Genomic DNA, 48,731 nt, shown 5'->3' with positions numbered 1-48,731 from the left:
TCGATGTACTTGCGGTACTCATTCAGGGTAGTTGCACCTATACAATGCAACTCGCCGCGGGCAAGCATGGGTTTTAGCAGGTTGCCGGCGTCCATTGCACCCTCCGTGGCACCTGCACCCACGATTGTGTGTATCTCATCGATGAACAGGATTATCTGACCTTCAGAATCGGACACTTCCTTTAGCACCGCCTTGAGCCTTTCCTCGAACTCACCCCGAAACTTGGCACCCGCGACAAGTGAGCCCATGTCAAGAGCTATGATTTTTTTATCCTTCATAGCCTCGGGCACATCCCTCTTTGCCACACGCTGGGCAAGTCCCTCCACGATAGCGGTCTTACCCACACCCGCCTCGCCGATAAGCACAGGATTGTTCTTCCTGCGCCGGGAAAGTATTTCTATGGAGTGCCTTATTTCCTGGTCCCTGCCTATCACGGGATCGAGCTTTCCCTGGGATGCAAGCTCTGTAAAATCAATACCATACTTCTTCAAAGGCTCCATGGTACCCTCCGGGTTCTCAGATGTCACCCTTCTATTGCCTCTTATATCCTTGATGGCATTGAGAAGCCTGTCCCTTGTAATGCCCTCAGAGGAAAGCACTTTACTGCTCGAACAGCTGCTCTCACAGGCTATTGCAAGCAGGAGATGCTCGACGCTGACATACTCGTCCTTCATCTTGCCCGCTTCCCGCGAGGCAGAATCAAGCACACGCCGCAGTGTCTGTGTCATATAGACCTGCTCGCCACCAGGACCCGATACCCGAGGCAGTCCTTCAAGATGTAACTCCACATTTTGCGTCACCTGGTCGAGGTCCGCATCCAGATTCTTGAGCAGCGTAGGCACAAGTCCCCCCGTCTGCTCGAGCATCGCAAGCAACAGGTGTTCGCAATCTATCTGCTGGTTTCTGTATCTCGCAGCAATCGTTGTTGAATCCTGAACAGCCTCCTGGGCCTTCTGAGTAAAACGATTCAGATCCATGATATCATCTCCCATATTAGTATTGCAGTTTTCTCCCTTAATAGTTTAATCTGCATGGACCAGGCATCCCTTGGTGCCGGTCAAGCAAATGTTCTCCCTACCTGCCCTTAATCCCGCCGCACAAAAAAATAAGAGGAGGGCCGAATAATGTCGAATCTATCGTTTGTGGGTGCTGTGTCCCGGCCTTCTTGGAGGAGCACGCGGCTTTCTCGGAGCCGGCTTTGCCTCTTCACCCACTGCATCCTGCGCCCGCTGTGAATGATAGCGGTGCCTCATTACATCTATTTCCAGCCTTGTGAGCTTTTCAATGCTGCGAAGGAAACTGCGTTCATCCGCCGCACAGAAGGAATATGCTGTGCCTTCTGCTCCTGCCCGCGCCGTGCGCCCTATTCTATGCACATAGTTCTCAGGCTCATTGGGCAGGTCATAATTTATAACATGAGATATATCCTCGATATCGATTCCTCGAGCTGCTATATCGGTCGCTACCAGCACCTGTAGCTCCCCTGCCCTGAAACTTTCCATTACCTTGGTGCGATGGGCCTGCGATTTGTTACCGTGGATGGCATCAGCACCCACACGGTTCTTGTTAAGAGTTTGTGCCACCTTGTTAGCCCTGTGCTTTGTGCGGGTGAACACCAGAACGCAGTTGAGGTGATCCTGCTGGAGAAGGCTCAAGAGAAGAGCATCCTTATTTTCCTGGTCCACGAAAAAGACCTTCTGCTCTATACGCTCCACTGTCGTTGCCTGAGGTGTCACCTCAACGCGCACAGGGTCTGTCAGAAGCCTCCGGGTAAGCTCGCTTATCTGAGGAGACATGGTCGCCGAGAAGAAGAGCGACTGGCGTTTGTGAGGCAACATCGATACGATCCTGTTGACATCCCTGATGAATCCCATATCAAGCATCCTGTCAGCCTCGTCCAGAACAAAGAACTCTACACCGCTGAGCTTGACAATACCCTGATCCATCAGGTCAAGCAGCCTTCCCGGAGTGGCCACTAATATATCCACGCCCTTTGTGATACTCTTGAACTGCGGTACCTGGCTTACGCCGCCAAATACGACTGTGTGCTTGAAATGCAGGAAATGGCCGTATGCGGCAAAACTATCACCGATCTGTGCAGCAAGTTCTCTTGTAGGTGCAAGCACAAGCACTCTGGGAAATCCCGGAGTCGTATGCTTGTGCTTCTCATGCATCTTTTGAAGTATAGGCAGCACAAAGGCGGCAGTCTTGCCTGTACCTGTCTGGGCGATTCCTATCAGGTCTTTGCCTTTAAGCAGTTGCGGTATAGCCTGTACCTGTATAGGAGTGGGCGCTATATAGCCTTCTTTAGTAAGGGCCCTTTGAAGCGGGTCTATAAGATTTAGGTCTTTGAATAACATATTGTTCCTCTTGATAGTAGTAAAGTTTGCCAAACAAAAGTTTGCCAATGAATATCTGGTAGTATGATAGACCTAGAGAGAGCGCATCGTATATGAAAGTGTGACTCCCCGCAACACTGATTACCTCATCGAGCCCCGAATCCAGTTTCTTCCCCGGTACAGGGACTATTAAGCAGGGGCCTGTTCTGCATTGCATTGAATGCACGCATAACACTTCCCCGCTCCGTAATAAAGAAGGAGCGATCAGATTATGATCGCCGCTGTATGCTTGTCCTTCTCGTCATCATAGTCCGCCACAAGGGCTTCTGTTGTCAGGACCATGCCTGCAATGGAAGCTGCATTCTGCAGTCCGCTCCTTACAACCTTGGTCGGATCAATGACTCCTGCCTCAAAGAGGTCCTCAAATGTGTCGGTCTTTGCGTTGTAGCCGTACTGGTCGTTGGACTCGGCCCTTATCCTGGCAACGACTTCAGCACCTTCACGGCCTGCGTTGACAGCGATCTGCCTCACAGGCTCTTCAAGTGAGCGTCTGACAATGTTCAGGCCTATCTTCTGGTCACCCTCAAGACTCATGCCGTCAAGTGCAACAACTGCATGGAACAGAGTTACACCACCGCCTGCAATGACACCCTCCTCTACTGCGGCCTTTGTGGCATTGAGTGCATCGTCTATCCTCATCTTTTTCTCTTTGACCTCGGTTTCAGTTGCTGCACCTACTTTAATGACAGCTACACCGCCTCCAAGTTTGGCAAGACGCTTCTTGAGTTCCTTCTTCTTGAACTCGGCATCTGTGACCTTGACCTGGGACTCGATGAGTGCCATCCTCTTCTCGATACCCTTCCTGTCACCTTTGCCTTCAACTATCGTGGTCTTGTTCTTGTCGATGTTGACCTTGCGGGCGTGTCCGAGCATATTCTCTGAGAATTCCTCAAGTTTCATACCCTTGTCCTCGCTGATGAGCACACCGCCAGTAAGCACAGCGATATCCTCCAGCATCTCCTTCTGCTCGTCCCCAAAGCCCGGTGCCTTGACAGCGCACACCCTCAGGGAGCCGCGGACTATGTTAAGGATGAGTGCAGCCTGTGCATCACCTTCGACATCCTGGGCGATCATGACGAGCGGCCTGCCTTCTTTTGCAACCTTCTCGAGTACCGGGATGATCTGGTTCATGGTGCTGATCTTCCTGTCAGTTATCAGGATGTAAGGGTCCTCGAACTCACAGGTCATCTTCTCATGGTCAGTTGCCATGTAAGGAGAAACAAAGCCACGGTCAAACTGCATACCTTCCACTACCTCCAGAGAGGTTTCCATGGTCTTGGAGTTCTCAACAGTTATCACACCATTGTAACCGACCTTATCCATTGCGTCGGCTATCAGAGAACCTATCTGTTCATCATTGTTGGCTGATATGGTAGCTACCTGCAGTATCTTGCTCTTGTCCTTGACCTCCCTGCTCTTCTCCTTAAGATGGGCGACAACCTTCTCGGTGGCTTTCTCAATGCCCCTCTTGACATCAATAGGATTGGCACCTGAGGTGATGTTCCTTAAGCCCTCGGTTATCATTGCCTGTGCAAGCAGTGTAGCAGTAGTGGTCCCGTCCCCTGTGGTGTCCTGGGTCTTGGAAGCTACTTCCTTAATGAGCTTGGCACCCATGTTCTCGAACTTGTCGATAAGCTCGATTTCCTTGGCAATAGTTACACCATCGTTGGTGACAACAGGGCTTCCGGCCTTGTCTAGCACAACGTTCCTGCCTTTTGGGCCAAGCGTGATCTTAACGGTATTAGCAACCTTGTTCACACCGTTTAACAGCGCTTTGCGCGCATCCTCATCAAACATTATCTGTTTAGCCATGCGATTACCTCTGTGCTAACTATATTATTTATAAATACAGCAGTTTCACTCCTCAACTACTGCCAATAAGTCCTTGAAATCGATGAACATGTGTGATTCACCGTTGAAATCAATCTCATCGCTCTTGTACCCACCGTAGATAACATGGTCCCCCACTTTGAGCGGGAGCGCCTTGCCATCCTCAAAAGTACCTACTCCGACCACTATGCCCTCTTTTTTCTCTTCTTGGGCAGAATCGGGAATGTAGATGCCGCTTTCTGTAACTTCCGCTTTCTTGATAGCTTTGATTAATACTCGTTCTCCGATTGGTCTGATTATCATAGTTAATTATCCTCCAGAGTTATTCCGGCAACATCCGGATTACAACACACAATATAACAAAACTCATACTTAAATCTTTTTACTAGAATGCATTTTATTTCTTTTTTGTAGATATGATTTCGATGAAATACAGAAAAGTATATAATCCCTTAGAAAGATAATCAAATTTATGCCACAACAGATCATACTCATTAATCTTGAAAAACCACGAGAGAAAAAACTCGAGCATGATATAAACTGGTTATGCAACAGTTTCGGGTTATCTTCCGGCAGGGATACTGAAAACATCGCCACGCAGATCGTGATAGACTTGTTAAAGCAACTCGCTACAAACGAAGAGCGAGTATCATCCGAAAAGATAGCCGAGGACCTGGAGGTCACACCCTCAAGAATTAACCACCATGTAAGGAACCTTATAAGCGCCGGGCTTTTGTACAGGGAGAGAAGGGCACTCTGTCTAAGAGGTGGCAGCCTGAAAGCCGCAGTCCGGGAAATGAGAAAGGATTCCGACAGAATATTTGATGAACTTGAGGAAATAGCAGAAGAGATCGACAGGCAGATGGGGCTTAAAAACAGATAAATGAGTGATCAGACAGGAGCAGAAACATACCTGCCTTTCACTAGTGTCCATTCCCCTGATTCACTCCTCGCTGTTTTTGTCATGAACCCAGAAATCACCTTCCAGCGTAAGCTCCTTTTTCCATATGGGGACTTCTTCTTTCAGGCGCTCCAGAGCATCCACCAGAGTCACGAAAAGCTCTTTCCGGTGACCTGCCGCAACAACAATGTAAACAATATCCTCACCGGCTTTTATAAGACCGGTCCTGTGGTGCATGAGGATATCGATCACACCCTCGTTTTGTTTCATCTCGGTGCATATCCTCTCCATGGCACTCTCTGCGACATCGGAGTATTTTTCAAACTCCAGGGCCTGTGTATGAGTCTTACCTGTTACTTCGCGGACAATACCCGTAAAGGTTGCGATACCACCTGAGAATCTGATATCAGGATTACTCTTTATTTTCCTAACAAGAGAACCCAGAGTTACCCAGTCTTCCTGCTCCTGGACAAGCTTCACAAGGCTTTCAATGTCCCAGTCGGACTTCTCAGGGAGACTTGCAACTACGTTCTCAATATCCTTACTCTGAGCCGCATCCCCGAGGACGATCTTGGGGAAGGAGCTGGTCTTTGCACCTTCGACAACAGCGAAGTCCATACCACTGTCAGCCAGCGAGTCAAGGGCCTTTTCCAATGTAGGATCGCGCTTTATTGTCACAAGCTCGGAGTCCGTGATCGCAGCAACAGCACCTGCGCCTGCATCGAAGTGTTTTCCCGTATCGGTGTTTGCAGGGTTGAAGCGATGATGGAACATCAGTTTGACTGTGCCCACCTGGCCCTTTTTTGATAGCGCCTCTACAAGGCGGGTGACAAGCGTCGTCTTGCCTGTGTTCTTGTAGCCTGACACACAAATGACTTTCATGGGAAAGATAATGAGCATTTATAATATAAGTACACGACGAAATGCATTTTTAAACTATTTTAGGCCTATATTAATTTATAATAAATCAATTTAGAAAAATTTATAAACAGGAAAATTCTCCTGCTTCCCATGAACCAGTACAAGATATGTATCCGCGACATGCCCGAGGACGAAAGACCCCGGGAACGGTTGCTTAAATACGGCCCGGAAGCACTTTCAAACGCAGAGCTGCTGGCAATCATCCTGAGAACAGGCACGCAGAAAGAGAACATTGTCAACCTCTGCAGCCGCATATTTTCAGAGTACAGTATCAAACAGCTGAGCCAGGCAAACATAAGCAAGCTCACGGAGATCCACGGCATCGGCACCGCCAAGGCAGCACAGATAGCTGCCGTGTTCGAGCTTGCCCGCAAACTGGAAGGATTCACCGATGAGCCCAAGCGCAAGATAAGGTCCCCTGCAGATGTGTACTCGCTGCTCTATCCGAAAATGAGGGAGCAGAAAAGAGAACGACTTGTAGCCCTGCTCCTTGACACGAAGAACCAGGTGCTTCGGGAGGAGGTCATTTCCATCGGCAGCCTGAACGCTAACATCGTTCATCCCCGGGAAGTATTCAAGGCCGCCCTCATGGAGTCATGCGCCTCGGTCATACTCTCACATAACCACCCCTCCGGCGACCCCACACCCAGCAGGGAGGACATCGCCGTGACCGAAAAACTCATAGAGGGCGGCAAACTGCTTGGCATCGATGTGCTGGATCATGTTGTTATCGGTGAAGGGAGGTACGTGAGCCTGAAGGACGAGGGGTATGTGAAGTAAGTTTGTAAGATGACATGGATTGGTCAGAGGTATAGCTCCCTGATCTAATACCTTCTTTAATTGGAGATTATTGGTTTAAAATCTCCATTTGTAATGGACATACTTATTGCACCATATGCAGCCATTACTTGAAAAGTATCGATCATAATCGATGATTTCAATCATTTTTGCCGATCATAACCGGCGATTCCCAAAAAAAAGAGCGCAGCAATAAAAAAGAAAAGAGTGAGTCAGATCACTCCTTTCTCCTGAATATCAATGCCAGCCAGATGATTGCCAGCATGGGAAGTGCGATTGTCGGGAACTCGGGTATTGCTCCGTTATTATCCAAATCTGCTACTGTTATTTCATTAACTTCATACCATAATGGTTCTCCACGAAGAGGATCATTTAGATTTAATTGAATCTCATATTTTCCTAGTGGTAGTTTTTCTATATCATTAAATAGATAGTCTATTGGAGTATCTGATGATGTTATAAGATCAACTTCAAATAGAATATGACTGTTACTTGGTTCACCACCAGCTATTCTTACTCCTACCATTTGCTCGAATTCAGATCCAAGTTTTATTGATGTTGAGTCATCGTCTATCAGATATTTATCGTCAATTGGATAGATTGATTTTTCTGTTGGATATGCGTATGGTGCTGCTGCTGCCGGGCTTGCGGCAAGAATAAGGAAAACTGATGCCAATACGACTATCCACAATATAGAAAAGCGTGCCGTCCCGGAGGACTTATTATATTTGTGTGTGTGTGCATTTTCATATCTTTGTACCACCAAAAATTAAATTTGATCGTACCGTTATAATGTATAGTCCGAAGTAATTTTTAAAGATTTCTATTTGTTTTATGCGACCTAAAATATATAATAGAGAGATAGAACAGGACGGACGGTTTTAGATATGCATTACGAACAGAACAGTTAAACTGCTGACACCCAATTCCCTTATTCCAGCAGCCACTTCCACACAGGTTCCACGATGATCTTCCGGAACTATCAAAAGAGCAAGGAACATATCACAAAAGATTTATGCAAAAGACTATGCTTGTGAAGTCCACGCACTATTCTTCAAGCTGAAATATTATTTTTACTGCAATGCCAGTAAATTCCCTTCTCACAGTCTCAGACCTGCCGCCTCAGTTCCCCGTATGAATCGCGTGATATCTTCACTTGCTTCATGATCTCTTTTAGCAGACCTATGCCCAGCTCTTCGTTACCATGTACCGGCACTACGGTCCTTCTGCCATCTGGATGAACATACCTGACATGACTGCCAACCTGGTGGACTTTAACAAAGCCCGATAATTCAAGGATCGTGCACATCTGTCTCCCGGTGACCGGGAGAAGCCTGCTCATACCTTTACCTCGACCTGTTGCAGCCCAACGAACTTCATCGGCACGAAGGCATCCATCTCATCATCCGACTCGATGCAGACCTTGATAGCCTCTACTATCCTCTCCATAGCCTGTTCCACAGTTTTGCCCTGTGTATAGCAACCGGGGATGTCCGGGACCTTTGCCACGTATACGCCGTCTTCATCCTGTTCGATCAGGACAGTAAAATTCAGCACTCGATGCTTCATTTAAATCACATTGATTTTGTCGGTTCCCTATATAAATACTCTTATCCAGCCCCGGATATATGAGGATTTAAAAACATAATCAATACAATCACCCGCCAAATGCGGCGCATTCCTTCGCCTCCGTACCGAATACTAACAAATCAACGCCATTTTCCAGACATAAAAAGCGCACCCAGGATCACATGCCGCGCATCAAAAAGAAAAAAGAGAAAAAAAAAAATGGAAGACTTCACTTTCTCCTGAATATCAGTGCCAGCCCGATGATTGTGAGCATGGGAAGGACTATTGTCGGAAATTCCGGTATTTTGCCGTTGTCCGGGAATTCCGGCATTACACTCGAGCCACAAACAAAACATTTAAACTATTGACCGGCAATTAACACGCAAATGAAAGAGATAGAGCTTAAAGATCCATACACTATTCCGTATAAAGGGATATATGCTGTATGCGACAAAAACAATGAATATGCGGAGATTATCGAGCATACCAACTGCTACGGTGGTGCCGCATGGTCGAAGTTCCATTACTCACACTCACCCCTGATCCTGGACACGAGGTCCATCGGGAACATGATACGGTACCTTGTGAAGACAGGCACATCACATCTTGAACTCAAGGCTTCCAGGTTCGCGGCAGGCATCGAGTCAGTGCTTGTTGAAGGCGACGAAGTATCCATAACTTATGCAGGACTTGGCGGAGGAGGGGTCGGTGCAACCAAATGCAGAGCCCTTGCCGAGGGAGTTCTGCGCTACGAGTGCACCGAATCCGGCGGAGGACGTGCCGCAAAGGGTATCATTATAGTACCCAGAAGGGAGAGGGTCATCATCGGCATAGATGACACCGACACCAAGGAAAAGGGAGCCACCTGGACCCTGACCCATAATATTGCAAAAGAACTTGACTGCGTGGAATCCATATACCTGTCACACTCCCTTGTGCAACTCTTCCCGGTGGCCGCCAGGACCCAGAACTGCGTTTCCACGGTGCTGGAATTCGCCTGTGTCAGCGCTGCTGCGAAGGAAGAATTGCTGCAGAGCATCAGGACAGCACTCATAAAATACAGCGTCTCAAAGGATACGGGCATGGTAGTGCTTTCTGATTTCGATGCCACCGGAGTTCAGGAGTACAGCACGAAATGCCGCTGCGGCGAGCTCAGCAGGAAATACGCCCTCCGGTATGCAAAGGAGCATGATGTTGAGGTTTGGATAGATGGCAACGGCATCATCGGTGCACTGGCTGCACTGGCATGGTTTGCCCGGCCCGATGAGTCTGTCCGCCCAGACACCAAAATTGATATGAACAAGTAACAGGGACAACATGCAGAACACAATACATACTACCGGACTCTATGCGCTGTATTTTGCATCAATCGACAGTGATGTAAAGCGAATAACTGCTGTAGCAGGTTTCCCAATTACTGCTGTTGCTGAGAAGTTCATACAGGAAAATGATAACACTTACGATTTTCAATGGTTCACCAGCGAGAAATCGGCAATGGAAACCGCACTTGGAGCATCAGTCTCCGGTTGCAGGTCACTCGTGCTCGTCAAGCATGTTGGGATGAACCTCCTGGCGGACCCCCTTATAACAGCAGTCACGCACACAATTGGTGCCGGTGTGGTCATCCTTGCCGGTGATGACCCCGCAGCTTTGGGGTCCCAGAACGAGCAGGACTCCAGATGGTACGGGAAGATAGCCGAAGTTGCAGTGTTTGACCCGTCTGGCCCTGAAAGTGCCTATGATTGTCTTACCCGGGCCTTTGAGATATCAGAGCAGGCAAGCACACCCGTAATAGTCAGGGTCACGGACAGGCTTGAGAAAAGCGAAGGCAGTATCCGGAGAATGGCCCGCTCTTCCGGCAGCCAGGTAAAGCTCTTTGACCCGTCCATGTGGAAGCTCACAATGCACGGCAAACACCAGCGATTCCATCTGGAGTCTTACCCACTCCTCAGCGATGAGGCAGAAAAGGGCCACCTGAACAGAGTATCTGTCAGAGGGCCCATAGGGATCATATCTTCCGGCACCCCATCTGCAATCGTTGATGACTTCCTGTCAGAAGACGAGAGGTGGGCAGATGTTTCACATCTCGCGCTTGGCGTAGTATCACCTTTTCCCTATAAGCTGGTAACAGATTTTGTGAAGAAGCACGAAAATATCCTTGTTGCAGAGGAAAGCGAGCCTTTCATAGAATCCCACATCAGGATACTTGGCAATGTGTCAGGAAAGGAGACAGGGCATCTTCCATACGGGTTTGTGGACAGGGAACACATCGGGTTTGCACTGGAGAATCTGGACAGAGTGCACGTAAAGGAATATACATCCATCCAGACAATAGCGGAAAGAGGGCCAAAGCCGATATGCAGCGATTGTCCTTACATGCCCCTTTACAATATACTGCGCAGGCTTGACGTAATGGTTGCAGGGGACATGGGATGTTCCATACGCACGGCCCCACAGCCCCTGGGAGCCGTTGACACCGGTTTCTCACTTGGAGGAGCAATCTCCACAGCCTGCGGTTTCACTAAGAAGGGAATTGCAGTCATCGGAGATTTCGGGCTTGCGCATTCCGGAATTGTGGGACTGATAAACGCAGTGGCTCACGGGTCAGATGTTCTTGTCCTGGTGCTTCAGAATGATGTCGCAGCCATGACAGGAGGACAGCCGACACCTGACATTAAAGAAGCTGTCCGTGCACTTGTCCCTGAACTTGAGACATTTGACATAGATACAAGCGTCAAGGAACTGGGAGAAAATGCAGCCTCAAAGGAACTGGAAAGGATGATCAATAACAAGATGCAGGTCAAGGGCGTTTGCGCGATATATGTTAAATGTAAGTGTGTGAGATTCTAAACTTCAGTGTTCAGTATCAAGGTGTGATGTTTCAAATATCCCACATAAATCAACCGATGCAGTTCAGAAATTCACCGGGATCCCTAATATGTTATCAGAGCCACCGGCAATGTCGCGTGCGATCTCAGCGCATCCTATGGCAGCGCTCCATCTGTCAAGCACATGGCATTTTATCCCCAGATGAGCATTTATCTTTTCAACCACACGGGGAACCTCACCAACTGAGCCTTCCAGGACCACCTCTCCTACAGCACCATAGTCCTTCAAAAGGATCTGCATACAGGAGACTTCCATGGCTGCGAACAGAGCTATCGTATCCAGCGCCAGAAGAGCTTCAGAGTCGCCTTTAAGTGCTGCTTTTAACAGTTCGTGCCGATCTGAGAAAGGAGTGTGCCTGAGTACGCCTGCTCTGGTGAAAGCATCATTGGCAGTGATCCTGCCGGCATCCACATCTCTCAGCGCCTGCACATCAAGAGGGCCATGGATAAGACCCGGAGCGAAGATACATGCATCTATAGCCCCGATGACCTTGCCACCTGCAACTCCAAGGGTGACAGTATTGGAACTTATGTCCGATAGGACGAAATTGTCAAAGCCCATGCAGAAAGCATGATAGGCGATGCCTATTTTCTCGGGGCTTGTTGAATGGGAGAAGACGTTAAGGCGGGGATCAGTAAGGCTTTTATCATGTATCCCAGGTATGACGACAGCAGTGATACCAGAATTCCGTATGGCATCGAACACGCGGCTGCCTCCCCCGGTCTTCTTGCCTGCACCTTCAAGACTTCTGACACCACGGTTCTGCACATGACGGATATTCTCAATGGATGTGATGCTGTCGCCCATAGAATAAGTAACAGCAATCATTTTGATCTCATTGCTCTTCACACCAAAGTTTTCCTCTATCAAGGATATCACTTGTGTTTCACTCATCACAGCGATGTCCTGCCTTGGAACTTCCAGCCTGATCACTTGGGCATTTCCCGTGCCGTTCGATGCAAAACGCATTGCAGTTGTGCCATGATCTACTCCGATAAACATGATAAGAACCTCTAGATTATTCGTCCCTGAGCATTGCGTTCAGTTCATTCATTATGCGCTCACCCTCCAGCAAGTTGCCCACGGTGGTGACGATACGCAACTCCTGAAAGGAGGTACCATAGGATATGAGCATCCTCAGATTCCCCCGTTCATCAGGACGCTGAATCTTACCGGTAATGACACCGCCTGAAGGCGCTTTGCCCTTTACAGTTATCACTGAAGGGATTATTTTCTTGATCTCAGGGTGTCGGCTTATCAAAGCCACAAGTTTCTTTCCCTGACGCTCCCCTATGATAGTAGTGTGGGAGCCTCCAAGTTTGCTTTTAGGCTTATCTACTGGACCCGCAGGCATACCGGCATTCATTTGAAGGAAATAACAGTAAGAAATATAAAATGATGGTGGTCACTGAGCACAAAAAAGGGAGGGATATGCGCAGATCAGATCTGCTGGATATCCGCCATATCTATGAGCTTGATGCCTTCTCCCTGAAGGACAAGGATAGCTCCCTCGATATCATTGACTCTCAGGATGAGCAATGCCTTCTCTGTCTTTGTAACAAAAGCATACGCGTAGTCGATGTTAATGTTCTTCTCGCCCAGCACGTCAGCTATCTTTCCAAGCCCTCCGGGAACATCTTCCATCTCAATGCCCAGGACATTGGTCTCAGATACCGTGAAGCCGGCACTATGAAGCACTTCATGGGCATCGTCCGGCCTGTCAACAACCATTCTGATGATGCCGAAATCTCCTGCTTCTGCTATTGTGAACGCCCTTATATTGATCCCGGATTTGCGAAAGTTACTTGCGATATTTGCAAGACGGCCCGGTTTGTTCTCAGCGAACAGGGAAATTTGCTTTATGATCTTATCTTCCATTGAACCACCTATTACAAATCAAGATTATGTCGTTACTCAGCTTATAATTTCCTGTTGTCGATAACTCTCTTTGCCTTACCCATGGAGCGCGGAAGGCTGCCTTTCTCCACAAGCTCGACCTTTACAGCAATATTGAGCACATGCTTCAGAGAGGAGGACACTTTCGATTCGAGGGCCATGATATCATTGACCTTGTCACTGAAAGCCTCATCGGTCATCTCTATCTGGACCTTCATTACATCAAGTTCATTGACCCGGTCCACCACGATCATGAAATGCTCCCCAACTTGAGGGATCTTCATGAGCACAGCCTCTATCTGTCCCGGGAACACGTTAATTCCCATGATGATAAGCATGTCATCGACGCGGCCCAGTACGCGCATTATACGCGGATGTGTCCTTCCACACTTGCATTCTTCCCTGTTGATGACGGTGATGTCACCTATCCGGTACCTGATAAGAGGCATGGCTTCCTTTGCAAGCGTCGTGATGACAAGCTCCCCGCGTTCTCCATCAGGTAACTGCTCACCTGTGGCAGGGTCTATGACCTCTATAAGGAACTGATCTGCCCAAATATGTATACCGTCCTGGTACATGCACTCGGTAAAGAGGGGGCCGCTGAGCTCCGAGGTACCGTATATGTCATAGGCCTTTATCCCTGTGGACTCCTCGATCCTCTTTCTCATTTCCTCGGTCCAGGGCTCTGCACCGAAGATGCCAACACGCATATTAGTATCATTCTTTATGCTGACACCCGCGGTGTTGGATACCTCGTTCATGAACAGGAAATACGATGGAGTACAGGCTATAACTGTCGATCCCAGGTCCTGCATCAGCTCGATCTGCCTTTCAGTGTTGCCCGAGCTGACAGGGAGCACGGTTGCTCCTACTTCCTCTGCGCCGTAATGGGCTCCAAGGCCGCCTGTGAAAAGGCCGTATCCATAGCCTACCTGCACTATATCGCCCCTTCCCACACCAATAGAGGTCATCGCCCTTGCAAGGGAAGTGGTCCACACATCAATGTCGTTCTGAGTGTAGCCGACAACAGTTGGCTTTCCTGTTGTCCCGGAAGATACATGGAAGCGTACAAGCTGTTCGTTAGGCACACAGAACATGCCCGTGGGATAAGTGTCCCTCAGGTCGCTCTTGTAGGTGAAGGGGAGTTTTTTCAGGTCTTTCAGGGTCTTGATGTCGCCCGGTCTTACGCCCGCTTCATCAAAGCGTTTCCTGTAAAAGACTGAATGCCGGTAAACGTAGTTCACCAGGTCGCTTAACTTTTTCTCCTGTATCTTTTCCAGCTCGGAAACAGGCATTCTTTCAATCCAGGGGTTCCAGTACTCTTTCATTCTATCGCCATTTCATTTTTACTCATGGTCTTCCTGCAGGACAGCGGGACATATGGAGGGATTGGATTTTCCTTTAAGTATATCCCGTATCCTGCTTTTGCATTCTTCAACAATGATACCCATATCAGCAACGACATCTATCCCGGCAGCACCCGCGTGACCGCCTCCTGTACCCGGGTAATTGACGCTGATATCCTCCATTATTTTCCCAAGGTTGATACCGGCACTCACTGCCTCACGTTTAGCTCTTCCACTGACCCTTACGTTATTTTCCCTTGAAGTGCCTATAAGGGCAACATCAGCCCCTATGTTAAGGAACATTGAGGAGGCTGCCCCTCCAAAAGAGTTCACGTGTGAATCGACTATCAGCCAGTCATCCACACGTTCAATATTAGCTCTTGTGGCACACTTGAGCATAGCTATGCGCATCGATATATCCTGCGGGGTTGTGGCCATCATCTCAAGGACTTCTGCATATTCCACTCCGCTTGTAGCTACGATCTCAGACACCGTTCCGAAAGTTTCGGAGGTCGCATGCTTGAAATGGCCCGTGTCAGTAATAATACCAGTTATCAGGCCCAGAGCGGTTCTGCGCATGATGGGCGCCCCCATTATTTTAAGGATGCCAAACACCATCTCGGCTGTGGATGTAGCGTGTCTGTGCAGGTAAAAGTCAGCATTCTCGATGAGTGCAGTAGTAGCATGATGATCGATAACGCAATACTTGCCCAGTTTGATATCATTCAGCTGGGAAATGGTGGATGTGTCCACCACAAGCGTGATATCATACTCAGAAGGATCCGGCTTTTCCACTACCTTGATTTTTAGTCTGTCTATCAAAAGAGAAGCAACCCTGTTGCAGCCATCCACAAGCCCTATAGTCCCGCCTATTGCCTCCGAAAGAGCAAAAGCACTGCTCACTGCATCTGGATCGGCATTACGATGACACAAATAGAGAATATTCTGGTAATCCAGAAGCCTGTTGTAAAACTCCAGTTCTTCAACTTGCATGAACACCTCTGATCATCACTAAGATTGATCCGGGTTACGCCAGCAGGGAATAGGGCTTATTGTGCCTGTTTCCCCATGGATTGTTCAAGTTGTTCCTGAAGTTGCGTAAAACGTTTAGAGATACGTTCTTCCTGCCTGGAGATAGACTGAAGTCTCAGGGAGAGTGTTTCCACTTTATCTTTAAGCTGGACAAGTGTTTCCTGTTTGCCAGTCTTGATCTGAAGTTCCCCGACCGTCCTGTAAATTACAGCATCGTCTGAGAGTTTCTCAAGCTCTTCAAGCGCCATCTGAGATTCGTTCTGCAGAGATTCCATCTGTGCCTTCTGCATTGCAAGCGATTGTGCCTGCTGCTGGACTTGTTGCAACTGCGCCAGCTGATTCTGTATCTGTGGGGGTATTTGCGTACTCATTTGGTTTCACCTGGCATACCAATAAACCTAAAGTGATTTTAATGTTTCTATACGATACCTCTAAAAAAACAGGCACGCTAATTCGTTTTTTAATTAAAGGGTAAAGAGCTTAAGAATGGACTGGGTCCTTCACTGAAACCACGTCGTAAGCAACCTGTACCAGCCGCAACCAGGTGTTCAGTGATGAACGCATAGAGACAATATCATCTGCCTGTATGCTCAGGTACAGGCAGGACCCCTCAGCCCTTAAATCTATCCGGGACCTTTCTGTAACAGGAGTTTCAAGCTCCGGTTCCAGGGACCTGAAGATCTCATAAGCATCAGCGGTTTCAAATACTGATTCAGCAACCAGTCTCAGGGAGAATCACCTTCATATATCCGGTAGCTCCTGACCTTCAGTGTGAAAAGCAGGGCATCATTTTCGATGAAATCCATCTTATCTTCTGACACTATGACTGCCAGAGAGCCCGGAGACACTTTTACGTTATCCAGCATCAGCATACCTGATAAAGCTGATGCGAGGCTTCCCTCTCCAACTACAACCGGCACTGCACTACGAAAACGTGTATAAGGAGTGGACGATGCTACCAGAGTAATATGGGCTGAAAGTGCACAAAACCCTTCCGGATCATATATGCTTACATTGCCGGGATTCCCATGGTACTCTCCTACGATAAGAAGCGGAGAGCCGTGAGAACTCTCAAGGACCTCCACCATGCCCATCTTACCACGGTTAAAGTAATCACTGCCAAAAAAAGCCGCCAGAACCTTACATAAAGTACGCGTACTGGCGGAAGGTTTACGAGAAGAAGTGATTAGCATCTACTTCTACTCTGCTTTGATGCGCTTGATAGTTGTCGGTCGCTCTTTTACAAGTATCCTGTGCCCACAGTAGGGGCAGCGGATGCCGGTATATTCGTAGTCGATCTCAACATTTCGTTTGCAGCGCGTACACTTGTAATCCATGTTAACCTTTTAAGCTAATTGTTCAGTGGCTTTCCTGACAAGGCGTGAAACGGTTTTCCCAACGCTGGTCTGTGGTATGTAGGTACCGCCGGCAAATGTATAGTCACATTTGGAGCATTTCCATATACCTGTGCAAACCCTGCTTACAGTCGGACGCGCACACCTTACACATACATGAGGCATACGCATCTTCTCTTCAATATCCGCAACTAACTTGCGGTCCTTTCTACCGTATCGTACACCAAACCTGCCTGCGGATCTGGTCACGCGCCCTTTCTTAGTATATTTTTTTGCCATGAGTCTAATCTCCTTGAGTTAAATATGAGTTAAGTTGAAGTGTGAACATTAGATATTTGACAGATGAACTTTACGCAGCTCAGCTGCCTTTTCACATGCCATCTCTACAGCCTTGAGTGCCTGTTCCTCTGTCAACGCTCCATCACCGCTTTTCTGCATACCGGATATTGAACCATCCTGGTTTGAGACGATAGTGATCTTTGTGTCACAGACTGTTTCCTCGTCCCTTCCGGGATCGACCATCAGAGAGCCACCGATGTTCACCAATGTGATTGCCAGAGGCGTATCTCTCATAGGCATCGCCATATCCTCTCCTTTCCCATTGCGTTCAGCAGGGATAGTCGTAGTCATGAGAGCCGCAATTGCGCCGAGTGAGGAAGCGTCCTGGATATTGCCAGCATCGTTGAGAACATGGATATCGATAAAGATGATCCATACCTCTTCTCCCTTCGTAATACATAACTTGCTTAAATCAATTGCGCCTGATTCACGAATGCCCCTGTCCGTCACACGGGCCATCTCAATGGCGCCCTCTTTTGGAGGTCCTGCCTCAAACTCCGGAGAAGCCAGAGGATTCAGTTCCAGACTGGTTATAATGACCCCTTCTCCTGCAGAATCAGGGAATGGCGCGCCGGCCTGCACTTTTACACCTACAAGAACTTCAGTCTCGCCATATTTCACCCAGGCAGAACCTTCTGCTTTATCTATAACATTTGTTTCCAGTGCGATATCCCTAACCTGATCGAATGAACGGTCATCGACACGTTTTCCCTTAAGCATCAGGTTGTAGATATAATCCTTTTTCAACACAGACATTATTTCATTGCTCACGAGTTTCACTTCCCTCGTTGGCTACCCCTTCATCCTCATCGCCTGCTTCCCCGTCTATGAGATCAACAGACTCTTCCTCCACTTCCAGAATATCATCATCAGCATCTGCTTCTTCAGGTTCTTCTGCAGCGTACTCATCTGCATCCCCTGTTTCCACTTCCACCTCTGATTCCAATTCTGGATCTTCCTCAACAGTCTCTTCTGAGGAGTCATCAACTTCTACTTCATCTCCCTCATTTTCCTCGACCACGTCTTCAAGAGTGGCTGCTACATCGAGGGTTTCGACGATTTCGTCGGGCACTTCTATTGGCAGATGGTCATCTGCAAACTTGTTCCTGAGGGCTTCTTTCTGCATCTCCATTATCTGCCTGCAGCCTTCCTTACACATCTCCAGCGCTCTTTTGAATTCTTCCGGGGTCAGGTTTCCATCCATCTGAAGCAGAGTTATCTCGCCGTCCTGTGTCATTGCTACCGGAAGATCTGCCTGGCCGTAGTTGTCCTCTGCCTTGTTCAGGTCAAGTACAAGCTGGCCGTCCACTTTACCGACAGCACACGCGGATACAAGACTTTTCATGGGAATCCCTGCGTCAGCAAGCGCTATGGAAGCAGCGTTGATCGCAGCGGTCCTTGTGCCGGCATCCGCCTGAAGCACCTCTGCAAAAACATCAATTACCGCACCAGGATACAGATGTGTCATTATGACGGGTTCGAAGGCTTCCCGGCTAACCTTTGATATTTCAATACTCCTTCTGCTGGGGCCCGGACGTATGCGGTCCTCAACCGAGAAAGCCGCCATGTTGTATCGATATCTGATAAGGGCGGAGTCAGCCTTCTGCAGCCTCCTGGGATGAAGCTCCCGGGGACCATAAACTGCCACCAGGATCTTGTTATTACCCCATTCAAGATAACAGGAGCCATCCGCTCTGGAAAGCACGCCGATCTTTATTTTCATCTGCCTTATCTCATTGATCTGCCTGCCATCGAGGCGTAAACCATTCTCATCAATGAACTTTTCAGGTTTATCACTCATACTAATTCTCCAATATTCACGCTATAGGCCGGTCACATTTTACAGAAGACTGCCTGGATCATTCATCCGTTTCTTCAAGAAGCGCATCTACTTTTCTGTAAGTATCCTCGGAGATCTCGCCTTGATCTTCTTTTGCCTCATCCGAAGAATTCGCTTCAACAGGGCCTTCAACAGAGCCGTTATCTGCAGAAACTATGCCTTTCTCATTTTCTTTTTCACTCTTCAGGAATTGGTATATCCTGTCGGTCAGCCCGTCCATATGGGACTGCTGCATGATCATCCGGATCGCATTATCAAGAAGATCCATATCGTGGTCTTTTCCGTTGATCCATACTCTTCCGTTCTGGCCTACGAATATCTCACAATTGGTTTCCTTCTTAAGCATGGAAACCATCGATCCGCCATGCCCTATCACTCTTGGGACCTTTGCAGGGACAAACTCTATCAGACGCCCTACCTTAAGTGGACGCAATCCCCTCTCCCGCATGGACAGTTCGACCTTCATGGCAGGACTCACGTCCTGCACGCGCAAAAGTGCGGAATCTCCGACATCCATTATCGCAGCCATCTGGGAAGAGTCCACGCGCCTGGGGTATTCCGAAGCATGCAGCAAGCCATCGTATGGCGAACCTATGTTGAATATCCAGTTTGATGGTGTTACATCAATTACAGTGCCAATGACAAAGTCCTTAGACGTAGGTATATACTTCCCGGAAAAAGGAATCACGGATATCCGGTTCTTGGCATTTCTGACACCATAAAGAAGAGAATAGACCTTACCATCCCTTACATAAGTGCCGGACCCTGCATCAGCCGTATTCTCTGACAAAAGCTGGCCAGGTATTACAATTTCACGTTCCATTATATATCCTCATAGAATTTTTGTTTCGGCGTCCCCTTTTGTCAGGTGGTTTACCAGTCCGTAGAAATCATTCTGCATCCCTGCCGGCATCTTTATGACAGCAACCCAGGAACCATCGCCCTGCCATTCATTCTTCACAAGAACGCCAAACTTTGAAATTTCTCCATAGGACTTTGCGGCATATTCTGCCGGGACCTTCACTGCAATGTTGATCTCCTCAAACCTTATAGGTATTATCGGACGGATGGCCTTCATCACAATGTTGACCTGCTCCTCCACACTTTTGTAAAGATCGATATGGACCTTTGCCTCTTCCATAGCTTTCTCGATCCTGTTGCGGGGATGAGGCGTCATCGTCTGGGGATTGATGGCATTCTGCACAATGAAAGTGACTATCTGCCGGGTCTTATCTTCAAGCATGTGCTTGCGTTGTTCCTTGGTAAGCTGAAGTTCACCATGAAGGATTATATTCCTGGCTATTTCCATTACATCAGTAGTACCAAAAGCACTCTCAAGATCGGATTCGGATATATGGTCCCCTTGATTAGCATCAGAGAAAACAGATTCAACAGCAACTATATCATCGATATTGATCTTTTCGCCCCTTCTAAATGCAAGTGCAGTATCAGGATCTACAAACACTTCGAACTGGTGCTTGCCTTTCTTAAGCCTTGCTATCACAGATTCATCAAGAGATACCATATTTGTTCACTCCGGTCACTTAGTATACTTTTTCAGATTACTCGGTTTTCCCTTCTCCCTGGTCTCCGGCTTTCTCGCCTTCGTCCTTGGAGTCATCCTTCAGTTCATCACGAATCCTCTGCACGTATGCTCCGACCTCTTCCTCGGTAAGCTTTCTGAACTGTCTGTCCTTGAGTGTGACAAGACCTACTTCAAGCGTTGCAGCATCTACTTTCCCTTCAGTGGACCTGTAAAGCGCCTTCATTCCGAGCATAACAGCTGCGTCCATATCCATGTCGTCCCTGTAGTCTGCCTCAAAGATCTCCATAAATGTGTTCCTACCAGCACCAATGGCAGTTGCCTTGTATTCAAGCAACGCTCCGCTTGGGTCTGTTTCGAACAGGCGTGGCCTGGAATCGTCGACACCTGCAATAAGAAGGGCTGTACCATAGGGGCGTACACCGCCATACTGGGTGTAGGACTGCTTGTGGTCGCATATCTTCTTGGATAATACCTCCACACCTATTGGTTCATCATAGGATACACGGTTTATCTGGGACTCGACCCTTGCCCTGTCCACGAGTGCCCGGGCATCTGCAACCAGGCCTGAGGTGGCAGCACCAATATGATTATCGATCTGGAAGATCTTCTCTATTGATTCCGCTTCTATCAGCCTGCTTGTGATCCTCTTGTCAACAAGCAACACTACCCCGTCGTTTGCTTTTACACCGGCTGCAGTCGTACCCCTCTTGACGGCCTCTCTCGCATACTCTACCTGGAAAAGACGTCCATCCGGACTAAAAACAGTAATGGCACGATCGTAACCCATCTGTGGTGTCATTTGCATATTAATCTCATCTCCTCTATTAACTTAAAATAGTAACAGTAACTTCTAGTTTCTACTTGAAATATGTATTCTACTCATTTATATGTGACTGTTCCTTCGGGTTAAATACATCCACACCCGCTAAATACTTTTTTGTTGCCCCCATAACAGTTCCCGATACTCCGAGAACATGGAGGATGACTTTTGTACCTTTCACATCAGTAATGGATGCAAGCACAGCGCGTACATTGCCTGTCCGGTCATAAGAGCAGCGAACCACCCCTTTTGAATCCTCAAAAGCAAGCAGCCGGATGGCACACTCACTTGAGCCAACATCACCAAGCAAAGAACCTGCTGAGGAGAACAACTCCCTTATCAGGTCTTCTCTTCTTACAGGTTGCTGCGAGATGACCTCGATGGCCAGATAGCGGGTCCTTGCACGTAGCGTAGGGGGCAGGAGCTTCATCAGCAGTCACCCTCGCCTATGCTTCCGGAATCTGCATCCTTGTAGACCAATTGTACACCCTCGCTTATATACCCCACAGGAGGACGGTTCCTTGCTATAATAGAATGCGGGATTGTTGTGAGTCCAGCCATTGACTCTTTCGCAGACATTCCAAACAATGCAGCAAGTGCAGCCATTTCCCTGGGAGCACGCATGTCAAAACATGATCGTGCATTGCTTGATAGAATAAAAGGGACATCATATTTCCTTATAAGCTGCAGGTTCTTCCTGTAGTTGATCAGTGCCTGCACCCTGCTGCCACCCCTGAGGTGGATGAGGTCCCCTATGTCAAAGCAAATAGCCACACGGTTCTCACCGGCTGCTTTTGCAAGCACCTGGTTGAAGCCATTATCCTGTGCAATATTGAGGTTTACCAGCAAGTCCACACCGGGATTCTCCACTGCTGCCCTGTTAATGCTCTCACTGCCTCCGGAGACTACGAGGATATCAACCCGGTCCCGATACTTGCTGACGATACCATGCAACTTTGAAGCGTTGTCAGTCCTTATCTCGACCCCGCTAATGACCTCAAACCCATCCAGAATGGCAGATGGAACCACCTGCTTGACAGTATCAGGATTTGTGATGGCTATGCCATTATACCCGAGCCGCCTGGCCACGGCAACGATCTCTTCAAGAGTATTGCCACTTTCATGAACACAGTGGACATTCATGTCGTAGAAGCCGGGATCAGCCAAACAGATCCTCCACGATCACGCCGGCTTTCTGCCTGTTCTTGGGGTAAGTCTCTATTTTGACCCTGACAGTTATAGCATCCGATGAAGATGTCAGTTTTACCTCTCCCTCAAAAGCTGCCTGCTTGTCAAGTCTTAGATGGAATACCTGATCATCATCAAGACGATCCGGCATCTCGCTCTTCAGTAGTATGACATCATCAGGAGACATATGCTGCCTGATAAAAACGGCCAATGCTTTCAGGTCCTGTTTGCGCGGGATATGCGCACTGAAGATGGTCATGTGATTGCCATAATGGCCTTCAGCATCAATTACTTCCACAATATCATCGGTATTGCGGCTTTCCCCTTCAGGAAAAGGCAGTAAAAAGAAATCCAGGGCCTTGCGGACCCTGGCCGGATCTTCAGTGGAATACGCTATCGCACGCAAGTCAATATAATGGATCACTTGCCCCTGTTCTGGTGTGACCTTATGCTTGGCCTGGTCTTCTCGGTACCATTGCCACGGGTCATCATACCTCTGCCCTTGCGGCCTGCACTGGTCTTGCCGCGCGGGGCACGTCCCTTGTGGGTGTTGTTGCATATCCAGTTAAGGTTGCTGTCACTCTTGATAACAGGGTGATTTGGGTCTACGAGAATGACTTCGTACCACTTGAGCTTACCGTCTTCGCCTACCCAGTAGGAGTTCAGTACCTCCATGTTCGGGAACTTCCTGCCTGCACGCTCTTCAGCAATCCTCTGGATGCTCTTTCCGGCAGTTATCTTATTCTTACCCATGTTATGGGTACGTCTTCCGCGCACATACCTGGATTTCCTGAGGCTTCCCCTGCGCACCTGTACACGGGCAACTACTATGCCCTGCTTTGCCTTGTAACCAAGGGAGCGTGCGCGGTCGATACGGGTGGGGCGTCGTACCTTTGTGACAGAGCCCTCTTTCCTCCATTCCTGAAGCCTTTCCCATCTGAGCCCACTGACGTAAGTGGCGTCAGGGTCCTTCCATGCATCTCTTATATAGCTGTAAAATGATTTGGACAAATATATTCACCTTGTTTCATTTATTTGTTTCACGGTTCAGCTTCAAAGGCCACATTCCCACGGGACATATCCCGACAATGAAACAGGACTAGTACCCACCTGATATGATATAAACTTTCTTGCAGAAGAATAAGCTGGCATGCTTCGTTAAAGAAAAAAGGATAATCAGAACAATGTTAAATAGGGATTCTGGCACGGCAGTAAAGACCGCATCCCGGTGAATGTCACTCATCAAATATACTAAGATCTTCCCCGGAGCAAATCAAACCTGTTACCTCACCGTCACTGCCATTAAGAAGAGTATCATACCAGCGCACTGTAATATGTCTGCCATCCTTGCGCACTACCGGGATCTCCCAATAATCCGGCAGTTTTGATGTTCCGGTGAGAGCAGCTTCCAGGGAAGCCCTGACGTCAGCGATCATATCTTCCCTTACAACGACCTTTACGAAATCCTGCCCTATAAGCTCAAATTCCTCATATCCCAATGTCTCGTTGCCTTTCCTGTTAATGAGATTGACCCTCATTTCCGGATCTATGACAATTACAATAAAACCTGCAGCGTCGAGATAATTCATAGCATCGTTCCTCTCCGCAAGGATCTTGTCCTGCAGATGTTTGATGCGTAACAGGGACCTGACGCGAGTAACCAGCTCCAGCCGGTTAACAGGCTTACCCAGGAATTCATCGGCGCCCACTTCAATACCCTTTATACGATCATCCTTGCCCGAAAGAGCCGTGACCATTATGACTGGAAGGAATTGCGTTTCCACAGAAGTTTTCAGACGCCTGCAGACTTCGTACCCATTCATGTCAGGCATCATTACGTCCAGGAGGACTATATCGGGTTTGTCAGTCTTGATCCTCTCAAGAGCTTCCTGACCGTTGTATGCGCTTATCACATCATACTCAGACCTCAGGTAAAGCCCCATCAGTTCAACAATTGCCTGCTCATCATCAACTATGAGTACTTTCTCCTTATTCTGCATGCACCTTATGCTCCATTTTTATTGTACATAAATCGTTATTGCACATCCCTGTTTAATATATGCATGTCAATATAAATATGATGGTAATCACATCGTTTAAGTTCATTTTAAAATTCACTTTATGCGAAAAGATCAGTTCAATCTTCTTATAGTATACTACTTTCTGCATATATAATTTTAGGTGCATGAAATACAAGATGCGCCATGAAACAGAAAAACTGAGAATGGGGCTGGTGAGATTTGAACTCACGATCGACGGGTCTCTCCGAACTGCTGCATTACACAGCATTAAGGTATGAGCAACATCAGTGCTCCAACGGTTCCTCACCGGCCAACCCCGTCGGGTTAAGCCTCAGTAGACCCGTTGTTCATCATTTATCCGCTGGAGCCCATCGCCATGCCGGGCTAGGCCACAGCCCCATAAACTGACTCGTACCCCTGAATAAATCTTATCGATGATATATTTAGCGGTACGATCAAGCGATAAGCAGGGAAAATCACATCTCCTGACATTTGATCCTGTCAAGGTTCCCAAGCCTGCACAGATCTGCACATAGACCCTCTATCTCTAAGCGGATCTCTTCTCTGGAATGGCCATACATCAGTGCAAGATACATGGCTCCGCCCGCACCTACCCCCTCCTTGACAAAACCAAGCTCATACTGCCGAAGACCTTGGGAAACAGACTTGCCAAACTCAGGATCGACACCATAGAAACTGGCACCCAGTTGGCCTGCTATCTCCCTGAAATTAGCAGTCCCATCGTTGACAACATAACTGGTCGTAACGATTTTGGTACTTTCCATCGGATATCCAAGGTGTTTTATTACAGCATAGATGGATTCCATCTGAGTACCGCCTGCAAGTATCACAGAGGTGCTGCCAAGACCTGCAGTGATGCCGGCTACCGCGACCATCATGGGATCGCCCACGCAACTGACAGCCTTGAGAGGCTCATTACGCAGGGAACCTGATGTGATGCCCGATGAGCTCAGCGCAGCTGCGACAACTTCCCTCTTAAGTGTAAGAGGATTGGAGCTGGAACTGCTGCTCACATCCCCATCATACCCGAGAGACTGCAACACGGCGTTTGCGGTAGTCGTGCCGGCAGGAATGCTCTCCCCTATCACTACAAGATCATGCCTGAGGGCAAGTTCCTGCCCCAGTTTAAATGCGTTCCTGAAAACCTCATCTACATTCTTCACTGCCAAAGGACCCCTTATATCAGAGCCCGGCATCCCCCCCAGGTCAATGAGAGGGACCTCTTTTGCTGGAAACACCTTCAGACCGGCGTTCACGATCATTAAAGGCACACCTGTCAGGGTCAGAGCTGCTCTGGTTATGAGGGCAGGAGTAGGAGTATCATAAGGAGGCGTCATCGGCAGTATCGGTATGTCGATGATCGTACCCTTATGCAGGACCTCTGCATCTCCTGCAGGAGTGTAATCAGTCAGCCTTGCAGTTTTCCCTGCAGCTGAAAGTCCTTCAATGTAAGCGGTCTCGGTGTTTCCAAGCACACAGACAAACAGCGGCCTTTCCGGCAACCTGGCATTCTCGGGTGATAGAGCATCCATAATTATCACCTAACGTATTTTAGAGGGTATATATCATATTTTCCCAGATTTCCTTGGATCTCAGTATGTCCTTGCAACATACACCTGCGTATCTGCATCAGCATCGCAGGTAATACATTTACCCTTGCATGCAGCCTGTCCCGTGGGGATGCCCAGGATACCCGCGCCGATCTCATCCTCAAGCCGCAGGCCGCACTCTTTCTTGCCGCACCAGAAGACTTTTGCAATACCCTTTGTGATATTCTCCTTCACTTCTGCAGGAGTCCGGCAATCAAATATGCGCCCTTCCAGCTCCTTCCTTGCCTTCTCGTACAGATCCGTCTGGACCGCACTGAACACTGAAAGGACTTCATTTTCAATGTTATCAAGAGGAAACTGCTGTTTTTCGCCGGTGTCACGGCGCACGAGCATGGCGGAGTTGTTCTTGAGATCCCTTGGACCAAGTTCGATCCTTACAGGGACGCCTTTCATTTCCCATTTGTAGTACTTGGCACCCGGACGGTTCTCGCTTGCATCTATTTTCACCCTTATGCCTGCCTTTTCAAGCTTGTCCCTGACAGTCTCGCATGCCTGGAGGACATCGGATGATTCCTTGAAGATAATAGGGATGATGACAGCCTGTACCGGAGCGATCTCGGGAGGAATGACAAGTCCCTTATTGTCCCCGTGGATGGATATCAGCGCAGCTATAGAACGCTCGGAGATCCCATAGCAGGTCTGATGGGCATAGACCTGCTCACCATTCACATCTTCATAAGTGATATCGAAAGTCTTTGCAAAGTTATCCCCAAGATGATGCGCAGTACCAACCTGCAGGGTCTTGCCGTCGGGCATGAGCGCATCTGTAGCTATAGTATAGTCAGCCCCCGGGAACTTGTCCCAGTCAGGCCTTTTGGAAGGCAGTACAGGAATAGCAAGCCTTCGATAGAACTCAGTGTAGATGCGGATAGCTTCATCGACCTGGGCTGCAGCATCTTCCCATGTGGCATGTACTGTGTGTGCTTCCTTGAATGATGTGATCTCACGCAACCTTATCAGCGGACGTGTGTGCTTGGTCTCATACCTGAAAGTGTTCACTACCTGATAGAGCTTGAGAGGCAGGTCAGCATGGGAGCGAATCCACATCTTGTACATTGGATAGATAGCTGTCTCACTCGTTGGACGAAGTGCGAGTTTCACGTCCAGAGGAGTTGTGCCTCCATGGGTGACCCAGTAAACCTCATCTTCGAACCCCTTGATGTGCTCAGCCTCTTTCATGAACTCGTTCTCTGGTATCAGCAGAGGAAAAAGCGTTTCCTGATGGTCTTTGTCAAGAAGCTCACGAATAATGCCGTAAACATTTCTCCGAATATTGAAACCAAAAGGATACCACACGTAAAGCCCTTTAACAGGGTAACGTACATCCATGATCTCCCCTTTCTGGAGGAGGTCGTTATACCATTCACTGAAACTCTCTTTTTGAGGAAGTGCAGCCTCTTTCTCTTGTTCTGCCATATGGTCACCTTTATTTCTCTTTCATTTCCGCTTGATTTTGGATAATTAAATAAGTACATTGCTTATAGGCATTTCCTTTGAGACCCTACTGCAAGTAGCCTGCGGGAGTGATGCCGGAATACGCCTGAAATCACCAGTAAGATTAAAACCTTTCACTAAAAGTAAAGTAAGAACATATAAGCTGCTCAAAAAAGTTATCTTCTGCGGTCCTTCCTCATGCAGAGGAACCAGCCGGAGCACATCAGGCCGCTGTTCTCGTCAGTTTCCCGGCCTTTTGCGTCAGTCCAGGTAGTGGGGTTCGGAACTATCACATCATCACCGGGATGCCAGCCCTCCGGCGTATAAACATGCTCGCTATCTGATTTCTGAAGAGCCAGGATTATCCTTTTGATCTCATCCATATTCCTGCCGGTGGAGAAGGGATAGTGAAGCATGGCACGGATCTTTGCCTGCGGATCAATGATAAAGGTCGCACGTACAGTTTCTGTGCTGAACTCCTGCAATTTGAGCTTTCCACCCGAGCGCTCGAACCTTTCAAGGATCTCTTCCGGAGAATAACGCGCGTTGGGGTGTATCATGCCGTACCTGCGTGCAACCTCCATGCTAAGATCCTCAATGACCGGGAACATAATATCGACATCCTTCATGCCCTTATACTCGATCTTGTCCCTTATAGCCCCAAGCCACGCTATATGGGAACTGTTACTGTCAATAGAAAGGCCAAGTAATTCAGTGTTAAGCTTCCTGAATTCCTGCTGCATTAAAGAAAAGCGTATGAACTCCGTGGTACAGACCGGAGTGAAATCACCGGGATGACTGAAGAACACGACCCATTTTCCCCTGTAATCATCCGGGAAATTTACGACACCCAAGGTAGTCCGGGCTGTAAAGGACGGCGCATCATCCCCTATAAGAGGCATGGTAACATTCTGGCAGCATTCCTCTGGCAAGATGTATCCCCACTGTGTTTTAAATGTGTGATTGTTAATATCGGATTACAATATATATAAAGTTTCGGAAGCCATGGCAAAATGCCATAAAAGGATAGAAAGATAAAAAGAAAACCAATTAAGATTTCAGAGAGAACGAGCAAAGCATCTGGAAAAAAGAAGGTAAGGGATGAATCAATCGGTTATCGAATGATCCTGATCACATGCATCGACCTCCATCTCAGAAGTAGAGGTATCAAAAACGATCATTCCAGTCTTAAGATGTTCCGCCTCTTCAGGAGTCAGCTGCCTTGACTTTGACCTTTCGGATATTATGGCGCTGTTTCCCATAGGGTCCTCTATGACCAGTGTGAGTTTCCTGTGGCCATCTATAGCATCCCTTAAAGCCTGCTGGATATCAAGCCCCAATGAATGCTTTTCAGGCTCTTCTACATGCCACTTGGTCGCAGTCATGACTACATTCAGTATTCTGTCAAGGACACCTTCCACGTTGGTCACATAAGACTCGGAGATAGAGCCGGGCTCCACATCAATACCAAGCTCAGGTATGCGTATAGTCCCGGAGGTGGAACGTACGACCCTGCTGTTCAGGTCATCCGGGCTTTCCAGTTCCAGCTCATACCGCATAGGGGCACTTTGTGCAAGGATAAGCGTATCAGCGAATCTGAAACCGCATTCACACCTGGAGGTGATATGCATGACCTCCCCAAAATAAGGAATATCATCACCCTGCCAGTTGATGATAAGATCCTCATGACAGAGGGGACACGAAGTCCGGGTCACAAAGCTATGGCAGGGGGCCTCTTCACTCAATACCTTCCACCAAGGATCTTCGATCTGTCGATCTTGATGCCGGTAGGTGTCACAAGCACCTGGTCATCCTTTATTCCCGCGATATCGCCGTGAACATCGATGACAACATCCTTAAGGTCCTTTAACGCACGGTCAAGCATGAGTTTATCAGCTTTTATGTTAGAGATATCGATCATCACGATATTGCCGCTATAGATCTCCTTTTTCAGGGCAGTCAACTCGTTAAGGTTGGTCAGTTCAGCTACCCTTACGTATGTCTCTGCAGGTTCCTCGTCCAGCACTTCTTCGTACTTTGTAAGGTCAAGTTCCGTATATTCATCCTCAACTGTTGTGGTTTTGCTAGTGCCACCAAACAACTTGTTCATGATCTTTGCCATAATGTGCCCTCATGTATTCAATAACATTGCTGCTATATTAATAATATCGATACTACTTAAATTGTTACCGGAATTATGTTCAGTTCAAAGCAGCAGGTTGGTTCCGCACTTACATGACACTTCCGGTTTATCCAATAATTATACTTACATTTATACATCAGTTCATGATATATTAACCATTTCTTTCAGATGTCAAGATTCCAGAGCTTGTCGCCCACATAATGGACAGATTTTATCGCCTTGCCTGAACTTGCCTTCATTTCAGCGCCGGACATTATAGCAATGCCTATGGCAAGTGGCTTGTTGTGTGTTTCCTCTACTATTATCACAGGGTCGCCAGCCCGGATATCGGGATCTGTGGAAACTATTCCCGGGCACATCACATCAGCCCCGTTGACAACAAAGCGGATAGCTCCGGCATCTACCTTGACTATGTTCTTCCTCAGGCCAAGCTCAAGTACTCCCCTTACGGTCGGGAAGTAAATATCGCCCACCTTGAACAGGAGCAATTTGCCTTCGATCATCACAATAGGCAGGTCATCAGCAGTAGCTGTTTCAAACTTCTTTTCGGAGAAACTGTCGACCACATCGCCGAAAGAATCTTTTAATTCCTTCAGCAATTTGATCTTATCCGATTTCCTTATTTGTATCCTGGATCTGACTTTCAACTGATCACCCATTACACAGACAAGCATGTCCAATATTGATTTAGGCAGAGAGGCTTTAAAGATTGCGCGGAGAACGCACCCTATCCCCCGTACATAAATTACCTCACGATAACAACGGGCATTCCGCTGACATCGAGAACATCCACCGACCTGCCTGCTGAAACAACTTCCTTTTCGACCTCAACGAAATCTGCCTCCAGTTCTATGATCTCTCCGTTGACGGAAACGGATATCTTGCCCTTTGAGATATCGTCAGCAATCTTTTTCGGATTCTCTTCAAGCAGGGCATCGATAATAGCCTTTGCCTTTCCTCTGAATACAGGGCCTATTTTTCCCATGTTGGGCTTAACATTCACAGGCACATGTTCAAAGTCAGGCTTGCCGGCGATGACCTCTACCGGGGAATTTGTCACACCTATAAGATCAGTGATAGCCATATCCACGCCATACAGCTCGATCTTTTCCAGGCGGGCGTTCAATGCCATCCCTTTTTCAGACTTGTATCGCCTGACAGCGCTTGCAACATCCTTGATGAACTCACCGGAGTTCTCGATATCGGCATCGATAAGGTTTTCCTTTGCCTGTGGCCATGACTGGACATGTATGCTCCCTTCACCAATGTTTGAAAACATCTCTTCCGCAAAGAAAGGAGCAAAAGGTGCGAGCAGCCTTGTGAGTGTGTCCATAGTAACGAACAGGGTGTACTTTGCAGCTTGCTTGCCTGTGCCATCGTCCCCGTAAAGACGGGACTTGATGAGTTCAAGATAGTTGTCCGCAAGTATATCCCATGAGAAGCCGCGTATTGCCTTGAAAGCCTCATCGAACTGGTATGTATCCATGCTCTGTGTCACGGATAGGATAAGCCGGTTAAGATGGCTCAACAGCCACCTGTCTATAACTTCCAGTCCGGATACATCCACTTCTGCGTGTTCGTAATCCTCAAGATGGGACATTGAGAACCTGTAGATGCTCCATACCTTCGTAAAGAACCTGGAAGCTGCTACGACATCTTTCCAGCGGAACATAACATCCGAGCCAGGGGAACCGCCCACAGCCGCCCATTGCCGGAATGAATCTGCGCTGTACTCTTTGATAACTTCCTCAGGAGAGATAACATTACCCAGGGATTTGCTCATCTTGTGTCCGTCCTCACCCAGCACCATGCCATTGATGAGTATGGAGTCCCAGGGCCTCTTGCCAGTGAGCGCCATGGACCTCAGTATCGTATAGAAAGCCCATGTCCGGATGATATCATGACCCTGTGGGCGCAGCTGTGCCGGAAGTTTCAGGTCGTGCTCGGAGAGCCAGCCGGAAACATGAAGCGCGGTAATGGACGAGTCCATCCAGGTGTCCAGTACATCCTCCTCAGGCTCGAATTCTGTGCAACCGCAGCGGCAAGCTTCAGGAGGCTGCTGCCTGGTGGGGTCTATGGGCATCCATTCCTCCTTTGCAACCATGACCTCGCCGCACTCCTTACAGTACCAGACAGGTATGGGAGTTGCGAACAGCCTCTGGCGGGAGATGCACCAGTCCCACTCCATGGTGTTTATCCAGTTGTCAAGCCTGACCTTCATGTACTCGGGAAGCCAGCTGATCTCATCCGCTGCCTTTGCCACTGCGTCAGTATCTATTTTCACGAACCACTGCCTTTCAGAGAGGATCTCGATCGGAGTATTACAACGCCAGCACATGCCTACGTTCTGGTCGAGGTTCTTCTGTTCATACAGGTGACCCTGTGCTTTCAGGTCCTCGATAATGGTAGCTTTGCACTCAGGGATACTCAGTCCTTCGTACTTACCTGCAATAGCAGTCATACGGCCATTCTTGTCAATTGCCTTGCGCAACGGAAGCTGGTGCTCCACCCACCAGCGTACGTCCTGCTTGTCACCAAACGTACATATCATGACAACGCCGGTACCAAAGGAGGGGTCCACCTGGATATCGCTGATCACAGGAACCTCATGGCCAAACAGAGGGACTTTCACGTTTGAGCCTACGTGAGAATTGTAGCGCTCATCATCCGGATTGATAGCAACAGCCACACATGCCGCAAGCAGCTCGGGCCTTGTTGTTGCTATCTTGAGCTGGTCAAAATTAAGGAAATTGAGTTTTGTGTCCCTTGCATCATATTCCACTTCAGCGAAGGCAATAGCGGTCTCACACCGGGGGCACCAGTTCACAGGGTGCTCTGACTGGTAGACACGTCCCATGTCATACATCTTCCTGAAGGAGCGCTGGGTCTTGGAATAGTATGCAGGCTCCATTGTCACGAACTCATTGCTCCAGTCCACAGAGAAACCCAGGTTCATCAGGGTTGCCCGCATCTTCCCGATGTTCCCAAGAGTGAGATCACGGCACATCTGCCTGAACTGTTCCCTCGGTACCTCATTCTTCGTAATGCCGTGGGTCTCTTCCACCTTTACTTCTGTGGGCAGTCCATGACAGTCCCATCCCTGAGGGAACATGACATTGTAACCGCACATTCTCTTGTAGCGTGCGACAAAGTCGATATAACACCAGTTGAGTGAGTTTCCTATGTGGAAGTTACCGGTGGGATAAGGAGGAGGGGTATCGATAATATATTGTGGTCTTGTACTGTCGTTCCAGTCAAAATGGTACATGGACATATCCCACGTTGCTTTCCACTTTGGCTCAACTTCATGCGGGATGTATTCTTTTGGGACCGTCATCATAACTCTCCGATAAACATTATATAGTGATTACATTTTTTATCTTACAGTGGTCTAAGATTATTTAAATATATCTGGTTGCATGCGCCCTTTTATTGCAAATGATTGGAAAATAAAGTGAGCCTTATCTGATATACCATCCGGTTGAGAAAAGATAGAACATCTCAACCCAGTACAGAATGTGCGGTCAACAGGAAAGTGCATTATAGAACAACTTACCGAAAATACTTTATACAAATCTATCCCATTTAATCAGGGAGTGCTGGGGATTCCGATTTCATCGGATATGGCTGCCAGATAGTATATAGAATTACTAAAAGAACATCCATATTTGCATTTATACCAGTACCATATGTCAGGCATACTGACTGAAGCGCTCGGCAATCAGGAGAAGATGCTATTTTGTCCCATGGCAACAGTCCCTGTAAGAACATTATGAAGTGAATTATGCCACAAAGACGGAGGAATATAATGTTAAGTGAAAAAATGACCAAAGCACTGAATGAACAGATAAATAAGGAAATGTACTCTGCCTACCTCTACCTGTCCATGTCTGCTCACTGCACAAACGCAGGTCTTGATGGTTTTGCAAACTGGTTCATGGTGCAATATCAGGAAGAGAATTCACACGCAATGAAGATATATAACTACCTGAACGAACAGGGAACACAGGTTGTGCTTGAAGCCATTGCAAAACCTCCATCAGAGTTCGGGACGCCTCTTGAGATGTTCGAAGCGACACTCAAGCATGAACAATTCGTCACAAAATCAATATACGGACTTGTGGACCTCGCAAACCAGGAGAAGGATTATGCAACGCAGATATTCCTCCATTGGTTCGTTACAGAACAGGTGGAAGAAGAAGGCAATGACAACGAGATAATCGCAAAGCTTAAAATGGTCGGTAACAGCGGCAACGGCCTTTTTATGGTAGACAGGGACCTTGGCTCAAGAGTTTACACTCCGCCTGCCCTGGAAGAATGAACATATGCAAAACTAAGAAACAAAAAGAGGTTAAAAACATGAATTTCGGAGATATACTTAAGGGAAGAGAAGCGGAAGGAAAAGAAAAGCACGTGCCTGAGATAGAAATAATCAGAGGGCATGGAAAGGACAAGAATGATTTTGTGAAGGTCACCGTGGGAAAAGAAGTTCCGCATCCCAATACAGCCGAGCATCACATTGAATGGGTCGAGCTTTACGGCATCACAAAAGAAGGCCGCACCATCGACTTTGGCCGCATGAGCTTCGAGCCGGTCTATGCTGATCCGGTTGCCACATTCCATGTAAAGGGAATTGATAACTTCAAAGCTTTCTGCGCACTGGAATACTGCAACATACACGGAGTATGGCAGAACTGCATCGAAGTATGAACACATATAACCCATAATGTGGCGGTCCATCGCCACATGTTTTTTATACACGGGCAGGAAAAGTTCTCCATTGATCGTGAATATCAACGATCTAGAAAACAGGAAGGCGATACTAATGCTCGTAGCACTTGCAATAAAACTGGCTTTACTTACTATGACTGCAGGCCTCTTGGCTTACGTCTACATCAGCTATATGGCGCCTCATATGTAACAGTAACCATAGACAGGAAACAGGATAATCAGATGTCGTTACTGTACCCTATTTCCTCTTCTGTCAGGTAACATGCCGGGTCGTCGGCCCATACATTATTGAACACTGCCTCCGCACGCACACGGAAATTGCCATTGCACACATCGAGCCACTTGCATTTAGCACATCTGTCAGCATTCGCTTTTATCAGAGGTTTGCGGTCCTTCAGGCCTGCCATAAGAGCATCGGACGTGTCTTTCCATATATCACTGAACCTGCGCTCCTTTACATTACCAAAGCTGTAATGCCTCCAGAACTGGTCCGGGTGGACAGAACCGTCCCATGAGACACATCCAAAGCCTATACCTGTGGAGTTACCCCGGTTCATCTGCAGGAGTTCCAGCACCTCTGCAGCACGCTCCGGATCATCTTTCAGCAGGCGCAGGTAGATGTATGGACCGTCGCAGTGGTTGTCAACAGTGAGCACTTCCACCATTTTTCCTTTACTGTGGAGCTCTTTTGTCCTGTCCATCAGCAAGTCCACTGTCTGTCGAGTCTCTTCCAGTGACAGATCCTCATCCCTCATCCCGGAGCCGCGTCCGGAGTATACAAGATGATAGAAACAAATACGAGGAATATTCTCTTCTTCCAGCAGATCAAGGATGGCAGGAATATCCTGTACATTATGCTTGTTGATGGTAAAACGCAAACCCACTTTTATATATTCTTTCTGACAATTGCGCACGGCCTGCAAAGCTTTGTCAAAAGCCCCATCCATACCCCTGAAACGGTCATTGGTCTCCCTCATGCCGTCAAGGGAAATTCCCACATAGGAAAGGCCTATATCTTTGAGTGTCTTTGCCATTTTCTCTGTGATAAGGGTACCGTTGGTTGATATGACAGCGCGGATGCCCCTGGATGTTGCATATGCCGCCAGCTCCGGCAGGTCCTTTCTCATCAGAGGCTCTCCCCCGGAAAACAGTATGACAGGAGTACCAAACTCTGCGAGATCGTCTATGAGTTCCTTTCCCTGTTGAGTGGTAAGCTCATTGCCGTAATCGATGTCCTTTGAATGAGCATAGCAATGAACGCAACGAAGGTTACAGCGCTGCGTGACGTTCCAGACAACTACCGGTTTCTTGTCCTTTGAGAACTGGAGCAGATGGGAGGGAAGTCTCTTTGAGTCGCGTCCGTAACGCAGCGCATCAGAAGGCTCTACGGTCCTGCAATACAATTTTGAAATACCTATCATGATGAATGCTCCTGAATAAAGGACAGAAATGGATCTATGTCCGTGATTGACCAGACTATATGACAATAGTATATTACATCTGTGGTTCGTATATGTACAAAGGAAGTTAACGAGGATAAAAGGGCACCTCTCTTTATGAGAGGTGGTCCTTGATCGACTTGAGTACTTCCTCGAAAACGAATTTCTCAGGAATGACAGACACCTTTACCCCATACCCACCGAGGGTCTGTGCTGTGGGACCGCCTATTGCTGCAACAATTACATTGTTCAATGCGCTGACCACCTGCTCCCCGGAAGCCTTTGAACGTGCATGTTCAAAGAAGTTGTGTACCATCATAGAACTTGTGAAGGCAAAAGCTGCGATCTCACCTTTGATAGTCGCATCAATGAGCCTGTCCTGTTCGTCCCCTCCAGGCTTTTCCAGAGTATAGACCTGCGTTTGGTTGACAACGGCCCCGCAGTTACACAGGCCTTCAACAAGATCCTCTGAGCCGTAAAAGCTCCTGGCAGTATCAACTACCCGACCGGTCACATCGTCACGAAGGTAATCAACAATACCTTCTGAACTATAAACCCCAGGCATTCCCATAACATTGACACCTGTCTTCTCAAGTGCCTTGCGGGTGGTAGGGCCGATGGCAATGACCTTTGTCCTGTTGAGAGCATCTATAAAGCCCTTCCTGGACTCCGGTGGTATCTTGCTTATGGTGAAATCTATCCCATTAGCACTTGTAAAAATTACATAATCAGCCCTGCCGTCAAGCACCCTTTCCACAAAACCGTCAAAGAACTCGTCTTTCATATCGGTTATCTCTACCATGGGCACTGTGAACGTGTCAAACCCCATGGACCTGGCCATAGCTACGGATTCCTTAATGTACCTCTCAGGCCGCATGATGGCAATTACCGGCTTTTTAATATTATCAGCCATTGAAAATCCTCCAGTCACCAGTCCGAAATGATCTGTTCACCGAGCTCATCGTGAAGCTTTACTACAGTGCCAATGACAGTGATAGCAGGCGCCTTTACATTCTTTTCCTTCGCTATGGATGCGATGTTCTCAAGGACACCAATGGTCACACGCTGGTCGGGCCGGGTACCTCTCTCAATAAGCGCAACAGGGGTCTGCGGGTCCTTACCATACTTTATGAGTTCGCTGACGTTGTTCTCAAGCATCTTGACACCCATGAATACCACTATAGTGCCGTCGAATTTTGCAAGGGTTTCCCAATCCAGGGCGCTCTCTTCCTTGGTGGGGTCCTCATGACCGGTGATGAATGTGACCATGGAAGCGTGGTCCCTGTGGGTCACAGGTATGCCGGCGTATGCAGGCACAGCTATTGCGGAAGTTATCCCGGGGACTATCTCAAACTCTATTCCTGCCTCGATCAGTTCCTGGGCTTCCTCTCCACCGCGTCCGAACATGTAAGGGTCTCCTCCTTTAAGGCGGACAACATTCTTGCCCTCCCTGGCCTTTTTAACAATAACATTATTGATCTCATCCTGCTTGAGGGTATGATCACCCGCGTGTTTCCCTGCGTCTATCTTCTCCGTGCCTGCGGGAATGGAATCAAGGATCATCTTGCCCGGGAGCTGATCATAGACAACCACATCGGCAGAATCTATTAACCTTCGGGCTTTCAGTGTCAAAAGCTCCGGGTCACCGGGCCCTGAGCCCACCAGATACACTTTTCCATTTATGGTCATGTTAGCGAAATCCTGTCTGTCTTACTTTGGTTCTAATGAATCTGTTAAGTATATATTCATTTTCCCGTCAAATGCAGGATAAAAAGGCACATTTTATCTTCTTTAAAGTGTAATTGTTATTTGCAATTCATTAGCAGTTTAAGAGGAAGTGGGCAAAGATGGACTTTTTTCAGGAGAAGATAACAACCATACACAATTTCTACAGCGATACCGACAGAATGTTGCAGCACCTTCATGAACTCTCCTTCGTCCGGCCCGCTGTCGTAGTATTGCCGATGCTGTACAGTGAAATAGAGAACCCTCCACTGACCCGCATTATTGATGAAATGAACAAATGCACTTTCATACACAATGTTGTTATTGCGCTTGCAGCGGAAGACAGGGAACAATATGCCACCGTTGTAGATTTTTTCGGGCGCCTTGAGCTGGACCATATAGTGGTCTGGTGTAATGGGACCCGCATAAGCGCAGTAATTGAAAAGATGAAAGAGAATGAACTTGACATCAGCGGTTTCTCAGGAAAAGGGAAGGATGCATGGATAGCAATAGGTATAGCAAGCCTTCATTCATATGCCATAGTGCTTCATGATGCGGACATCATCAACTACAACAAGGAATTTGTAGCAAAACTGCTTTACCCCATAGTTCATCCCCAGCTCAATTTCTATTTCAACAAAGGTTATTATGCCAGGATCAATCTTGAAAAGAGGACCATGCATGGGCGCGTATACAGGCTTTTCGTACGGCCGCTGCTTGATACGCTTATGAGGGACGTGCAGTACGAGTCCGATATCCTGGAGTACATGCAGGCTTTCAGATATACTCTCTCCGGCGAATTTGCATTTACAAGGGACCTTGCCCTTAACATCAGGATCCCTTCCGACTGGGGACTGGAAGTTGGCCTGCTGGCTGAGATTTACAGGAACACGTCACTGAAAAGAGTATGCCAGACTGACCTTGGCTTTTATGACCATAAGCACAAGGAACTGGGAGCCGACGCCAGCGAAGGACTATCAAAAATGGTGAACGATATTATGATAACATTCCTGCGTGTGGTGAACGAGACCACAAGCACCCAGGTATCGACTTCTTTCCTCAGAGGCATACAGGTGAAATACAGGCGTTCGGCGCAGGACCTCATCAGGCAATATCATGCCGATGCAGTCTGTAACGGGCTTGAATACAGCAGGCATCTGGAGGAAAGACATGTAGAGACCTTTGCTGAAGTGCTTATGATTGCCGGGATGCATTACCTGAAAAATCCTTCAGGCGCTCTTCTTCCGGACTGGGCACGGGCCCTGTCTGCAATACCGGACCTGAGGGAGCAATTAATGGAGGCAGTACAGGCAGACCTCAGTGATATCAGGTCAAACCGGTCCTGAAAGCAGGAATATATATATATATATATATATATATATAAGAAAATAATATTGTGTGCAGTATCCCATGATACTCCACCAATTGCAAGCATAGGGTTACTTTTTGCTCAGGATATAGAAAAGCATGTCACGATTAAGCTTGCCCTCGCGTTCAAGTTTATTCACGATCTCTTCATCGGACATACCCTCGGATTTGAGCTCCTTGACCTTGTCAAGCAGTGCCGGAGATACGCTGTAGTATTCATTGATATCCTTGCGGTGACCCCATACATCCCCTTCAATGAGTTTGATATTCTGCATTTCCAGGAACATCTCAATTGATTTGGAAACCGTGCGCCTGTAAGAGCTTGGTATCTGTATCACTTCTACTTTAGGGCAGGTCTGCACCAGGGAAAATATGTCTTTGTTAGATGGTCTGAAAGCCAGATGGATTACCTTTTCATTCGTATTCAGATCTGGTATCTCCTCTCGCGAACTTACAACTCTGATCTTCATGGAACTCCCTCACATTAAGTCTTAAACCAATAGACTTACTAAATTAGTGTATGTGCTCACCTATTAAATAATTATCGATTTATGACGCAAAAAAAAAACATTGTTAGTTACTGAACCGAGTTCTTATCGAATCTGCATGACCAGTAAGACCTTCTTTTTCAGCTATCGAGATGACTGCGTCCTTAAGAGTTCCAAGTCCTTGCTTGCTGATTTTCTGTATACTTGCACACTTCATGAAATGAGCGATGTTGAGCCCGGAGTATATCTTCGCATAGCCCGCTGTCGGCAGCACATGATTGGTGCCCGAAGCGTAGTCACCCACAGGTACTGGGGCATAGTTGCCCACGAATATGGAGCCTGCGTTCTCTATTCTCTCAAGTACAGAATCCGGCTCGAAAACCATTATTTCCAGGTGCTCAGGCGCAAAATCGTTCGAAAAGGTGATACATGCGTCAAGAGATTCAGCCAGGAGAATTGCAGCATTTTCCAGAGAGCTTTTCACTATTTCCGACCTCGTGGTCCTTGCGGCTTGCTCCAGTACTTCTTTATATACATCTTCCGCAAGTTGCGCCGAAGTTGTCACCAGAACGGAAACTGCATTGGGATCGTGCTCAGCCTGGGCGATGATATCTGAAGCGGCCATGCGCGCGTCCGCTGAGTCGTCAGCTATAATAAGGACCTCACTTGGTCCTGCGGGGAAATCGATCTCAGCCTTATCTCTTACCTGCATCTTCGCAGCGGTCACATAAACATTGCCAGGGCCTACTATCTTGCTTACACCGCGAACCGTTTCGGTCCCGTATGCCATGGCTCCTATTGCCTGCACACCACCCACCTTATACACGTGGTCAGCACCTGCTATTCTGGCTGCTGCGAGGGTCAGAGGATTGATCCTGCCATCAGCTCCCGGAGGCGTGCACATCACCACACTCTTCACGCCTGCGACCTTGGCAGGGATAATGGTCATGAGGGCCGTGGAAGGATAGGAAGCACGCCCGCCTGGCACGTATGCCCCTACGCTCTCCAGCGGAGTGAACTTCTGGCCAAGTTCTATACCGGGAGAGAGTTCCATGAACCAAATTCTCTCAGGCATCTGTGCCTGGTGGAACTTTCTGATATTGCCGGCGGCAAACTCAAGGTGCCTGAGCAGGGAAGGATCGACACTTCTCATAGCCTCATCAATATCTTCGGAGGACACTTCGAGAATATCCACATCAGCACCGTCAAACTTCCGGGTGTACATGCGAAGGGCCTCATCACCCTTGTGTTTCACATCCTCCAGTATTGATACGACAGTTTCCCTCACGTCTGCAAGTTCCCCGCCGCGGTTTATGAGTCTGTCCATTTCCTCACTGTTCACTTGAGATAATTTTTTATAAAGCATAATAATTTCCTGTTAGATAGGCATTTGCATTTTTGAAAGGAATAGATTGTCATAATATATACATTGTCATAATATATGGATTCTTCAAAGGATACTATTTATCAAAATCACTGAATGTACTCTGCTCATTCCCGAGCATCGAATCCATTGTCCGCGAGTTCAGATTCCCCGTAGTACCGCTCCCGGGGCGGATACCTGGCCTGGAGCCAATTTCCTGAAGCAGCTTCTCTGTGGTCTTTGGACCCAGCAGGCCTCCAAGAACAACTGGATCGGCTTTCCTTAGATATTCAATGTTTCTAAGACCACTGTCATATAGCTTGCGCGCACGCACACGTCCTATGCCGCGTATTCCCACAAGTTCCATAAGCTCCTGGCGCGCACCATAGTGTATCCTCTTTTCGATAGTAATTGCCATATCTGCACTACTGTGGCCTGTCACCCTTGCCAGTCTTGAAGCAGAGTGCATGAGCCACTCAGCAAGGTCTGCAAATGCATGGATGTCACCATCGCCTACATTGAATACCTTGCTTATGTCATCCATGGATCGCTCATTGATCCAATCCAGTATAAGAAGTGCAGTCTTCACTTCCCCCAGGAACCATTCATAATCTGTGGCCTTAGAAGGGGCCGGGACCTCACAGAATTCCTCCATATGGGAGAGCACGAAGTCGTTCATGGACTCATAATCACCAGCTCTCAGGTAAAGCTGACGCATATCAGGGGTCTTGCATATCAGGTGCAAAAGGGTTAAGTCGGTCACATTCACAGCCTTGCCGAGCCCTTCCAGAATGATGGCAGCTGACAGGGGATCGATATAGAGCATTGATACAAGTTTCCCCATAGGCGTCGCTGCCAGGTGAGTTTCACCTTCCAGCATTTTATGGTCCTTAAGAAATTCCAGACACTCGTCCACAACCGAGACAATGCCCCACGTATCGTTCTGGTGGGCAAAGAACGTGGCTTCGATGAACTCCATCAGACCATCACGAGTGGTCGCAAAGCCATTGACGATGGTGGACAGGATATGTGTCCTCAGTGCATTCTCCGTACCGAGCTTGGACCATATATCCTCCGCACTTGCCTCAATATAGTTCTCAAAGAGCAGTTCCATCTCATTATAGGATTTGGCAATAAGCACAGCCTCACCATAAGGATCAAGCTGCGGCCGGCCTGCGCGACCTGCCATCTGCTTGTAGTCAAGGACAGGAATGGGCTGCATGCCAAAATTCGGGTCGTAGCGCTTGTAGCTCCTGACTATCACTCGCCTTGCGGGGAGATTGAGCCCTGCGGCAAGTGTTGGAGTGCTGGCAACCATTTTGATCAGGTTCGCACGAAAACCATCTTCCACAAGCTTGCGGTGCGCGGAATTGAGACCTGCATGATGGAAAGCGGTGCCATTCCTTATGCACTGGGCCAGCACCTTTGAAGCTTCCGATTCCCCTGTCTCGATGACCTGCTCGACAATCCCATCCAGTGCGTCGCGCGTCTTCCTGTCCAGCAGTCCTGATACCTTCGCACCCGCCCTGCGTGCAAAACCGACACTGTTCTTACGGCTGCTCTCAAATACCAGGCACTGCCCGCCACTCTCAAGAGTGTCGATGACCAGGTTGATGGCATCGTCCCCTGACACATCGGGTACCAGTTTTTGCGAGCCCCTGAAATTGATGTTGCCACCATAGAAAACACCCTCCATCAGGTCTGTCGGCCTCCACTCACTGAGCACAAGTTCAGCCTTGAGCCAGTTAGCGACCTCGTAGGCATTGCCCACGGTTGCAGATAGTGCAATTATCTGGCAGCCCGGGTTGAGCTTCATAAGCTTGGTCAGGGTAACCTCCAGCGTGGGGCCGCGGTTGGCGGAATCAAGCAGGTGCACCTCATCCACTACTATCGTGGTAATGTCCTCCATCCATGAGGTGCCGTTGCGCAACAGGGAATCGGTCTTCTCTGAAGTTGCTACAATGATGTCATTGGAGCCCAGCCACTCATCCCTTGATTCGAAATCTCCTGTGGATATGCCTACCTTTATGCCCCCTTCCTTCAGGCCTATCGAGGAGAATTCCCTGAAGCGATCGAACTTCTCACTTGCCAGGGCCCTCAGGGGAACTATGTACAGAGCCTTGCCTCCCCTGCTTATGGATGTCAGCATGGCAAGCTCGGCCAGCAGCGTCTTTCCCGATGCGGTAGGAATCGCTGCAAGGATGTTCCTGCCGTCAAGCAAGCCTTTACTGATGGCTTCTGCCTGCGGAGGATAAAGCTTCTCTATTCCCGAACCGAGGTAGAAATCCCGCACCTCTGCCGGGAGATCAAGGGATCTTATTTCCATATTATCATGTAAAAAGAGATGATATCTAATAAAATTACCCTCGGGGAAGAGGCTCATCCCTCCAGGATAAAAGCAAGACGGAGCCATAGGAATACTGGATTGAAGACGCAGATTATTCTTTTGCAGCATGCCTTTGTTGAATATGGTTATATGAGATAAGCAAAATAGGATTATATAAGGGACTTGGAGAGGAATGAATGAAATATATTGTGTTCACCGACCTTGACGGAACTTTGATAGACCATGACACATACTCCTATGAAGCCGCAAAACCTGCTATAGACGAGCTAAAACAGAGGAACATACCGCTCATATTCTGCACCAGCAAGACCCGTGCCGAAATAGATGTATATGTAAAGGAACTGGACCTGTCCCATCCGTTCATATCAGAGAATGGGGGAGGCATATTCATCCCCCAAGGGTATTTTGAGGCGGACTACCCGATCTCAAAGACCCAAGGCACCTACGATGTGATAGAGCTTGGGACAGCCTACGACACGCTCAGGCATGTCCTTACAGGCATCAGAAGCCATGAGGGAATACATGTGGCAGGATTCGGGGACATGGATGCCAGAGAAGTAAGCGAGGACACGGGGCTTGATATTGAGTCAGCAACCCTTGCCAAGATGCGTGAGTATGACGAGGCTTTCAAAATGGAAGGAGACGAGAAAGAAGCCGTAAAACTGGCAGAACTTATAATGGCACGGGGTCTCAACTACACAAGGGGGGGCAGGTACTGGCATATCCTGGGAGACAATGACAAAGGAAAGGCTGTGAATATCCTCACCCGCCTTTACAGGAAAGATTACGGAGAGATTCGGACTGTAGGACTGGGAGATAGCCTGAATGACCTCCCCATGCTGCGTGCGGTTGACATGCCTGTCCTGGTACAGAAGCACGATGGTAAACACGACCCAAAGATAGACGATCCAGGAATTAACAGGGTAGATGGAATCGGGCCTGTTGGATGGAATAAGGCAATAATGAGTATCCTGGAAGACATCCGGACACCAGATAGTTGATCAGGACGTAGCTGAAACGCATCCATCAGAGCAAATCCTAAGGAGTCATACGCTAACTACGAATATTGTATTAATGATAAGAATATAATCTCTAATAACTGGTTATGTATCCGGCATTAAGCAACTGCAAAATTCCGGTTTACAGTGGGAAGGAAGGGGTAGATGAGATGATAAGGTTTGAAAATATGCTTCCCAGAGCATTTCTGGTAGGGATAACAAAAATTGTGGACATGGCAGGACCGTTAAAAACAATATCCTGGATGCAATCCATAGGTGAGGAACTTGCGCAAATTGAGGGTCCGGGATTTGAGGGTGCAAGAACAGACACTGACATTGTCTATTTGCCTATAGCTCCATTTGGCAACGAAATTGTCGAATTCTCAAGGGTATATGACGAGAACCCGCCTCAGTTCAATGAGATCATCAGCACCATGTCAAAACTTAAGAGTGAGTCTGATGCTCCATGGGAGTTCCCTGCTATGTCGCATGTACTGGACGTATTGCAGCACAGCTACAACCAGCAAAGGGCCGAACTTGCAGGCACCAGGTATTATAATCTCGGTTCTAAATCAACACTTGGTGATACCAGGCAGTACAATGAGGAAGCCATTGAAAGATCAGGGTTAACAAAAGAAGATGTATCAGAGATACTTGACAAAGCGTTCTTTGTCTATGTGATCGAGCATCCGGAAAAGGAGTGAATCATTTGAACCTGATAGAAGCAGAAAGACTGTATGAGAACAGCGTCAAAATACTCAAAATGAATCAGCATGAGAACGGAGGCTTTTATGCCAGCCCTCCCGGCACACGCTATCCTTTCATCTATCCCAGGGACCACTCCATATGCATTTATGGCGCTGTGGAGGCCGGGCTCATGAACGAAGCCAGAAGAGGTTTGGAATTCATACTCAGTTCACAGAAACCTCTGGGTGAATTCTCACAGAGATACGATGTCGATGGTAACGATGCGAGTTACAAGGAGTTGCAGATAGACGGCAACGGGCTTGTGCTCTTTGTGCTCGGGAAATATTTTAAAGCTACAGGCGGCTCTTTTTATGAGGAGATGGCCGACAAGGCATTCATAGCCAAATACTGGGAAACGGTTGAGAAGGCAGTCCAGTTCATATTGATGAACAAGAACGAAGAGGTGAACCTGATCCACACGATCAACAGCATCCATGAGTATCCGGCTTATGAGCACGGCTTTGAGATCTACGCTAACTGCGCCTGCTGCGCTGGCATATATGCTGCCGTGGATATGGGAAAAGCACTCGGTAAAGATGTGTCCGGGTGGGAGGAGCAGGCTGACATAATCAAAAAAGCAATCCTCAAAAGACTTTATAGTCCCAGAAGAAGGTCCTTTGTCAAATGTATCCGTGTGAAAGACAGGAACAGCAAGCCTATTGGATATGATTCATTTGCCTCCCTTGTTCACGATATAGATGCTGTGGAGTATGCTCCCGCCTATTTTGAACTAATAAGCGATTATGACATCAAGGTAATGTCTACATCCAGAAGGATACATCAGGAACTATGGGATAAGGAGATTGGCGGGCTCAACAGGTATCCTGAGCACTGGGGACGCAACAATGGTGGCTATGGACCCTGGTGTCATTTCACATGCCAGCTTGCCAACCATCATACAGAAACAAACAACCAGGATATGGCAGAGCTTTATCTGGACTGGGTGGTTGACATGGCGCATGAATACACACTCCCGGAACATATCTCCACGATAGAGAGGTTTGAGCTCTGGCTTGAGGATTACACTAACGGCAAAATCCTCAGGGATAGTAAGGTGAAGCTGATAGAAGACATAAGGGCGCATCCTAAATGGGAGGACGGACTTGCTTATGTCACCATACCTCTCATCTGGCCGCACGCGGAATTCATTATATCCTATAAAAAATACAGGGATAAGTTCCACCCGGCCTGAAGGGCATTCTGCTAAAAGAAAAAGGGAAGGAAACATGGCAAGCTTAAAGCCATGCTCCCTTGTGCTGTTTTTGTATTCCGGTTTTACTCGTTGGTGAGTTCGCCTGAGAAATATTTATCGTACGAACCCATGTCAAAGTGACCGTGACCGCTGAGATTGAAGAGGATGGTCTTTTCCTCACCGGTCTGCTTGCATTTGATAGCTTCATCTACAGCTGCCTTGATGGCATGTGAAGACTCGGGAGCTGGGGCAATTCCCTCGCTGCGTGCGAATGTCACAGCTGCGTCGAATACCTCTATCTGATGATAGGACCTGGCTTCCATGTATTTGTCGGCCACAAGTTTGCTGACTATAGGGGAAGCTCCGTGGTATCTCAGGCCTCCTGCGTGGATGGCAGGTGGTATGAAACCTGATCCCAGTGTGAACATCTTGAGCAGGGGTGTCATCTGTGCCATATCACCAAAGTCGTACTCAAATTTACCTTCCGTGAGAGTTGGGCATGCTGATGGCTCGACGGCTATGATCCTTGTGTCGGTCTTGCCTTCGATGTTGTCCCTGATGTAGGGAAGGCTCACACCAGCCAGGTTGCTTCCTCCTCCACAGCACCCAATGACGATGTCCGGATAGTCTTCTGTCAGTTCGAACTGCTTCTGGGTCTCCAGGCCCACTACGGTCTGGTGGAGGCATGTATGGTTCAGGACGCTTCCAAGCGCATACTTGGTATTGTCATTGAGAGCTGCATCCTCGATAGCCTCACTGATGGCTATACCCAGACTGCCGGTTGTGTCCGGATACATCTCCAGTACCTTCCTTCCGAACTGTGTGTCAGGGCTGGGAGATGGCACGACAGTTGCTCCCCAGAGATTGATGAGGGATTTTCTGTACGGTTTCTGGTAGTAACTGGAGCGCACCATGTAAACCTTACATTCGATGTCGAAATAGTTGCATGAGAGCGACAGTGCGCTTCCCCACTGTCCGGCACCGGTCTCGGTACTGATCCTTTCGGTACCCTCTTTCATATTGTAATATGCCTGCGCTATAGCAGTATTTGGCTTGTGGCTTCCTGCAGGGCTTACGCCTTCGTTCTTGTAATATATCTTTGCAGGGGTTCCAAGCACCTTCTCAAGCCTGTGTGCCCTGTACAGCGGAGAAGGCCTCCACAGTTTGTATATCTCGCGGATCTCTTCCGGGATATTGATATATCTCTCGGAGCTCATCTCCTGCTTGATGAGCTCTTTTGCAAATATAGGCTCAAGGTCCTTAGGGTTCATTGGCTCCCTGGTAGCCGGATTTAAAGGCGGTTCTACAGGCAGGTCGGCAAGGATGTTATACCATTGCTTTGGCATGTCGTTTTCGTCAAGTAGTATTTTTGTATGATCCATGATGATACCTCGTTAGTAGGAACAAATCCATTAATGTATGTTTTAGTACATTGATGAAGTATTTAATGTTTGTGATTTGGAACGGAATAAATTAACACAAATGATAAAGGATGAATCCAACAAATCAAAGTCTAGGTCTGCAAATATTCGTTCTTTATTAATAGCAGTATCTGAACCTATTTCACAATTTCTCCGAACCCTCTTTTCCAGCACATCATAAAGCATGCAATATCTAAGAATCCTTTGAAAACGATGTTAAGTCTTTCATATCTGGTTGTTAATCTTCTAAATCCCATCTTCAACCATGCAAAGAATCGTTCTATTGCTCCTCTTTTTATGTAAGTTTCAGGATTGAATCTTGTAGGTCTTCCTCTTTTTCTTTTTTTAGTGTTCCTGGGATTTATCGGAATGTTGCTTTGTATTCCTCTAGACCTCAGATGTTGTCTTATATCAACATCATCGTAAGCTGCATCTGCCAGTACCTCTAAGGGTCTTGTTCTCGGTCTTCTGTTAGTCTTGACCTTGATATCTTCCATAACTTCAACGAAATGTTCTCTATCATGATCAGTTCCATATGATATTTGAATGGTCAAAGGAAATCCTTCACAGCTTACACAAGTGTGGATCTTTACTCCTTTCCTTCGCTTGTGACCGTTATATGCGGAATCTTGTCCCCTTTTTTTGTTTCAACAAAAGTACTGTCAACACATACAATATCCATAGAGAACTTGTCATCCTGATAAGCGGAATCCCGAAGGGATTCCAATATCTTACCCCATATTCCTTCTTCAGACCACCTTTTTAGCCTTCTCCATGCAGTTGCATAGGAACCATAAAGTTCAGGCATATCTCCCCACCTGCAACCAGTTATCAGAACAAAGAGAATTCCATTGATGACCTTACGGTCATCAGCTCTCTTTCTCCCGACAAGAGGTTGTGGTGGTAAATGTGATTTAATGAACTTCCACTGTTCATCAGAGAGTTCTCTGAATTCCATTAACATCCCCACAATACCATTATGGGAAATAGTATTTATAATTTTGACATGGGCTC

The 48,731-nt window shown here is 47.8% G+C and carries 55 protein-coding genes and 1 tRNA gene; 10 read left to right on the top strand and 46 right to left on the bottom strand.

Annotated elements, in window-relative coordinates:
* The 4 genes from Q8J68_RS14520 to groES all read right to left on the bottom strand — a co-directional run.
* The coding region (locus tag Q8J68_RS14520) for a Clp protease N-terminal domain-containing protein (RefSeq protein ID WP_305312220.1) at positions 1-977 on the bottom strand (977 nt) is incomplete at its 3' end.
* Between the two features lie 156 nt (positions 978-1,133).
* Positions 1,134-2,360 (bottom strand): DEAD/DEAH box helicase, encoded by a 1,227-nt coding sequence (locus tag Q8J68_RS14515; protein WP_305312219.1) that lies wholly within the window; start codon positions 2,358-2,360, stop codon positions 1,134-1,136.
* Between the two features lie 243 nt (positions 2,361-2,603).
* Positions 2,604-4,211, bottom strand: a complete 1,608-nt coding sequence (gene groL / locus Q8J68_RS14510) for a chaperonin GroEL (RefSeq protein WP_305312218.1) — start codon at positions 4,209-4,211, stop codon at positions 2,604-2,606.
* Between the two features lie 45 nt (positions 4,212-4,256).
* Positions 4,257-4,532 (bottom strand): co-chaperone GroES, encoded by a 276-nt coding sequence (gene groES, locus Q8J68_RS14505; protein ID WP_305312217.1) that lies wholly within the window; start codon positions 4,530-4,532, stop codon positions 4,257-4,259.
* 169 nt (positions 4,533-4,701) lie between these two features.
* Here groES and Q8J68_RS14500 point away from each other — a divergent pair, with 169 nt between their 5' ends.
* The gene (locus tag Q8J68_RS14500; protein WP_305312216.1) at positions 4,702-5,112 is read left to right on the top strand and encodes an ArsR family transcriptional regulator; all 411 of its coding nucleotides are present in this window, start codon (positions 4,702-4,704) and stop codon (positions 5,110-5,112) included.
* A gap of 60 nt (positions 5,113-5,172) precedes the next feature.
* On the opposite strand, the gene Q8J68_RS14495 is transcribed toward Q8J68_RS14500, so the two are convergent.
* Complete coding sequence (locus Q8J68_RS14495) at positions 5,173-6,012, bottom strand: molybdopterin synthase (RefSeq protein WP_305312215.1); 840 nt, start codon at positions 6,010-6,012, stop codon at positions 5,173-5,175.
* A gap of 129 nt (positions 6,013-6,141) precedes the next feature.
* Between Q8J68_RS14495 and radC the strand changes: the two genes are divergently transcribed.
* Entirely contained in the window at positions 6,142-6,831 is a 690-nt protein-coding gene (radC, locus tag Q8J68_RS14490) for a DNA repair protein RadC (RefSeq protein WP_305312214.1), read from the top strand.
* 235 nt (positions 6,832-7,066) lie between these two features.
* Here radC and Q8J68_RS14485 read toward each other — a convergent pair whose 3' ends face one another.
* The 4 genes from Q8J68_RS14485 to Q8J68_RS14470 all read right to left on the bottom strand — a co-directional run bounded on the left by Q8J68_RS14485 (position 7,067) and on the right by Q8J68_RS14470 (position 8,749).
* Complete coding sequence (locus Q8J68_RS14485) at positions 7,067-7,612, bottom strand: hypothetical protein (protein WP_305312213.1); 546 nt, start codon at positions 7,610-7,612, stop codon at positions 7,067-7,069.
* Positions 7,613-7,957: 345 nt separating this feature from the next.
* Positions 7,958-8,191, bottom strand: a complete 234-nt coding sequence (locus tag Q8J68_RS14480) for a type II toxin-antitoxin system HicA family toxin (protein WP_305312212.1) — start codon at positions 8,189-8,191, stop codon at positions 7,958-7,960.
* A complete protein-coding gene (locus Q8J68_RS14475) occupies positions 8,188-8,418 on the bottom strand; it encodes a type II toxin-antitoxin system HicB family antitoxin (RefSeq protein ID WP_305312211.1) in 231 nt (76 codons plus the stop codon). The genes Q8J68_RS14480 and Q8J68_RS14475 overlap by 4 nt, the downstream gene beginning before the upstream one ends.
* A 229-nt stretch (positions 8,419-8,647) precedes the next feature.
* Positions 8,648-8,749, bottom strand: a complete 102-nt coding sequence (locus Q8J68_RS14470; protein ID WP_305312210.1) for a PEF-CTERM sorting domain-containing protein — start codon at positions 8,747-8,749, stop codon at positions 8,648-8,650.
* Positions 8,750-8,804: 55 nt separating this feature from the next.
* On the opposite strand from Q8J68_RS14470, the gene mmp11 reads away from it, so the two are divergent.
* Positions 8,805-9,725 (top strand): methanogenesis marker protein 11, encoded by a 921-nt coding sequence (gene mmp11 / locus Q8J68_RS14465; protein ID WP_305312209.1) that lies wholly within the window; start codon positions 8,805-8,807, stop codon positions 9,723-9,725.
* Between the two features lie 10 nt (positions 9,726-9,735).
* Positions 9,736-11,268: a thiamine pyrophosphate-dependent enzyme gene (locus tag Q8J68_RS14460; protein WP_305312208.1), complete on the top strand. Its 1,533-nt coding sequence runs from the start codon at positions 9,736-9,738 to the stop codon at positions 11,266-11,268.
* A 63-nt stretch (positions 11,269-11,331) separates the two neighbouring features.
* Here Q8J68_RS14460 and Q8J68_RS14455 read toward each other — a convergent pair whose 3' ends face one another.
* The 28 genes from Q8J68_RS14455 to Q8J68_RS14320 form a co-directional block, all read right to left on the bottom strand.
* Positions 11,332-12,309, bottom strand: a complete 978-nt coding sequence (locus tag Q8J68_RS14455) for a methanogenesis marker 12 protein (protein ID WP_305312207.1) — start codon at positions 12,307-12,309, stop codon at positions 11,332-11,334.
* A gap of 16 nt (positions 12,310-12,325) precedes the next feature.
* Complete coding sequence (locus Q8J68_RS14450) at positions 12,326-12,673, bottom strand: DUF2103 domain-containing protein (protein WP_048147197.1); 348 nt, start codon at positions 12,671-12,673, stop codon at positions 12,326-12,328.
* Positions 12,674-12,747: 74 nt separating this feature from the next.
* Positions 12,748-13,185: an ACT domain-containing protein gene (locus Q8J68_RS14445; RefSeq protein WP_305312206.1), complete on the bottom strand. Its 438-nt coding sequence runs from the start codon at positions 13,183-13,185 to the stop codon at positions 12,748-12,750.
* A gap of 41 nt (positions 13,186-13,226) precedes the next feature.
* Positions 13,227-14,531, bottom strand: a complete 1,305-nt coding sequence (locus Q8J68_RS14440; protein WP_305312205.1) for a phenylacetate--CoA ligase family protein — start codon at positions 14,529-14,531, stop codon at positions 13,227-13,229.
* An 18-nt stretch (positions 14,532-14,549) separates the two neighbouring features.
* Positions 14,550-15,542: a bifunctional oligoribonuclease/PAP phosphatase NrnA gene (locus Q8J68_RS14435; RefSeq protein ID WP_305312204.1), complete on the bottom strand. Its 993-nt coding sequence runs from the start codon at positions 15,540-15,542 to the stop codon at positions 14,550-14,552.
* 56 nt (positions 15,543-15,598) lie between these two features.
* Complete coding sequence (locus Q8J68_RS14430) at positions 15,599-15,952, bottom strand: prefoldin subunit beta (RefSeq protein WP_305312203.1); 354 nt, start codon at positions 15,950-15,952, stop codon at positions 15,599-15,601.
* Positions 15,953-16,061: 109 nt separating this feature from the next.
* Positions 16,062-16,250, bottom strand: a complete 189-nt coding sequence (locus Q8J68_RS14425; protein ID WP_305312223.1) for a KEOPS complex subunit Pcc1 — start codon at positions 16,248-16,250, stop codon at positions 16,062-16,064.
* A gap of 56 nt (positions 16,251-16,306) precedes the next feature.
* On the bottom strand, positions 16,307-16,774 hold the full coding sequence (locus Q8J68_RS14420) for an rRNA maturation protein (RefSeq protein ID WP_305312202.1): 468 nt from the start codon (positions 16,772-16,774) through the stop codon (positions 16,307-16,309).
* Between the two features lie 6 nt (positions 16,775-16,780).
* Entirely contained in the window at positions 16,781-16,918 is a 138-nt protein-coding gene (locus Q8J68_RS14415; RefSeq protein WP_015054636.1) for a DNA-directed RNA polymerase subunit P, read from the bottom strand.
* Between the two features lie 9 nt (positions 16,919-16,927).
* Positions 16,928-17,215 carry a 50S ribosomal protein L37ae gene (locus Q8J68_RS14410; protein ID WP_015054635.1) on the bottom strand — a complete coding sequence of 96 codons (288 nt, stop codon included), beginning with the start codon at positions 17,213-17,215 and terminating at the stop codon, positions 16,928-16,930.
* A gap of 48 nt (positions 17,216-17,263) precedes the next feature.
* Complete coding sequence (gene rrp42, locus Q8J68_RS14405; RefSeq protein ID WP_015054634.1) at positions 17,264-18,031, bottom strand: exosome complex protein Rrp42; 768 nt, start codon at positions 18,029-18,031, stop codon at positions 17,264-17,266.
* Between the two features lie 4 nt (positions 18,032-18,035).
* A complete protein-coding gene (rrp41, locus tag Q8J68_RS14400; RefSeq protein WP_305312201.1) occupies positions 18,036-19,076 on the bottom strand; it encodes an exosome complex exonuclease Rrp41 in 1,041 nt (346 codons plus the stop codon).
* 58 nt (positions 19,077-19,134) lie between these two features.
* Positions 19,135-19,938 carry an exosome complex RNA-binding protein Rrp4 gene (rrp4, locus tag Q8J68_RS14395; protein WP_305312200.1) on the bottom strand — a complete coding sequence of 268 codons (804 nt, stop codon included), beginning with the start codon at positions 19,936-19,938 and terminating at the stop codon, positions 19,135-19,137.
* Between the two features lie 9 nt (positions 19,939-19,947).
* Entirely contained in the window at positions 19,948-20,640 is a 693-nt protein-coding gene (locus Q8J68_RS14390) for a ribosome assembly factor SBDS (protein ID WP_305312199.1), read from the bottom strand.
* A 37-nt stretch (positions 20,641-20,677) separates the two neighbouring features.
* A complete protein-coding gene (gene psmA, locus Q8J68_RS14385; protein WP_305312198.1) occupies positions 20,678-21,466 on the bottom strand; it encodes an archaeal proteasome endopeptidase complex subunit alpha in 789 nt (262 codons plus the stop codon).
* Between the two features lie 70 nt (positions 21,467-21,536).
* Complete coding sequence (locus tag Q8J68_RS14380; protein ID WP_305312197.1) at positions 21,537-21,911, bottom strand: Rpp14/Pop5 family protein; 375 nt, start codon at positions 21,909-21,911, stop codon at positions 21,537-21,539.
* The gene (rnp3, locus tag Q8J68_RS14375; RefSeq protein WP_305312196.1) at positions 21,911-22,648 is read right to left on the bottom strand and encodes a ribonuclease P protein component 3; all 738 of its coding nucleotides are present in this window, start codon (positions 22,646-22,648) and stop codon (positions 21,911-21,913) included. The genes Q8J68_RS14380 and rnp3 overlap by 1 nt, the downstream gene beginning before the upstream one ends.
* Positions 22,641-23,093 (bottom strand): RNA-binding protein, encoded by a 453-nt coding sequence (locus tag Q8J68_RS14370; protein WP_305312195.1) that lies wholly within the window; start codon positions 23,091-23,093, stop codon positions 22,641-22,643. The genes rnp3 and Q8J68_RS14370 overlap by 8 nt, the downstream gene beginning before the upstream one ends.
* The gene (locus tag Q8J68_RS14365; RefSeq protein WP_305312194.1) at positions 23,090-23,680 is read right to left on the bottom strand and encodes a 50S ribosomal protein L15e; all 591 of its coding nucleotides are present in this window, start codon (positions 23,678-23,680) and stop codon (positions 23,090-23,092) included. Before Q8J68_RS14365 ends, Q8J68_RS14370 begins: the two co-directional genes overlap by 4 nt.
* A 224-nt stretch (positions 23,681-23,904) precedes the next feature.
* Positions 23,905-24,669 (bottom strand): response regulator, encoded by a 765-nt coding sequence (locus Q8J68_RS14360; RefSeq protein ID WP_305312193.1) that lies wholly within the window; start codon positions 24,667-24,669, stop codon positions 23,905-23,907.
* A 225-nt stretch (positions 24,670-24,894) separates the two neighbouring features.
* A tRNA-Trp gene (locus Q8J68_RS14355) sits at positions 24,895-25,089 on the bottom strand.
* Positions 25,090-25,166: 77 nt separating this feature from the next.
* Positions 25,167-26,243: a nicotinate mononucleotide-dependent phosphoribosyltransferase CobT gene (gene cobT / locus Q8J68_RS14350; protein WP_305312192.1), complete on the bottom strand. Its 1,077-nt coding sequence runs from the start codon at positions 26,241-26,243 to the stop codon at positions 25,167-25,169.
* Between the two features lie 60 nt (positions 26,244-26,303).
* Positions 26,304-27,737, bottom strand: coding sequence for a proline--tRNA ligase (proS, locus tag Q8J68_RS14345; protein ID WP_305312191.1), 1,434 nt, complete (start codon positions 27,735-27,737; stop codon positions 26,304-26,306).
* Between the two features lie 194 nt (positions 27,738-27,931).
* A complete protein-coding gene (locus tag Q8J68_RS14340) occupies positions 27,932-28,657 on the bottom strand; it encodes a redoxin domain-containing protein (protein WP_305312222.1) in 726 nt (241 codons plus the stop codon).
* Positions 28,658-28,861: 204 nt separating this feature from the next.
* Complete coding sequence (locus Q8J68_RS14335; protein WP_305312190.1) at positions 28,862-29,500, bottom strand: ZPR1 zinc finger domain-containing protein; 639 nt, start codon at positions 29,498-29,500, stop codon at positions 28,862-28,864.
* The gene (sepF, locus tag Q8J68_RS14330) at positions 29,497-29,877 is read right to left on the bottom strand and encodes a cell division protein SepF (RefSeq protein WP_015054620.1); all 381 of its coding nucleotides are present in this window, start codon (positions 29,875-29,877) and stop codon (positions 29,497-29,499) included. Before sepF ends, Q8J68_RS14335 begins: the two co-directional genes overlap by 4 nt.
* 185 nt (positions 29,878-30,062) lie before the next feature.
* Positions 30,063-30,545, bottom strand: a complete 483-nt coding sequence (locus Q8J68_RS14325) for an RNA-binding protein (protein ID WP_305312189.1) — start codon at positions 30,543-30,545, stop codon at positions 30,063-30,065.
* Between the two features lie 98 nt (positions 30,546-30,643).
* Positions 30,644-33,235, bottom strand: a complete 2,592-nt coding sequence (locus Q8J68_RS14320; protein WP_305312188.1) for a valine--tRNA ligase — start codon at positions 33,233-33,235, stop codon at positions 30,644-30,646.
* Positions 33,236-33,706: 471 nt separating this feature from the next.
* Between Q8J68_RS14320 and Q8J68_RS14315 the strand changes: the two genes are divergently transcribed.
* Together Q8J68_RS14315 and Q8J68_RS14310 are read left to right on the top strand one after the other, a co-directional pair.
* Positions 33,707-34,219 carry a ferritin gene (locus Q8J68_RS14315; RefSeq protein WP_305312187.1) on the top strand — a complete coding sequence of 171 codons (513 nt, stop codon included), beginning with the start codon at positions 33,707-33,709 and terminating at the stop codon, positions 34,217-34,219.
* Between the two features lie 38 nt (positions 34,220-34,257).
* Entirely contained in the window at positions 34,258-34,608 is a 351-nt protein-coding gene (locus Q8J68_RS14310) for a class II SORL domain-containing protein (RefSeq protein ID WP_305312186.1), read from the top strand.
* 239 nt (positions 34,609-34,847) lie between these two features.
* Here the strand turns inward: Q8J68_RS14310 and ahbC are convergent, their stop codons facing one another.
* The 3 genes from ahbC to cobA form a co-directional block, all read right to left on the bottom strand.
* Positions 34,848-36,050: a 12,18-didecarboxysiroheme deacetylase gene (ahbC, locus tag Q8J68_RS14305; protein WP_305312185.1), complete on the bottom strand. Its 1,203-nt coding sequence runs from the start codon at positions 36,048-36,050 to the stop codon at positions 34,848-34,850.
* Between the two features lie 133 nt (positions 36,051-36,183).
* A complete protein-coding gene (locus Q8J68_RS14300; RefSeq protein ID WP_305312184.1) occupies positions 36,184-36,981 on the bottom strand; it encodes a uroporphyrinogen-III synthase in 798 nt (265 codons plus the stop codon).
* Positions 36,982-36,995: 14 nt separating this feature from the next.
* Positions 36,996-37,757, bottom strand: a complete 762-nt coding sequence (cobA, locus tag Q8J68_RS14295) for a uroporphyrinogen-III C-methyltransferase (protein ID WP_305312183.1) — start codon at positions 37,755-37,757, stop codon at positions 36,996-36,998.
* A 158-nt stretch (positions 37,758-37,915) separates the two neighbouring features.
* Between cobA and gpgS the strand changes: the two genes are divergently transcribed.
* Entirely contained in the window at positions 37,916-39,139 is a 1,224-nt protein-coding gene (gpgS, locus tag Q8J68_RS14290) for a glucosyl-3-phosphoglycerate synthase (protein ID WP_305312182.1), read from the top strand.
* A gap of 93 nt (positions 39,140-39,232) precedes the next feature.
* Here the strand turns inward: gpgS and Q8J68_RS14285 are convergent, their stop codons facing one another.
* From Q8J68_RS14285 to Q8J68_RS14275, 3 genes are all read right to left on the bottom strand, one after another.
* Positions 39,233-39,631 (bottom strand): DUF1699 family protein, encoded by a 399-nt coding sequence (locus tag Q8J68_RS14285; RefSeq protein ID WP_015054610.1) that lies wholly within the window; start codon positions 39,629-39,631, stop codon positions 39,233-39,235.
* 103 nt (positions 39,632-39,734) lie between these two features.
* Positions 39,735-41,015, bottom strand: coding sequence for a histidinol dehydrogenase (gene hisD, locus Q8J68_RS14280; RefSeq protein WP_305312181.1), 1,281 nt, complete (start codon positions 41,013-41,015; stop codon positions 39,735-39,737).
* 94 nt (positions 41,016-41,109) lie between these two features.
* On the bottom strand, positions 41,110-43,338 hold the full coding sequence (locus Q8J68_RS14275) for an ATP-dependent DNA helicase (RefSeq protein WP_305312180.1): 2,229 nt from the start codon (positions 43,336-43,338) through the stop codon (positions 41,110-41,112).
* Positions 43,339-43,535: 197 nt separating this feature from the next.
* Here Q8J68_RS14275 and mpgP point away from each other — a divergent pair, with 197 nt between their 5' ends.
* The 3 genes from mpgP (at position 43,536) to Q8J68_RS14260 (ending at position 46,296) form a co-directional block, all read left to right on the top strand.
* Positions 43,536-44,360, top strand: coding sequence for a mannosyl-3-phosphoglycerate phosphatase (mpgP, locus tag Q8J68_RS14270; protein WP_305312179.1), 825 nt, complete (start codon positions 43,536-43,538; stop codon positions 44,358-44,360).
* A gap of 167 nt (positions 44,361-44,527) precedes the next feature.
* Positions 44,528-45,061, top strand: coding sequence for a hypothetical protein (locus Q8J68_RS14265; RefSeq protein ID WP_305312178.1), 534 nt, complete (start codon positions 44,528-44,530; stop codon positions 45,059-45,061).
* Positions 45,062-45,066: 5 nt separating this feature from the next.
* Positions 45,067-46,296: a glycoside hydrolase family 15 protein gene (locus Q8J68_RS14260; protein ID WP_305312177.1), complete on the top strand. Its 1,230-nt coding sequence runs from the start codon at positions 45,067-45,069 to the stop codon at positions 46,294-46,296.
* Between the two features lie 83 nt (positions 46,297-46,379).
* On the opposite strand, the gene Q8J68_RS14255 is transcribed toward Q8J68_RS14260, so the two are convergent.
* The 3 genes from Q8J68_RS14255 to Q8J68_RS14245 all read right to left on the bottom strand — a co-directional run.
* Complete coding sequence (locus Q8J68_RS14255) at positions 46,380-47,678, bottom strand: TrpB-like pyridoxal phosphate-dependent enzyme (protein WP_305312176.1); 1,299 nt, start codon at positions 47,676-47,678, stop codon at positions 46,380-46,382.
* A 176-nt stretch (positions 47,679-47,854) separates the two neighbouring features.
* Positions 47,855-48,304 (bottom strand): transposase, encoded by a 450-nt coding sequence (locus Q8J68_RS14250; RefSeq protein WP_305312221.1) that lies wholly within the window; start codon positions 48,302-48,304, stop codon positions 47,855-47,857.
* A gap of 2 nt (positions 48,305-48,306) precedes the next feature.
* Positions 48,307-48,731 (bottom strand): transposase (locus Q8J68_RS14245; protein WP_305312175.1); only part of this gene is annotated, 425 nt, incomplete at its 5' end.

The organism is Methanolobus sp. (genome assembly GCF_030682845.1).
GTDB lineage: Archaea > Halobacteriota > Methanosarcinia > Methanosarcinales > Methanosarcinaceae > Methanolobus.
This window is presented reverse-complemented; position numbering and strand designations above follow the sequence as displayed.

Excerpts from the sequence above, each read along its gene's own strand:
- Q8J68_RS14415 (WP_015054636.1), bottom strand. The coding sequence starts at position 16,918 with ATGGATTACAAGTGTACGCGCTGCAAACGAAATGTTGAGATCGACTAC.
- rrp42 (WP_015054634.1), bottom strand. The coding sequence starts at position 18,031 with ATGTCTGTGTTGAAAAAGGATTATATCTACAACCTGATGCTTAAGGGA.
- rrp41 (WP_305312201.1), bottom strand. The coding sequence starts at position 19,076 with ATGAGTGATAAACCTGAAAAGTTCATTGATGAGAATGGTTTACGCCTC.
- psmA (WP_305312198.1), bottom strand. The coding sequence starts at position 21,466 with ATGCAAATGACACCACAGATGGGTTACGATCGTGCCATTACTGTTTTT.
- Q8J68_RS14445 (WP_305312206.1), bottom strand. The coding sequence starts at position 13,185 with ATGGAAGATAAGATCATAAAGCAAATTTCCCTGTTCGCTGAGAACAAA.
- Q8J68_RS14480 (WP_305312212.1), bottom strand. The coding sequence starts at position 8,191 with ATGAGCAGGCTTCTCCCGGTCACCGGGAGACAGATGTGCACGATCCTT.
- rrp4 (WP_305312200.1), bottom strand. The coding sequence starts at position 19,938 with ATGGAACGTGAAATTGTAATACCTGGCCAGCTTTTGTCAGAGAATACG.
- Q8J68_RS14435 (WP_305312204.1), bottom strand. The coding sequence starts at position 15,542 with ATGCAAGTTGAAGAACTGGAGTTTTACAACAGGCTTCTGGATTACCAG.
- radC (WP_305312214.1), top strand. The coding sequence starts at position 6,142 with ATGAACCAGTACAAGATATGTATCCGCGACATGCCCGAGGACGAAAGA.
- groES (WP_305312217.1), bottom strand. The coding sequence starts at position 4,532 with ATGATAATCAGACCAATCGGAGAACGAGTATTAATCAAAGCTATCAAG.
- proS (WP_305312191.1), bottom strand. The coding sequence starts at position 27,737 with ATGGCAGAACAAGAGAAAGAGGCTGCACTTCCTCAAAAAGAGAGTTTC.
- Q8J68_RS14315 (WP_305312187.1), top strand. The coding sequence starts at position 33,707 with ATGTTAAGTGAAAAAATGACCAAAGCACTGAATGAACAGATAAATAAG.
- Q8J68_RS14515 (WP_305312219.1), bottom strand. The coding sequence starts at position 2,360 with ATGTTATTCAAAGACCTAAATCTTATAGACCCGCTTCAAAGGGCCCTT.
- cobT (WP_305312192.1), bottom strand. The coding sequence starts at position 26,243 with ATGGATGCTCTATCACCCGAGAATGCCAGGTTGCCGGAAAGGCCGCTG.
- Q8J68_RS14360 (WP_305312193.1), bottom strand. The coding sequence starts at position 24,669 with ATGCAGAATAAGGAGAAAGTACTCATAGTTGATGATGAGCAGGCAATT.
- Q8J68_RS14450 (WP_048147197.1), bottom strand. The coding sequence starts at position 12,673 with ATGAATGCCGGTATGCCTGCGGGTCCAGTAGATAAGCCTAAAAGCAAA.
- hisD (WP_305312181.1), bottom strand. The coding sequence starts at position 41,015 with ATGCTTTATAAAAAATTATCTCAAGTGAACAGTGAGGAAATGGACAGA.
- Q8J68_RS14440 (WP_305312205.1), bottom strand. The coding sequence starts at position 14,531 with ATGAAAGAGTACTGGAACCCCTGGATTGAAAGAATGCCTGTTTCCGAG.
- Q8J68_RS14380 (WP_305312197.1), bottom strand. The coding sequence starts at position 21,911 with ATGAAGCTCCTGCCCCCTACGCTACGTGCAAGGACCCGCTATCTGGCC.
- mpgP (WP_305312179.1), top strand. The coding sequence starts at position 43,536 with ATGAAATATATTGTGTTCACCGACCTTGACGGAACTTTGATAGACCAT.
- Q8J68_RS14430 (WP_305312203.1), bottom strand. The coding sequence starts at position 15,952 with ATGAGTACGCAAATACCCCCACAGATACAGAATCAGCTGGCGCAGTTG.
- Q8J68_RS14300 (WP_305312184.1), bottom strand. The coding sequence starts at position 36,981 with ATGGCTGATAATATTAAAAAGCCGGTAATTGCCATCATGCGGCCTGAG.
- ahbC (WP_305312185.1), bottom strand. The coding sequence starts at position 36,050 with ATGATAGGTATTTCAAAATTGTATTGCAGGACCGTAGAGCCTTCTGAT.
- cobA (WP_305312183.1), bottom strand. The coding sequence starts at position 37,757 with ATGACCATAAATGGAAAAGTGTATCTGGTGGGCTCAGGGCCCGGTGAC.
- Q8J68_RS14500 (WP_305312216.1), top strand. The coding sequence starts at position 4,702 with ATGCCACAACAGATCATACTCATTAATCTTGAAAAACCACGAGAGAAA.
- Q8J68_RS14470 (WP_305312210.1), bottom strand. The coding sequence starts at position 8,749 with ATGCCGGAATTCCCGGACAACGGCAAAATACCGGAATTTCCGACAATA.
- Q8J68_RS14255 (WP_305312176.1), bottom strand. The coding sequence starts at position 47,678 with ATGGATCATACAAAAATACTACTTGACGAAAACGACATGCCAAAGCAA.
- Q8J68_RS14455 (WP_305312207.1), bottom strand. The coding sequence starts at position 12,309 with ATGTTTATCGGAGTAGATCATGGCACAACTGCAATGCGTTTTGCATCG.
- Q8J68_RS14475 (WP_305312211.1), bottom strand. The coding sequence starts at position 8,418 with ATGAAGCATCGAGTGCTGAATTTTACTGTCCTGATCGAACAGGATGAA.
- Q8J68_RS14275 (WP_305312180.1), bottom strand. The coding sequence starts at position 43,338 with ATGGAAATAAGATCCCTTGATCTCCCGGCAGAGGTGCGGGATTTCTAC.
- Q8J68_RS14340 (WP_305312222.1), bottom strand. The coding sequence starts at position 28,657 with ATGCCTCTTATAGGGGATGATGCGCCGTCCTTTACAGCCCGGACTACC.
- Q8J68_RS14285 (WP_015054610.1), bottom strand. The coding sequence starts at position 39,631 with ATGAAGATCAGAGTTGTAAGTTCGCGAGAGGAGATACCAGATCTGAAT.
- Q8J68_RS14410 (WP_015054635.1), bottom strand. The coding sequence starts at position 17,215 with ATGGCAAAAAAATATACTAAGAAAGGGCGCGTGACCAGATCCGCAGGC.
- mmp11 (WP_305312209.1), top strand. The coding sequence starts at position 8,805 with ATGAAAGAGATAGAGCTTAAAGATCCATACACTATTCCGTATAAAGGG.
- Q8J68_RS14320 (WP_305312188.1), bottom strand. The coding sequence starts at position 33,235 with ATGACGGTCCCAAAAGAATACATCCCGCATGAAGTTGAGCCAAAGTGG.
- Q8J68_RS14460 (WP_305312208.1), top strand. The coding sequence starts at position 9,736 with ATGCAGAACACAATACATACTACCGGACTCTATGCGCTGTATTTTGCA.
- gpgS (WP_305312182.1), top strand. The coding sequence starts at position 37,916 with ATGGACTTTTTTCAGGAGAAGATAACAACCATACACAATTTCTACAGC.
- groL (WP_305312218.1), bottom strand. The coding sequence starts at position 4,211 with ATGGCTAAACAGATAATGTTTGATGAGGATGCGCGCAAAGCGCTGTTA.
- Q8J68_RS14310 (WP_305312186.1), top strand. The coding sequence starts at position 34,258 with ATGAATTTCGGAGATATACTTAAGGGAAGAGAAGCGGAAGGAAAAGAA.
- Q8J68_RS14495 (WP_305312215.1), bottom strand. The coding sequence starts at position 6,012 with ATGAAAGTCATTTGTGTGTCAGGCTACAAGAACACAGGCAAGACGACG.
- sepF (WP_015054620.1), bottom strand. The coding sequence starts at position 29,877 with ATGGCAAAGATCATGAACAAGTTGTTTGGTGGCACTAGCAAAACCACA.
- Q8J68_RS14265 (WP_305312178.1), top strand. The coding sequence starts at position 44,528 with ATGATAAGGTTTGAAAATATGCTTCCCAGAGCATTTCTGGTAGGGATA.
- Q8J68_RS14390 (WP_305312199.1), bottom strand. The coding sequence starts at position 20,640 with ATGGTATCTCTTGATGAATCTGTGATAGCAAGGCTTAAGAAAGGCAAG.
- Q8J68_RS14420 (WP_305312202.1), bottom strand. The coding sequence starts at position 16,774 with ATGCTAATCACTTCTTCTCGTAAACCTTCCGCCAGTACGCGTACTTTA.